56 protein-coding genes and 1 riboswitch are annotated in these 56,743 nt (G+C 70.2%); of the genes, 19 read left to right on the plus strand and 37 right to left on the minus strand.

Annotated elements, in window-relative coordinates; all coding sequences use genetic code 11:
• Positions 1 to 172 precede the first annotated feature (172 nt).
• The 5 genes from ACX80J_RS12010 (at position 173) to fabF (ending at position 5,276) form a co-directional block, all read left to right on the plus strand.
• On the plus strand, positions 173 to 1,501 hold the full coding sequence (locus tag ACX80J_RS12010) for a PucR family transcriptional regulator (protein WP_459347926.1): 1,329 nt from the start codon (positions 173 to 175) through the stop codon (positions 1,499 to 1,501).
• Positions 1,502 to 1,579: 78 nt separating this feature from the next.
• Positions 1,580 to 2,545 (plus strand): ACP S-malonyltransferase, encoded by a 966-nt coding sequence (locus ACX80J_RS12015; RefSeq protein WP_459347927.1) that lies wholly within the window; start codon positions 1,580 to 1,582, stop codon positions 2,543 to 2,545.
• On the plus strand, positions 2,542 to 3,603 hold the full coding sequence (locus ACX80J_RS12020) for a beta-ketoacyl-ACP synthase III (protein ID WP_459343359.1): 1,062 nt from the start codon (positions 2,542 to 2,544) through the stop codon (positions 3,601 to 3,603). The genes ACX80J_RS12015 and ACX80J_RS12020 overlap by 4 nt, the downstream gene beginning before the upstream one ends.
• Positions 3,604 to 3,679: 76 nt before the next feature.
• A complete protein-coding gene (locus ACX80J_RS12025; RefSeq protein ID WP_087075967.1) occupies positions 3,680 to 3,925 on the plus strand; it encodes an acyl carrier protein in 246 nt (81 codons plus the stop codon).
• A gap of 115 nt (positions 3,926 to 4,040) precedes the next feature.
• On the plus strand, positions 4,041 to 5,276 hold the full coding sequence (fabF, locus tag ACX80J_RS12030) for a beta-ketoacyl-ACP synthase II (protein ID WP_459343360.1): 1,236 nt from the start codon (positions 4,041 to 4,043) through the stop codon (positions 5,274 to 5,276).
• Between the two features lie 135 nt (positions 5,277 to 5,411).
• Here the strand turns inward: fabF and ACX80J_RS12035 are convergent, their stop codons facing one another.
• The 6 genes from ACX80J_RS12035 to ACX80J_RS12060 form a co-directional block, all read right to left on the minus strand.
• The gene (locus tag ACX80J_RS12035) at positions 5,412 to 5,915 is read right to left on the minus strand and encodes a DUF3145 domain-containing protein (RefSeq protein WP_087075971.1); all 504 of its coding nucleotides are present in this window, start codon (positions 5,913 to 5,915) and stop codon (positions 5,412 to 5,414) included.
• A 219-nt stretch (positions 5,916 to 6,134) separates the two neighbouring features.
• A complete protein-coding gene (locus ACX80J_RS12040; protein ID WP_459347928.1) occupies positions 6,135 to 7,067 on the minus strand; it encodes a tyrosine recombinase XerC in 933 nt (310 codons plus the stop codon).
• Positions 7,068 to 7,104: 37 nt separating this feature from the next.
• Positions 7,105 to 7,695 (minus strand): methylated-DNA--[protein]-cysteine S-methyltransferase, encoded by a 591-nt coding sequence (locus ACX80J_RS12045; RefSeq protein ID WP_459347929.1) that lies wholly within the window; start codon positions 7,693 to 7,695, stop codon positions 7,105 to 7,107.
• A gap of 73 nt (positions 7,696 to 7,768) precedes the next feature.
• On the minus strand, positions 7,769 to 8,959 hold the full coding sequence (gene dprA, locus ACX80J_RS12050) for a DNA-processing protein DprA (protein ID WP_459347930.1): 1,191 nt from the start codon (positions 8,957 to 8,959) through the stop codon (positions 7,769 to 7,771).
• Positions 8,956 to 10,491 (minus strand): YifB family Mg chelatase-like AAA ATPase, encoded by a 1,536-nt coding sequence (locus ACX80J_RS12055; RefSeq protein ID WP_459347931.1) that lies wholly within the window; start codon positions 10,489 to 10,491, stop codon positions 8,956 to 8,958. Before ACX80J_RS12055 ends, dprA begins: the two co-directional genes overlap by 4 nt.
• Entirely contained in the window at positions 10,491 to 10,856 is a 366-nt protein-coding gene (locus ACX80J_RS12060) for a YraN family protein (protein ID WP_459347932.1), read from the minus strand. Before ACX80J_RS12060 ends, ACX80J_RS12055 begins: the two co-directional genes overlap by 1 nt.
• A 335-nt stretch (positions 10,857 to 11,191) precedes the next feature.
• Between ACX80J_RS12060 and ACX80J_RS12065 the strand changes: the two genes are divergently transcribed.
• The gene (locus ACX80J_RS12065; RefSeq protein WP_459347933.1) at positions 11,192 to 11,431 is read left to right on the plus strand and encodes a hypothetical protein; all 240 of its coding nucleotides are present in this window, start codon (positions 11,192 to 11,194) and stop codon (positions 11,429 to 11,431) included.
• Between the two features lie 67 nt (positions 11,432 to 11,498).
• On the opposite strand, the gene ACX80J_RS12070 is transcribed toward ACX80J_RS12065, so the two are convergent.
• From ACX80J_RS12070 to ffh, 13 genes are all read right to left on the minus strand, one after another.
• Positions 11,499 to 11,822: a DUF2469 domain-containing protein gene (locus tag ACX80J_RS12070; RefSeq protein WP_087075985.1), complete on the minus strand. Its 324-nt coding sequence runs from the start codon at positions 11,820 to 11,822 to the stop codon at positions 11,499 to 11,501.
• Between the two features lie 7 nt (positions 11,823 to 11,829).
• Positions 11,830 to 12,567, minus strand: coding sequence for a ribonuclease HII (locus tag ACX80J_RS12075; protein ID WP_459347934.1), 738 nt, complete (start codon positions 12,565 to 12,567; stop codon positions 11,830 to 11,832).
• A complete protein-coding gene (lepB, locus tag ACX80J_RS12080; protein ID WP_459347935.1) occupies positions 12,564 to 13,400 on the minus strand; it encodes a signal peptidase I in 837 nt (278 codons plus the stop codon). The genes ACX80J_RS12075 and lepB (ACX80J_RS12080) overlap by 4 nt, the downstream gene beginning before the upstream one ends.
• Positions 13,401 to 13,491: 91 nt before the next feature.
• On the minus strand, positions 13,492 to 14,181 hold the full coding sequence (gene lepB, locus ACX80J_RS12085; protein ID WP_459348110.1) for a signal peptidase I: 690 nt from the start codon (positions 14,179 to 14,181) through the stop codon (positions 13,492 to 13,494).
• 4 nt (positions 14,182 to 14,185) lie between these two features.
• Positions 14,186 to 14,545 carry a 50S ribosomal protein L19 gene (gene rplS / locus ACX80J_RS12090; RefSeq protein ID WP_055773319.1) on the minus strand — a complete coding sequence of 120 codons (360 nt, stop codon included), beginning with the start codon at positions 14,543 to 14,545 and terminating at the stop codon, positions 14,186 to 14,188.
• 211 nt (positions 14,546 to 14,756) lie between these two features.
• Positions 14,757 to 15,548, minus strand: coding sequence for a tRNA (guanosine(37)-N1)-methyltransferase TrmD (trmD, locus tag ACX80J_RS12095; RefSeq protein ID WP_459347936.1), 792 nt, complete (start codon positions 15,546 to 15,548; stop codon positions 14,757 to 14,759).
• A complete protein-coding gene (gene rimM / locus ACX80J_RS12100; protein WP_459347937.1) occupies positions 15,548 to 16,120 on the minus strand; it encodes a ribosome maturation factor RimM in 573 nt (190 codons plus the stop codon). The genes trmD and rimM overlap by 1 nt, the downstream gene beginning before the upstream one ends.
• Before the next feature lie 134 nt (positions 16,121 to 16,254).
• Positions 16,255 to 16,500: an RNA-binding protein gene (locus ACX80J_RS12105; RefSeq protein WP_104118497.1), complete on the minus strand. Its 246-nt coding sequence runs from the start codon at positions 16,498 to 16,500 to the stop codon at positions 16,255 to 16,257.
• A gap of 1 nt (position 16,501) precedes the next feature.
• Entirely contained in the window at positions 16,502 to 16,906 is a 405-nt protein-coding gene (gene rpsP, locus ACX80J_RS12110; RefSeq protein ID WP_301227184.1) for a 30S ribosomal protein S16, read from the minus strand.
• 154 nt (positions 16,907 to 17,060) lie between these two features.
• Positions 17,061 to 17,957 carry a VOC family protein gene (locus ACX80J_RS12115; protein WP_459347938.1) on the minus strand — a complete coding sequence of 299 codons (897 nt, stop codon included), beginning with the start codon at positions 17,955 to 17,957 and terminating at the stop codon, positions 17,061 to 17,063.
• A gap of 57 nt (positions 17,958 to 18,014) precedes the next feature.
• Positions 18,015 to 19,145, minus strand: coding sequence for an amidohydrolase family protein (locus ACX80J_RS12120; RefSeq protein WP_459347939.1), 1,131 nt, complete (start codon positions 19,143 to 19,145; stop codon positions 18,015 to 18,017).
• 109 nt (positions 19,146 to 19,254) lie between these two features.
• Entirely contained in the window at positions 19,255 to 19,962 is a 708-nt protein-coding gene (locus tag ACX80J_RS12125) for an alpha/beta fold hydrolase (protein WP_459348111.1), read from the minus strand.
• 46 nt (positions 19,963 to 20,008) lie between these two features.
• Entirely contained in the window at positions 20,009 to 21,589 is a 1,581-nt protein-coding gene (gene ffh / locus ACX80J_RS12130; RefSeq protein ID WP_459347940.1) for a signal recognition particle protein, read from the minus strand.
• A 178-nt stretch (positions 21,590 to 21,767) separates the two neighbouring features.
• On the opposite strand from ffh, the gene ACX80J_RS12135 reads away from it, so the two are divergent.
• Positions 21,768 to 23,207, plus strand: coding sequence for a glucose-6-phosphate dehydrogenase (locus tag ACX80J_RS12135; protein ID WP_459347941.1), 1,440 nt, complete (start codon positions 21,768 to 21,770; stop codon positions 23,205 to 23,207).
• A 104-nt stretch (positions 23,208 to 23,311) separates the two neighbouring features.
• Here the strand turns inward: ACX80J_RS12135 and ACX80J_RS12140 are convergent, their stop codons facing one another.
• The 3 genes from ACX80J_RS12140 to ftsY form a co-directional block, all read right to left on the minus strand.
• On the minus strand, positions 23,312 to 23,650 hold the full coding sequence (locus ACX80J_RS12140; RefSeq protein ID WP_055773303.1) for a P-II family nitrogen regulator: 339 nt from the start codon (positions 23,648 to 23,650) through the stop codon (positions 23,312 to 23,314).
• Positions 23,647 to 24,975, minus strand: coding sequence for an ammonium transporter (locus tag ACX80J_RS12145; protein ID WP_459343375.1), 1,329 nt, complete (start codon positions 24,973 to 24,975; stop codon positions 23,647 to 23,649). Before ACX80J_RS12145 ends, ACX80J_RS12140 begins: the two co-directional genes overlap by 4 nt.
• Positions 24,976 to 25,215: 240 nt before the next feature.
• The gene (gene ftsY / locus ACX80J_RS12150; RefSeq protein ID WP_459347942.1) at positions 25,216 to 26,409 is read right to left on the minus strand and encodes a signal recognition particle-docking protein FtsY; all 1,194 of its coding nucleotides are present in this window, start codon (positions 26,407 to 26,409) and stop codon (positions 25,216 to 25,218) included.
• Positions 26,410 to 26,473: 64 nt separating this feature from the next.
• On the opposite strand from ftsY, the gene ACX80J_RS12155 reads away from it, so the two are divergent.
• Positions 26,474 to 27,766, plus strand: coding sequence for an MFS transporter (locus ACX80J_RS12155; RefSeq protein WP_459347943.1), 1,293 nt, complete (start codon positions 26,474 to 26,476; stop codon positions 27,764 to 27,766).
• Here the strand turns inward: ACX80J_RS12155 and smc are convergent.
• Positions 27,763 to 31,383, minus strand: coding sequence for a chromosome segregation protein SMC (smc, locus tag ACX80J_RS12160; protein WP_459347944.1), 3,621 nt, complete (start codon positions 31,381 to 31,383; stop codon positions 27,763 to 27,765). The genes ACX80J_RS12155 and smc overlap by 4 nt on opposite strands.
• A 256-nt stretch (positions 31,384 to 31,639) precedes the next feature.
• Between smc and ACX80J_RS12165 the strand changes: the two genes are divergently transcribed.
• From ACX80J_RS12165 to ACX80J_RS12175, 3 genes are read left to right on the plus strand one after another with little or no spacing between them, the layout of a single operon-like run.
• Positions 31,640 to 32,665 (plus strand): 3-oxoacyl-ACP synthase III, encoded by a 1,026-nt coding sequence (locus tag ACX80J_RS12165; RefSeq protein WP_459343379.1) that lies wholly within the window; start codon positions 31,640 to 31,642, stop codon positions 32,663 to 32,665.
• Complete coding sequence (locus tag ACX80J_RS12170; protein ID WP_459347945.1) at positions 32,659 to 35,295, plus strand: alpha/beta fold hydrolase; 2,637 nt, start codon at positions 32,659 to 32,661, stop codon at positions 35,293 to 35,295. The genes ACX80J_RS12165 and ACX80J_RS12170 overlap by 7 nt, the downstream gene beginning before the upstream one ends.
• Positions 35,292 to 36,260 (plus strand): NAD-dependent epimerase/dehydratase family protein, encoded by a 969-nt coding sequence (locus ACX80J_RS12175; RefSeq protein WP_459347946.1) that lies wholly within the window; start codon positions 35,292 to 35,294, stop codon positions 36,258 to 36,260. Before ACX80J_RS12170 ends, ACX80J_RS12175 begins: the two co-directional genes overlap by 4 nt.
• 101 nt (positions 36,261 to 36,361) lie before the next feature.
• Here ACX80J_RS12175 and ACX80J_RS12180 read toward each other — a convergent pair whose 3' ends face one another.
• The 5 genes from ACX80J_RS12180 to ACX80J_RS12200 form a co-directional block, all read right to left on the minus strand.
• The gene (locus ACX80J_RS12180; protein ID WP_459347947.1) at positions 36,362 to 37,234 is read right to left on the minus strand and encodes a C40 family peptidase; all 873 of its coding nucleotides are present in this window, start codon (positions 37,232 to 37,234) and stop codon (positions 36,362 to 36,364) included.
• A 2-nt stretch (positions 37,235 to 37,236) separates the two neighbouring features.
• Positions 37,237 to 37,417, minus strand: a riboswitch (cyclic di-AMP (ydaO/yuaA leader).
• A gap of 141 nt (positions 37,418 to 37,558) precedes the next feature.
• Positions 37,559 to 38,533, minus strand: coding sequence for a bifunctional DNA-formamidopyrimidine glycosylase/DNA-(apurinic or apyrimidinic site) lyase (mutM, locus tag ACX80J_RS12185; RefSeq protein WP_459347948.1), 975 nt, complete (start codon positions 38,531 to 38,533; stop codon positions 37,559 to 37,561).
• Positions 38,534 to 39,265: a ribonuclease III gene (rnc, locus tag ACX80J_RS12190; RefSeq protein ID WP_459347949.1), complete on the minus strand. Its 732-nt coding sequence runs from the start codon at positions 39,263 to 39,265 to the stop codon at positions 38,534 to 38,536.
• A gap of 71 nt (positions 39,266 to 39,336) precedes the next feature.
• Positions 39,337 to 39,540, minus strand: a complete 204-nt coding sequence (gene rpmF / locus ACX80J_RS12195) for a 50S ribosomal protein L32 (protein ID WP_087076034.1) — start codon at positions 39,538 to 39,540, stop codon at positions 39,337 to 39,339.
• Between the two features lie 2 nt (positions 39,541 to 39,542).
• Complete coding sequence (locus ACX80J_RS12200; protein ID WP_301227153.1) at positions 39,543 to 40,109, minus strand: YceD family protein; 567 nt, start codon at positions 40,107 to 40,109, stop codon at positions 39,543 to 39,545.
• Positions 40,110 to 40,224: 115 nt separating this feature from the next.
• Here ACX80J_RS12200 and ACX80J_RS12205 point away from each other — a divergent pair, with 115 nt between their 5' ends.
• Positions 40,225 to 40,821, plus strand: a complete 597-nt coding sequence (locus ACX80J_RS12205) for a YdcF family protein (protein ID WP_459347950.1) — start codon at positions 40,225 to 40,227, stop codon at positions 40,819 to 40,821.
• A gap of 22 nt (positions 40,822 to 40,843) precedes the next feature.
• On the opposite strand, the gene coaD is transcribed toward ACX80J_RS12205, so the two are convergent.
• A complete protein-coding gene (coaD, locus tag ACX80J_RS12210; RefSeq protein ID WP_459347951.1) occupies positions 40,844 to 41,317 on the minus strand; it encodes a pantetheine-phosphate adenylyltransferase in 474 nt (157 codons plus the stop codon).
• Between the two features lie 144 nt (positions 41,318 to 41,461).
• Here coaD and ACX80J_RS12215 point away from each other — a divergent pair, with 144 nt between their 5' ends.
• The 5 genes from ACX80J_RS12215 (at position 41,462) to ACX80J_RS12235 (ending at position 45,404) form a co-directional block, all read left to right on the plus strand.
• A complete protein-coding gene (locus ACX80J_RS12215; protein ID WP_459347952.1) occupies positions 41,462 to 42,697 on the plus strand; it encodes an aminotransferase class I/II-fold pyridoxal phosphate-dependent enzyme in 1,236 nt (411 codons plus the stop codon).
• Positions 42,694 to 43,548 (plus strand): spermidine synthase, encoded by an 855-nt coding sequence (locus ACX80J_RS12220; RefSeq protein WP_459347953.1) that lies wholly within the window; start codon positions 42,694 to 42,696, stop codon positions 43,546 to 43,548. Before ACX80J_RS12215 ends, ACX80J_RS12220 begins: the two co-directional genes overlap by 4 nt.
• Positions 43,549 to 43,567: 19 nt before the next feature.
• The gene (locus tag ACX80J_RS12225) at positions 43,568 to 43,726 is read left to right on the plus strand and encodes a hypothetical protein (RefSeq protein ID WP_459347954.1); all 159 of its coding nucleotides are present in this window, start codon (positions 43,568 to 43,570) and stop codon (positions 43,724 to 43,726) included.
• 243 nt (positions 43,727 to 43,969) lie between these two features.
• Positions 43,970 to 44,563, plus strand: coding sequence for a hypothetical protein (locus ACX80J_RS12230; protein ID WP_459347955.1), 594 nt, complete (start codon positions 43,970 to 43,972; stop codon positions 44,561 to 44,563).
• A 112-nt stretch (positions 44,564 to 44,675) separates the two neighbouring features.
• Positions 44,676 to 45,404, plus strand: a complete 729-nt coding sequence (locus ACX80J_RS12235) for a YcnI family copper-binding membrane protein (RefSeq protein WP_459347956.1) — start codon at positions 44,676 to 44,678, stop codon at positions 45,402 to 45,404.
• Positions 45,405 to 45,489: 85 nt separating this feature from the next.
• Here ACX80J_RS12235 and rsmD read toward each other — a convergent pair whose 3' ends face one another.
• From rsmD to thiL, 8 genes are read right to left on the minus strand one after another with little or no spacing between them, the layout of a single operon-like run.
• On the minus strand, positions 45,490 to 46,062 hold the full coding sequence (gene rsmD / locus ACX80J_RS12240) for a 16S rRNA (guanine(966)-N(2))-methyltransferase RsmD (RefSeq protein ID WP_459343391.1): 573 nt from the start codon (positions 46,060 to 46,062) through the stop codon (positions 45,490 to 45,492).
• Between the two features lie 10 nt (positions 46,063 to 46,072).
• On the minus strand, positions 46,073 to 47,152 hold the full coding sequence (locus ACX80J_RS12245) for a sulfate/molybdate ABC transporter ATP-binding protein (RefSeq protein ID WP_459347957.1): 1,080 nt from the start codon (positions 47,150 to 47,152) through the stop codon (positions 46,073 to 46,075).
• Positions 47,152 to 47,982, minus strand: coding sequence for an ABC transporter permease (locus ACX80J_RS12250; RefSeq protein ID WP_459347958.1), 831 nt, complete (start codon positions 47,980 to 47,982; stop codon positions 47,152 to 47,154). Before ACX80J_RS12250 ends, ACX80J_RS12245 begins: the two co-directional genes overlap by 1 nt.
• A gap of 54 nt (positions 47,983 to 48,036) precedes the next feature.
• Positions 48,037 to 48,834, minus strand: a complete 798-nt coding sequence (modA, locus tag ACX80J_RS12255; protein ID WP_459347959.1) for a molybdate ABC transporter substrate-binding protein — start codon at positions 48,832 to 48,834, stop codon at positions 48,037 to 48,039.
• A complete protein-coding gene (locus ACX80J_RS12260; protein WP_459347960.1) occupies positions 48,831 to 49,235 on the minus strand; it encodes a TOBE domain-containing protein in 405 nt (134 codons plus the stop codon). The genes modA and ACX80J_RS12260 overlap by 4 nt, the downstream gene beginning before the upstream one ends.
• Before the next feature lie 37 nt (positions 49,236 to 49,272).
• The gene (locus ACX80J_RS12265) at positions 49,273 to 51,504 is read right to left on the minus strand and encodes an ATP-dependent DNA helicase RecG (RefSeq protein WP_459347961.1); all 2,232 of its coding nucleotides are present in this window, start codon (positions 51,502 to 51,504) and stop codon (positions 49,273 to 49,275) included.
• Positions 51,494 to 52,438 carry a DAK2 domain-containing protein gene (locus ACX80J_RS12270; protein ID WP_459347962.1) on the minus strand — a complete coding sequence of 315 codons (945 nt, stop codon included), beginning with the start codon at positions 52,436 to 52,438 and terminating at the stop codon, positions 51,494 to 51,496. The genes ACX80J_RS12265 and ACX80J_RS12270 overlap by 11 nt, the downstream gene beginning before the upstream one ends.
• 22 nt (positions 52,439 to 52,460) lie before the next feature.
• Positions 52,461 to 53,447: a thiamine-phosphate kinase gene (thiL, locus tag ACX80J_RS12275; protein WP_459348112.1), complete on the minus strand. Its 987-nt coding sequence runs from the start codon at positions 53,445 to 53,447 to the stop codon at positions 52,461 to 52,463.
• A gap of 252 nt (positions 53,448 to 53,699) precedes the next feature.
• On the opposite strand from thiL, the gene wecB reads away from it, so the two are divergent.
• Both wecB and ACX80J_RS12285 read left to right on the plus strand, forming a co-directional pair.
• Positions 53,700 to 54,887, plus strand: a complete 1,188-nt coding sequence (gene wecB / locus ACX80J_RS12280) for a non-hydrolyzing UDP-N-acetylglucosamine 2-epimerase (protein ID WP_459347963.1) — start codon at positions 53,700 to 53,702, stop codon at positions 54,885 to 54,887.
• On the plus strand, positions 54,835 to 56,679 hold the full coding sequence (locus ACX80J_RS12285) for a metallophosphoesterase family protein (protein ID WP_459347964.1): 1,845 nt from the start codon (positions 54,835 to 54,837) through the stop codon (positions 56,677 to 56,679). Before wecB ends, ACX80J_RS12285 begins: the two co-directional genes overlap by 53 nt.
• Positions 56,680 to 56,743: the final 64 nt, after the last annotated feature.

The raw sequence follows: 56,743 nt of genomic DNA on the forward strand, positions 1-56,743 counted from the left end.
CACCGGCAACGCCGGCGGCGACTCCTAGGCCCCCCGGCACCCCCCCGCACCACCCCACCACACCGCACCACCGGCGACGGCGGACACAGCATCAACGCTGCGTCCGCCGTCGTTCTTTTTGTAGCCTTCTCACAAATGGAAGGCCGCGGCGCCGAGACCGTATGCTCGGAGGATGCCGCAGCCCGAAAATGATCCCGGTAGCGCCCCCAGGGCGGCCGGAGCGACCAACGCGGGGACAGCTCCCCCGGATCCCGCCACCGTGGAGAAGCTGCGCTCCACGATCGGCTCGCTGTCCACGGCGACCCTCAAGCAGCTCGACGCGGACCTGCCGTGGTACCGCGGGCTCCGGCCGGACGAGCGGTCCGCCCTCGGGATGGTGGCGCAGAAGGGTATCGCCTCCTTCGTCAACTGGTACCAGAAGCCCGTGTCCCCGGAGTGGGTCCTGAGTGATGTCTTCGGCACGGCGCCCACGGAGCTGACGCGATCCATCAGCCTGCAGAAGGCCCTCCAGCTCATCCGCGTGGTGGTGCAGGTGGTCGAGGACCACGTGCCGTTCCTCGCGCCCGCGGCCGACCAGGGGCCGCTGCGCGAGGCCGTACTCCGGTACTCCCGCGAGGTGGCCTTCGCCGCCGCGGACGTTTATGCCCGTGCGGCTGAGACCCGGGGGTCGTGGGACACGCGCCTCGAGGCGCTGGTGGTCGACGCCATCCTCCGCGGCGAGAGTTCCGACGCCCTGCGTTCCCGCATCGCCGCCGTCGGCTGGAAATCGCAGGCCCGCATCACGGTGATGGTCGGCAGCGCTCCCTCCGAACCGAACGTCGCTTTCCTCAACGAGCTCCGCCGCGTGACCGGGCGCCTCGCGGAGGACGTTCTCGTGGGCATCCAGGGCGAGCGGCTCATCCTCGTGCTCGGAGGCGTGCGGGACCCCGCCAAGGCCTACCCCAGGATCAGCGAGCTCTTCGGGGACGGCGCCGTCGTGTTCGGCCCGGAGGCGGAGTCGCTGGTCGCCGCCAGCAGTTCCGCCCAGGCCGCCTTCGCCGGACTCACCGCCGCCCGGGCGTGGCCCGGAGCCCCGCGTCCCGTCTCGTCGGAGGATCTGTGGCCGGAGCGCGTGATCTCGGGGGACGACACGGCGCGGCGCTCGCTCGTGCGCAGCATCTACCGCCCACTCCTGGCGGCGTCGAACGGCCTCGAGCAGACACTGTCCGCGTACCTCACCCTCGGGCACTCGCTCGAAGCAACCTCGCGGTCCCTCTTCGTGCATGCCAACACGGTCCGGTACCGCCTCCGCCGGGTGTGCGACGTGACCGGGTGGGACCCCCTGATCCCGCGGGAGGCGTACGTCCTGCAGACCGCACTGGTCGTCGGACGCCTCTCCGCACCGCCGGCCCCGCCGATCGCGGCGAACGGTGCCTCGGGGACGGGAAACGGGCGTCCGGCCCGCGCGGGAAGCGTCGACAAAGCCCCGCCGGTTGCTCTCGGGCGTTCGAGTGCCTTGTAGACTTCCTACAAAGAGGCACAGCCAGCTTGGTTCAGCCGAACACCCGATAATGCTCCACCTCTTTGGAAAGCTGGAACAGTGCTTGCAATCGCCTGCCCCGGACAGGGCTCACAGACCCCGGGCTTCCTCAGCCCCTGGCTCGACCTTCCGGGAGTAAGGGACCACCTCGAGCGTCTCAGCGACCGGGCCGGCACCGACCTCATCCGGCACGGCACCGTCTCCGACGAGGAGACCATCAAGGACACCGCCGTCGCCCAGCCGCTCATCGTGGCCGCCGGCCTCGTGACCGCCCGCCTCCTCCTCCAGGACGCTCCGCTGACCGCAGCGACCGTCGTGGCGGGACACTCCGTGGGCGAACTGACGGCGTCGGGCATCGCCGGGGCCCTCTCCGAGGACGACGCCGTCGCGTTCGTCCGGGTCCGCGCCACGGCGATGGCGGAAGCTGCCGCCGCGACACCGACCGGCATGAGCGCGGTCCTGGGTGGTGATCCCGAGGAGGTCGCGGCGCGGCTCGCGGAACTCGGCCTCACCGCCGCCAACGCCAACGGTGGTGGACAGGTGGTGGCAGCGGGAACCCTCGAGCAGCTCGCAGCGCTTGCCGAGAACCCGCCCGCGAAGGCCCGCGTGATTGCACTCAAGGTCGCCGGCGCCTTCCACACCGGCCACATGTCTCCCGCCGTCACGGCCCTCGAGGCACTGCGGCCGTCCCTGGCTCCCGCCGACCCGGTGGCCACGCTCATGTCCAACTATGACGGGCAGCCCGTGGCGACCGGCGAGGGCAACCTCGACAGCCTGATCGCGCAGGTTTCGCGTCCGGTCCGCTGGGACCTGTGCATGGAATCGATGCAGGGGATGGGTGTCACGGGGATGATCGAGCTCGCTCCGGCGGGAACGCTGACCGGCCTGGCCAAGCGCGGAATGCGCGGTACGGCGGCACTGGCCGTAAAATCGCCCGAGGACCTGGATGCCGCCCGCGGCTTCATGCAGGAGCACTCGCGGACCACGGACCTCGATCCGTCCCTTACCCCCGAAGGACCTCAGTGAGCATCACCGCCATCAAGCAAGCCCCCCTCCGCGAGCACACCCGCATCCTCGGCGTCGGCGCCTACCGGCCGGAGATCATCGTCACCAACGACGACGTGTGCCAGTGGATCGACTCCTCCGACGAGTGGATCCGGCAGCGGACCGGCATCGTCACCCGGCACCGCGCTCCGCGCGACGTGAGTGTCATCGACATGGCGGAGGCCGCATCCCGGGAGGCGCTGGCCGCGGCCGGCATCGACGCATCCCAGATCGGCGCCGTGCTGGTGTCCACCGTGACCCACCCCTATGCGACGCCGTCGGCCGCCGCACAGCTGACCGACCGCCTCGGAGCGACGCCGGCACCCGCGTACGACATCTCGGCCGCCTGTGCCGGCTACTGCTACGGGATCGCCCAGGGCGACGCCCTGGTCCACGCCGGCACGGCCGAGTACGTCCTGGTGGTCGGCGTCGAGAAGCTCTCGGACTTCATCGACAACTCCGACCGCACGATCTCCTTCCTCCTCGGCGACGGTGCCGGCGCCGTCGTCATCGGCCCTGGTGACGCGGCAGGCATCGGGCCCTCCGTCTGGGGGTCCGACGGCAGCAAGCACGAGGCGATCCGGATGACGCGCTCCCTGACCGATGTCCGGGACTACGCTATCGGCGCCGTCGCCACCGACACCGAGCGCGAGCAGGACGTCGACGCCGGTCGCGAGAGCCTGTGGCCCACCATGCGCCAGGACGGGCCGACGGTGTTCCGCTGGGCCGTGTGGGAGATGGCGAAGGTCGCACAGCGCGCGCTCGACGCCGCCGGCGTCACAGCGGACGACCTCGCGGTGTTCCTCCCCCACCAGGCCAACATCCGTATCATCGATGAGATGGTGAAGCAGCTCAAGCTCCCCGAGCACGTCTACGTGGCACGCGACATCGTGGACGCCGGCAACACCTCCGCCGCCTCCATCCCCCTCGCCATGCATCGCACGCTCCAGGAGCAGCCCTCCCTCAGCGGCAAGCTGGCACTGCAGATCGGTTTCGGCGCCGGCCTCGTCTTCGGGGCGCAGGTCGTCGTCCTCCCCTAGTTTTCAAGCCCAGACCGCGACCGTGCGGTTTGACCATCCCCGCCGGTGCACCGGCACGAACAGAAAAGGAGCCACCATGGCTAGCAACGAAGAAATCCTGACCGGTCTGGCCGAGATCGTCAACGAAGAGACGGGACTCGCACCCGAGTCCGTCGAGATGGACAAGTCCTTCACCGACGACCTCGACATCGACTCCATCTCGATGATGACCATCGTCGTCAACGCCGAGGAGAAGTTCGGCGTGCGCATCCCCGACGAAGAGGTCAAGAACCTGAAGACCGTCGGCGACGCCGTCACCTTCATCTCGGGCGCGCAGGCCTGATTCCTGCCGTTCCCAGCGCTGCGGCCGCTCCCGGTGTTCCCGCCGTGGGCGGCCGTACTCGTCATCCCCTCGCCCCGGTCCTGCCGGCGCACGCCACAGCTTCGAAAGAGTGACCATGCCACGCAAAGTCGTCATCACCGGACTCGGTGCAACCACCCCCATCGGCGGAGACGTCCCCACCATGTGGGCCAACGCCCTCAAGGGAGTGTCGGGCGCACGCACCATCGAAGCCGACTGGGTGCAGGAGTTCGAACTGCCGGTGACCTTCGCCGCGCAGATCGCCACCCCGGCGTCGGAGGTCCTCTCACGGGTCGAGGCCAAGCGCATGGACCCGTCGACGCAGTTCGCCGTCGTCGCCTCCCGTGAGGCCTGGCGCGACTCAGGCATCGAGGACGTCGACAAGGACCGCCTCGCGGTCGCGTTCGCCACGGGCATCGGCGGTGTGTGGACCCTGCTGGACGCCTGGGACACGCTGCGCGAGAAAGGCCCCCGCCGCGTCCTCCCCATGACCGTCCCCATGCTGATGCCCAACGGACCCGCTGCGGCCGTGAGCCTCGACCTCGGTGCGCGCGCCGGTGCGCACACCCCCGTATCCGCCTGCGCCTCGGGCACGGAGGCACTGCACCAGGGCCTCGAACTGATCCGGTCCGGCAAGGCCGACGTGGTGGTGTGCGGCGGCGCCGAAGCCGCCATCCACCCGATGCCCATCGCAGCCTTCGCCGCGATGCAGGCGCTGTCCCGGCGGAACGACGAGCCGGAGCTGGCCTCGCGTCCCTACGACACCGGCCGGGACGGCTTCGTCATGGGTGAAGGTGCCGGCGCCCTGGTCCTCGAGGCCGAGGAGCACGCCCTCGCGCGCGGTGCGCGGATCTACGCGGAGCTGGCGGGCACAGCCGTCACGGCCGACGCGTACCACATCACCGCCCCCGACCCCGAGGGCCTCGGGGCCACCCGGGCGCTGAAGGCCGCACTCTTCGATGCGCGCGCCCAGGCGGAGGACGTGGTCCACGTCAACGCGCACGCGACGTCCACCCCCGTCGGTGACAAGCCCGAGTACACCGCCCTCAGGGCCTCCCTGGGTGCCCACACGGACCAGGTCGCGGTCTCCGCGACGAAGTCCCAGACAGGTCACCTCCTCGGCGCGTCCGGCGCCGTCGAGGCCGTGATGACCGTGCTGGCCATCTACGACCGGAAGGCACCGGTCACCATCAACCTCGACAACCAGGATCCCGAGATCCCGCTCGACGTCGTGACCTCGCCGAGGGACCTTCCCCAGGGGGACATCGTCGCCCTGAGCAACTCCTTCGGCTTCGGCGGGCACAACGCCGTCATCGTGCTCCGCAACGTCTGAGCACAGCCGGACATGAAAGGCGCCGCCCTTCCGGGCGGCGCCTTTCGTATGACGACAGCTACCTCGCCGTCGCGACTTCCTGTCGGGTGCGGGCGATGAACTGCAGCCCCAGCAGGGCCGGGTACGGGGAGACTGTCAGCCGACCTGGTGGAGCCAGCGGACCGGAGCGCCCTCGGCCGCGTGGCGGAAAGGCTCCAGTTCCTCGTCCCAGGACTCCCCGAGTGCGAGGGAGAGTTCATGGTAGACGGCGGCAGGATCGCCCGCACCCGCCTCATAGGCGTACCGGATCCGGTCCTCGGTCACCATGATGTTGCCGTGGACGTCCGTCGTGGCGTGGAAGATCCCGAGCTCAGGAGTGTGCGACCAGCGCCCGCCATCGGCGCCGGGGCTCTGCTCCTCGGTGACCTCGTAGCGGAGGTGCGCCCAGCCGCGCAGGGCGGATGCGAGCTGCGATCCGGAGCCCTGCGGGCCGACCCATGAGAGCTCGGCGCGCAGCATTCCGGGCGCGGCAGGTTGCGCTGTCCACTCCATGTCGATGCGCTTGTCCAGGACAGAGCCGATAGCCCATTCGACATGAGGGCACAACGCAGTAGGGGCCGAGTGCACGTACAAGACACCGCGCGCCATCACAACAGACATTCCATCCTCCATAGCTGTAGGTACGTCTTCCCCAACGACCTTCATATGGCTGATGAAACTGCAACGGATGATGCCAGAGCTTTACGAGACCCACCCGCGCATATCATGCGGGTTCCGTTCCACTAGTGCTCATTCTGCCCGAGAAGCGTGAATTTCGCCACTGTCACTACCCGCCCGCAATGCCCTGCCCTCCCCCGCCGGATCGGGGCCCACGCGGGGTCAGGCCCTGGGGTGGGCCTGCTCGTAGCTTCGACGGAGGCGTTCGACCGATACGTGCGTGTAGAGCTGCGTCGTGGCAAGGCTCGAGTGGCCGAGGATCTCCTGCACGGCCCTGAGGTCGGCCCCTCCGTCGAGCAGGTGCGTGGCGGCGCTGTGGCGGAGCGCGTGCGGCCCCTGCGCGGCGGTGTCGCCGAGGGCATCGAGGGCTTCCTTGACCTGGGTGCGGACGGCGCGTTGGTCGATGCGTCCGCCCCTGCGGCCCAGGAACAGGGCCGGTCCGCTCTTCTCCGACACCCACTGCGGTCGACCGCGGCGCAGCCAGTCGTCGAGGGCATGGGCCGCGGGAACCCCGTAGGGCACGGTCCGCTCCTTCGACCCCTTGCCGAGGACCACCAGGGTGCGCCGCTCCGTGTCGACGTCGTCGATGTCGAGGCCGACGAGCTCACCGACCCGGACACCGGTGCCGTAGAGCAGCTCGATCATGGCGCGCCGCTGGAGGTTCGAGGGATCGCCCTGCACGGCCTGCTCGTCGAGGCCCTCGAAGAGGACGTCGGTCTGCGGCCGGCTGAGGACGGCGGGCAGGCTGCTGCTCCGCTTGGGCGCGCGGAGGCGCAGGGCGGGGTTGGCAGGAATCGTCTCCTCGCGGACGGCCCAGTCCATGAACGAACGCACCGACGCCGCACGCCTCGCGATCGTCGACCGGGACAGGCCCGCCCCGTCCAGTGCACCGAGCCAGGACCGGAAGTGGCGGAGCTCCAGCTGGTCCAGTGCCGACACCCCCGCCTGTGCAGCGTGGGCGAGGAAGAGCTCGATATCCGTCCGGTACGCCCGCACCGTGTGGGCCGAGCGGTTGCGTTCCCGCGTGAGGTAGTCCGCGAACCCGGAAAGGGCTGCGCTGAGCTCGCCTGCAAGCGGAGCGCCACTAGTTGTCATGTTCGCCTCCCCTCCCAGTATCCACGCCCCGGGCTCCCTACCCCTCCAGGTGCGGCCCGACTCGTTCCAGATCGAGGAGCGCCCTCTTCACCTCCGGGCCCGCGGCATACCCGATGACCGTACCCGCGCTGCTGACCACACGGTGGCCCGGGACGATGATCGAGACCGGGTTGGCCCTGACCGCCGCGCCGATCGCCCGGCCCATCCGCGGATTGCCCAGGTGCTCAGCGACGTCCCGATAGCTGCGGCGCTCCCCGTACGGGATTCGCCGAAGCGCGGCCCAGACGCTCAGCTGGAACGGAGTACCGGAGAGGTTGATGGGAGCCGCGAAGTCCCGCACTGAGCCGTCGAAGTAGTCCGTCAGCTCACGGCATGCCTGGAGGAGTACGGCCGCCGTCGGCTCCGGCACCGGCGGCACCTGTCCCTCCGGTCCGGGCACGGAGCCGGGGCTTCCGGGAGTGGGAGCCGCGTGGCCGAGCAGGGCCGGAGCCGGCGGCGGATGATGGTCCCCGTGGTACAGGCCGACGATGGCGGCCCCTCGGGCGACCACGCGCAGGAGCCCGAGGGGTGTATCGATCTCGGCGTGGAACCGCTCGTCCTCCGGGGCGAACCCCTTGCTGCGTGTCATGACGTCCTCCCGGTCGTGCCGTCCGTCGTCGTCCGGCTCTTCGTGTCGTGCCTGCCCGAGCGCCTGCCCGGGCTCATCCCTTCTGTCGTCGCCAGCCTTCGGCCGTCCTCTGGGCCAGGCCCGCTAGTTCGAGGCGCGCGAGGCCGCTGATGACGTCCTTCGTGGAGAGGCCCGCGACGCTCGACAGTTTGTCGACCGATGTCGAGGCGCGGACCGGCAGGCCGTCGAGCAGCAGCAGATCGGGAATCGTCAGACCGTCGTGGTCGCGCGCCGGAGACGCCTCCTCCCTGGCCCGGTCCCCCGGTTCGCTGCCCAGTGGACCCGCCAGCTCTGCCACGTCGGCTGCATCCGTGACACAGACCGCGGTGCCGTCCCGCAGCAGTCGGTGGCACCCCGCCGAATTGGCCGAGTGGACGGAGCCGGGCACGGCGCCCACCGGCCTGCCCAGCTCGCCCGCGTGGTGGGCGGTGTTGAGCGCGCCCGATCGCCAGCGCGCCTCGACCACCACCGTGACGGCGCTGAGGGCCGCGATCAGCCGGTTCCGTTGCAGAAACCTCCATCGGGTGGGAGAGCTGCCGGGTGGGACTTCGGAGATGAGGAGTCCCCGCTCCGCGATCGCACGGAGCAGCTCCTCGTTGCCTGCCGGATAGTACCGGTCCACGCCTGAGGCCAGAAGGGCGACGGTCGCCGGGGCGTCGCGTCCGTCCGTGGTGGCGAGAGCGGCCCGGTGGGCCTGGGCATCGATGCCGTACGCCCCGCCCGAGACCACCGTGAAGCCGCGGGTCGTGAGACCGGACGCCAGGTCGGTCGTCACGGAGGAGCCGTAGGTGGTGCTGTCGCGGGAACCCACGAGGGCAACCAGCCGCTCGATCCCGGGGACCTGGTGCCGGCCCCGCACCCAGAGGCACAGCGGAGCGGAGACCTGCAGGTCGTCGAGCGCTTCCGGCCACTCCTCGGATTCAGGCACGACCAGTCGCCCACCCAACCGCGCAAGCGTCGCCAGGTCACGCTCGGGAGCGAGGTCGCCGAGGCGGGGAGCCCAGCGGGCCAGTCCCTCCCCGAGGAGGTCCCGGGGTTCCCCGATGCCCAGTGCTTCGCACAGGTGCCGGGTGAGCTCCTGGCCCGCGCTGATCTCCCGGCGGGCGACGCGCAGGGCATCGACCGGACCGACGATCGAGACAAGCCCCATACCGACGGTGTCGGAGGGTTCGAATAGCCTCGACAGTGCTGCCCTGGCCAGACTGCTGCTCGCGAACCCACTCATGCCGCACGCTCCTGCAGCCGGAAGCCGAGGGCCGTCACCACATCGTCCGCATCCGGCCGGGCGCGGCCTGCCAGATCGGACACGGTCCAGGCGACACGCAGGACCCTGTCCCAGCCACGCGCGCTGACCAGGTTCCTGTCCAGTGCCCTGTCCAGCGATGCAGTCACCGCCCGCGGCAGTGCGAGCCCGCCCCGGAGGATCCGGCCCTGCACCTCCGCGTTCGTCGCGTAGTTCCACGGGCGCAATCTCTCCCGCTGGGCGCTCCGAGCCGCAGCGACCCGCTCTGCCACACGGGCGGATGTCTCGGCCGACCCACCCGCGGCGTAGTCGGCAAGGCTGACCCGCTGTACCGCGAGCTGCAGGTCGACGCGGTCCAGCAGCGGTCCCGAGAGACGGTTGAAGTACCGCCGGCGCTGCTGGGCCGTGCACATGCAGTCGATGCCCTTGCCGTTGGCAAGACCGCACGGACAGGGGTTGAGCGCGAGGACGAGTTGGAACCTGGCGGGATAGGACGCGGTTCCGGACGCGCGGTGCAGGACGAGGCGGCCGCTTTCCAGCGGTTCACGTAGGGCCTCCAGGACCCGGCGTTCGTACTCGGGCGCCTCATCGAGGAACAGGACGCCCCGATGCGCCCGTGATGCGGCACCGGGCCTCGGGATCCCGCTTCCTCCCCCGATGATGGCGGCAGGGGTCGCGGTGTGGTGGGGACTCTCGAAGGGTGGCGTGCGGACCAGTTCGCCGCAGTACCGCTCGCCGCTCAGGCTGTGGATGGCGGTCACTTCCATCGCGTGATCGTCCTCGAGCTCCGGCAGGATCCCGGACAGGCGTTCTGCCAGCATCGTCTTCCCCGCCCCCGGGGGTCCGACCATGAGGAGATGGTGCGCACCGGCGGCGGCGATCTCCAGCGCGTACCTCGCCTCGTGCTGGCCCGCGATATCGGACAGGTCCCGCAACGGCACCGCCGGGACTGCCGGCGCCGGCGGCTCCTGCCGCGGCACGGGGTCCGGCAGCGTGACCTGAGCGCCGTCCGCCCCGAACGCCAGCGCAACCTCAGCGAGCGTCCGGAAGGACCGCACGCCGGCGGCAGGGACCAGAGCGGCCTCGGCGGCGTTCTCCTCCGCGACGACGATGCTGGTATGTCCCGCCTGCACAGCCGCCATGACGGCGGGCAGGACGCCGTGGACGGGACGGAGTTGCCCGTCCAGGCCCAGTTCGGCGAGGAAGACCGTGGAGCCGCAGCCCCGGACGTCTCCTGCAGCAGCGAGCGCGGACATTACTATCGCGAGGTCGAAGGCCGAACCGCGCTTGGGCAGGGAGGCCGGTATCAGGTTGACGGTGATCTTGCGGCGGCTGAGCGGGACGCCGGCGTTCCGTGCCGCGGCCCGGATGCGGTCCTTCGCCTCGTTGAGCGAGGCGTCGGGCAGGCCGAGCAGCACGAAGGCGGGCAGGGTCTGCCCGATATCGGCCTCGACCTCGACGACGTGTCCGTTCATGCCCACCATCGACACCGCGTACGTCCGGCCGAGCACCATCAGATCACCGCCCGCACGTGCTCGATCCGCGGTGCTCCCGAACCGTCATCGAGCACGCCCACGGCGTCGATACGGAATCCGCTGAACCGCAGGTTGTGCGCCCGGGCCCACGTGGAGGCGAGCCGGTACAGCCGCTCCAGCTTGCTCGCCGTGATGGCCTCCAGCGGCTGCCCGAAGTCGTCCGAGCTCCGCGTCTTCACCTCGACGATCACCAGCGTGGATCCGTCGACCGCGACCAGGTCGATCTCCCCCGCCGGGCACCGCCAGTTCCGGTCGACGATCCTCAGGCCCGCCTGCTCGAGGAAGACTGCCGCCGTTGCCTCTCCTTGACGACCCAGCTGATCCTTTGCCACCATGGCTTCCACCTCCTCCCCCAGCCTCGGGGAAGCGGCCGACGCACGCCGCGGCGCGAGGGGCTATGTGGACAACACGGCTTCCGCCGGCCGGTCGGAACCTGCCCCGACGGGGTGACCGCCGGCCCCGGTACCCTCACGCGGTGGGCCGGGGAAGAAAGCCGTTGGCCGGGGAAGAAGACCGTGGGTCGGGGAAGAAAGCGGTGGCACAGGTTCCCCTCCCCTCGTACCGTGGACGGAGAAGCGACGTCGACCCGACGTCGGCCCGGAGGAGAACGGAGGACACCGTGTCAGAATCCAGTGACATCCTGCGAGGCGGATCCGAGGCGGACCTGCAGGAACAAGACGTGACAGCACGTTCCGGCGGGGGCGCGGACCGGGCCGATACGGGGACGGGCGGGTCGGAGGCGGACCTCCAGGAACAGGGAATGCCCGCCGGATCCGGCGACGACGGCTTGGGGGGCGGCATCGCCGGTGAAGGCACCGGTGGATCGGAGGCCGACCGGCTCGAACAGGCAGCAGACGTCCCGCTGGACGGCGAGGACGCCTTCCCCTACGGCGGGACGGACGACGACCCGCCCTTGTGAAGACCGCGTGAGGGCCGATCGGCCCAGCAGCCGATAACCCAGGAGCCGGTCGGCCGCGAGGGGCCGGTCAGCCCAGTGTGCCGTCCTTCGGCAGGGCGATGTCGTCCGACTTCGAGAGCTCCTCGACGTTGACGTCCTTGAACGTGATGACGCGGACGTTCTTCACGAACCGCGCTGAACGGTACACGTCCCAGACCCAGGCGTCCTGGAGCGTCAGGTCGAAGTAGACCTCACCATCCGCCGAGCGCGCCTGCAGGTCCACGTTGTTGGCCAGGTAGAACCGGCGCTCCGTCTCCACGACGTAGCTGAAGAGACCCACGACGTCCCGGTACTCGCGGTAGAGCTGGAGCTCCATGTCGGTCTCGTAGTTTTCAAGATCCTCAGCACTCATTCGACAATCATCCCCCAATTTCCGCGTGTGGCATGCCGGTCCTGTCCTGGCGTCCCAGCCGCCAGGTCTTTCGGTGATACTCGCTGGGCCCTAGAGCGTCGATGGCTGCACGGTGCGCTTCCGTGGCGTAGCCCTTGTTCCCGTCCCAGCCGAAGGCGGGGTGGTCGGCGGCCAGGGAGATCATCAGGGCGTCGCGCTCGACCTTGGCCAGGACGCTGGCCGCCGCCACGCTCAGGCACTTCAGGTCCGCCTTGATGCGGGTGTGGACGGGAGCCGTGCACCCGACGGCGGGTGCCGCGGGGCTCCCGCCGCCGTCGAACAGGATGCCCTGGGACCGGGCGGAGAGCCAGTCGTGGTTGCCGTCGAGGATGACGGCGTCGGGCGTCACGGTGTCGAGGACGGCCGCCCAGGCACGACTGCCGGCGGTCCGCAGTGCGGCCATCAGCCCCAGCGCGTCGATCTCCGCAGCGGACGCGTGCCCCACGGCGGAGGCCACGGACCAGCGCCGGATGCGCGGCACGAGTGCCTGGCGCTCGGCCGGCAGGAGCAGTTTGCTGTCGCGGACGCCCCGCAGGCCTGGAGCCGCATCGAGGTCGACGACGACGACGCCGACCGACACGGGGCCGGCCAGCGCTCCCCTGCCTACCTCGTCGCACCCGGCGATGTAGCGGTGGCCGTCGACGGCGAAGGACTTCTCGAAGCTCAGGGTGGGAGCGGAGGAGCGCTTCTTCCGGAGGGCCGTCATGGTCCGCTGGGAGTGGGTTGCGCCGAGGATTCGGGCTCGGGAATGCCGTCGAACACGTCCGGGTGATTGCCGAGGAAGCCGATGCGGTCCAGCGGCCAGGCGATGACAGCGGCCCTGCCCTCGATGTCCTCGATGTCGACGAAGCCCTCACCCTCCTTGTCGCGGTTGGCCCGGGAGTCCGCTGACGCGTTGCGGTGGTCTCCCATGACCCACACCGTGCCCTCGGGCACGACGATGTCGAACGGGAGATCCGAAGGGTTGGCGCCGGGGAAGAGGTAGGGCTCCTCCAGGGGCTCCCCGTTGACGGTGATGAGGCCCTTGGCGTCACAGCAGATGACATGGTCGCCGGGGAGTCCGATGACACGCTTCACGAGGTGCTGCTGCGACTCGTCGGGAGCGAGCCCGACGAAGATGAGCGCTTCCTTGAACCAGCTCACGCTGGACTCCGCCTGCGGCGGGAGCCAGCCTTTGGTGTCCCGGAAGACCACGATGTCGCCGTGCTGCAGATCGAAGGGCTGCGGCACGAGCTGGTTCACGAAGATCCGGTCGTCGATCTCGAGGGTCTCCTCCATGGAGCCGGACGGGATGAAGAACGCGCGGAACAGGAAGGTCTTGATGAGGAAGGACAGCACCAGCGCGATCACGACGATCGTCCCGATCTCCTTCAGCCACGCCCCGAAGCCCCGGTCGGAATCCTTCGCGTCCCGCTTCGGGTCCCGCGTCCGGTCCCGCAACCCGTCTGCTGAGGGACCGTCCCCGGCGGCGGCGTCGGGATCGAACGAGTGTGCTGCGGGTTCCCCCGCGGCCGACTTCCTGCGGAAGCTCCGTGCCATGTGCTGGTGTCCTCTGTGGTCGTGGTACCCGGCGGCCACCCACCGAAGGGAGTCCTGCTGGTGCGGCATCCGCGCCGCTGGGCCGGTCGATTCAGCCGACCGGCCCGTTGATCGGAGCATACCTGTCAATTGGCCAGACTAGCTGAAAGGCCCGTCCGATGATGCGATCCTCCGCGACGAGGCCTCCACCCGCTGCGCCGAGCAGCGAACGGGAGTCCATGGAGACCGACCGGTGGTCCCCGAGGAGCCAGAGCCGCCCCTCGGGGACGACGACGTCGAAGTCGAGGTCGCTCGCCGCATCCCCCGGATGGACGTACGGCTCGTCCATGGGGTTCCCGTTGAGGGTCAGTCGCCCGTCGTCGGAGCAGCAGGCAATCCGGTCCCCGCCGACGCCGATCACGCGCTTCACGTAGACCGTGTCGCTCCCCGCCAGCCCGAGCCACTGCGCCGTGCCGGCGGCCAGGCGTTCCGGGACGCCGCGCGGATCGGTGATGGGGTCGAAGGACCCGCGGCCGTCGAAGACGACGACGTCCCCGCGCTGCACGGTGCCACGGGTGTCCTCGACCTTGCTGACGAGCACCCGGTCACCTTCCCTGAGCAGGGGCTCCATGGAGGCTGACGGGATGAAGTAGACGTCGACGAGGAAGCCGCGCACGAGCCCCGTGAGAAGGGCTGCGACGAGGACGGCGGAGAACACGAAACGCCAGCCCGCACAGCGGGACCGGCGTTTCGTGTGCTCTCCAGCAGGAAGCTGGGAAGCGGGGGTTTCGTGCACCTTCAGGAGGTTACTTGACCGTCTTGGGGTCGCGCTTCTCCTTGATCTTGGCTGCCTTGCCGCGCAGTTCGCGCATGTAGTACAGCTTGGCGCGGCGCACATCGCCCTTGGAGACGACCTCGATCTTGTCGAGGACCGGGCTGTGGACGGGGAACGTACGCTCCACGCCGACACCGAAGCTCACCTTGCGGACCGTGAAGGTCTCGCGGATGCCGTCGCCCTGGCGGCCGAGGACGAAGCCCTTGAAGATCTGAACACGGGTGTTCTTGCCTTCGATGATGTTGACGTGGACGTTGACGGTGTCGCCGGCGCGGAAGTCGGGGACGTTGTCGCGGAAGGATCCGGCGTCGACGGAATCGAGAATATGCATACTGATACTCCTGGCGAACGCCACAGGTCATTCACGTTGGTCACGGCGGTCAAGGACAGGGCGCGAGGCCCGGGCAATGCCGCCGAAGCAGGATTCCGGCCGATCCGGAGATCCGGTGGCCGGTGTGGGACTGTTGGCTGGACGCCCCCTGTGGCAGGGTCCGGCCCAGTGGACACAATCTACGATTATTCCACAGGAGCGGGACCAACTGCTAATGCGACGGGCGGGTCAGCCTGCCGTCGACGACGTCGAACCCGGCCTCCCGCAGGGCCGCGAGGTCCGCCTTCGTCAGCGACGCGGTGTCGACGCCGGCCAGCAGGTCGGGGCGCCGCTCCGCCGTCCGGTGGAACTGCTCGAGCCGTCGCCACTGGGCGATCCTCGCGTGGTTGCCGCTCAGCAGGACGTCGGGGATCTCCCTGCCGCGCCAGGACGACGGTTTGGTGTAGACCGGGTACTCCAGCAGACCGTCGGAGTGGGACTCCTCCACGAGCGATTCCGGGTTGCCGACCACGCCGGGGATCAGCCGGGCGACGGCCTCGACCATCGCGAGGACAGCCACCTCCCCGCCGTTGAGGACGTAGTCGCCGAGGGAGACGGGGCGGACGTCGAACGCCCCGCGCGCCCAGTCGATCGCCCGCTCGTCGATCCCCTCGTACCGCCCGCAGGCGAAGACGAGGTGGTCGAGCTCCGCGAACTCGTACGCCATGGCCTGGTTGAACACGGCTCCGGCCGGTGAGGGAACGATCAGGGTGGGGCGGTCCCCGTCCGCGGGCGACCCGGCGAGGACAGCTTCGAGTGCCAGGGCCCACGGCTCGGCCTTCATGACCATGCCGGCTCCGCCGCCGTACGGGGTGTCGTCGACCGTCCGGTGCCGGTCCGTCGTGAAGGAGCGGAGGTCATGGACCCGTACATCGAGGACGCCGTCCTGCCGGGCCTTGCCGATCAGCGACAGGTCGAGGGCGGCAAGGTACTCCGGGAAGATGGAGACGACGTCGATGCGCACTAGTCGCGCTCCTCCGCCGGAGCCCCGTCGTCGTCGCCGTCGTCGGGCGCCTGGTTAGAACCGGGGGTGTTGAGGTCGAAGAGCCCTGCCGGCGGCACGATCGTCACGAAGCCGCCCTCGGGATCCACCTCGGGGACGATCTCGCCGACGAAGGGCACGAGGGCCTCGTGGCCGTCGGCGAGTTCGACGACCAGCAGGTCCTGGACGGCCATCGTCCGCAGGCCGGTGACCTTGCCCACGGACTCTCCCTCGACGCGGGCATCGAGGCCGACGAGTTCGTGCTCGTACCAGGAGTCGTCGTCGCCGTCGTCCGTCCCGTCGGAGTCGATGAAGAGCCGGGCGCCGCGCAGCGTCTCGGCCTGGTTGCGGTCGGCGACCTGCTCGAAGCCCACGATCAGGATGTCCTTGTTCCACCGGGCCTTGGCGACGGTCAGCTCGGAGACGGCGGCGTCCTCGACCCGGAAGGTCTCGCCGGGCTCGAACCGGTCCTCGGGGGCGTCGGTGAAGAGCTGGACGGTCACCTCGCCCCGGATGCCGTGGGGCTTGCCGATCCTGGCTACGAGTACTTCCATCGTGCTGCTCCTGCTGGTTGTGCCACGGGGAATCCGGGGTTGTGCGGGGGTGGTACGGGGACTACGGGGAAAACCGATCGGCCCCGCCACCAGGTTCTGGTGGCGGGGCCGATTCGTGCCGTGCTCTGGAGGGGTCAGCCCCTGCGGCGGTCGGTGTCGACGACGTCGACGCGGACCGGCTCGCCGTCCGCGAGGGCGGCGACCACGGTGCGCAGCGCCCGGGCGGTGCGCCCCTGGCGGCCGATCACGCGGCCGAGGTCCTCCTGGTGGACGCGGACCTCGAGCGTCTCACCGCGGCGATTGTTCTTCGCGGAGACCCGGACGTCGTCCGGGTTGTCGACGATGCCGCGGACGAGGTGCTCCAGAGCTTCGGCCAGCAACTTACTCTGCCTCGGTCGCTTCCGCGGCGGCGTCGTCGTTCTTCTTCGCCTTCGGCGTGATGGCCTCGGGGACGATCACCGAACCCTTCTCGGGGGCGACGAACGATTCCTTGGCTGCCTTGGTCCTCAGGGTGCCTTCCTGGCCCTTGAGTCCCTTGAACTTCTGCCAGTCACCGGTGATCTTCAGCAGCACGGAGACCTGCTCGGTCGGCTGGGCGCCGACGCCGAGCCAGTACTGCGCACGGTCGGAGTCGATCTCGATGAACGAGGGCTCCTCGGTGGGGTTGTACTTGCCGATTTCTTCGAGGGCACGGCCATCACGCTTGGAGCGTGCATCCATGACGACGACACGGTAGAAAGGTGCGCGGATCTTGCCCATGCGCTTGAGGCGAATCTTTACGGCCACTTGTGTGGTCACTCCTTGTAAATGAAAAGGGGCGAACCCGTCGTCCTGCTCCCGTGGGGCGGGCCATTTCGAGGGGTTCAAAGGACACAATTCACGCACAGAGAGAGGGGCTGCACGGATCGAGTACGAATCCATTGTGCCAGACGGGCGAAGTTTAGGCGATTCCGCCCGGGGAGCCCGCGACGGCGACCCTCAGCCGGTTGCGCCAGGGGTCCTCGAAGCGCAGTTCTGCCCCGGTGGAGTGGCTCGCGATCCCGGCGGAGGCGAGCCGGTCGGCGAGCGCCCCCACCTCGTCGGCGGCGGGCACCTGGATGAGCACCTCGCCGAGACCGAGCGTGTCCTTGCGGGGGCCGGCGCCCCTGCTGTTCCAGACGTTCATGGCCATGTGGTGGTGATAGCCTCCGGCCGACACGAAGAGGGCCTGGCCGTGCCAGCCGGCCGTCCGTTCGAATCCCAGCACGTCGACGTAGAACCGCTGCGCCGTGTCCACGTCGCCCACCTGCAGGTGGACGTGCCCGACCTCCGCGCTCTTCGACGCGGCATGCGCCACGGCGTCCTCCGTCAGGTGTTCCTCCAGGTAGGCCCGAGGCGACAGCGGGAGGCTGTCCATCACGACGGAGCGGTTGCCGCGCTCGTCCCGGGACCAGTCCCAGGTCTCCCTCGGGCGGTCGAAGTACAGTTCGATGCCGTTGCCCTCGGGATCGCTGAAGTAGAAGGCCTCGCTCACGAGGTGGTCGGCACTGCCCACGTAGGAGCTGAGCGGATGGCGGGCCGCGGACGCGACGGCTGCGGCCAGGTCCGCGCGGTCCGAGAACAGGAGGGCGGTGTGGAACAGGCCGGCCTCGCCGCGCGGGGGCAGGCGCAGGTGGCCGGCGGCTTCCAGGCGGATGACCGCCTTCCCCCGGCGTCCGAGCACGACGGCGTCCGCACGGTCCTCGAGCACCTCCAGACCCAGCGCGGTGGCGTAGTAGGTGGTCATGGCCGCGAGATCTCCGACCCGAAGGGTCAGCGTGCCCATGGCGGTGGTGGTGGGTAGCAGGTCCTGGTGCATAGCGGCTCCTCCGGCGGTGATCGTACTGTCCTCCGCATAACTACTTGAAGCTTCAAGTTATTCCGGGGAGGCGGACGGCTGGCTCCTCGGCACCGGGCGCACGACCGCTCCGCGCAGCACGATCGCCCGGAGGTCGGCCAGGGTGCCGACGTCCCGGCGTGGATCGGAGGAGCAGACGACGGCGTCTGCGCCGGCCCCCTCCTCGATACCGGGGAAGCCCAGCCAGCGGCGGGCGGACCAGCAGGCGGCATCGAGGGCCGCCGCTGCACCCAGTCCGGCGGCTGCTAACGCGGCCACCTCGTCCGGGAGGCGGCCGTGCGCGATCACGCTCCCGGCGTCCGTTCCCGCGTAGACGGCGATCCCGGCATCGTGCGCCCTGCGCACCATGTCCTGCCGTCCGCCCCACAGGCGCCGCATGTGCGCCGCATAGTCCGGGTACTTCTCCGCGGCACCGTCGGCGATGGCGGGGAAGGTGTCGATGTTGATCAGCGTCGGGACGATGGCCACGCCCTGCTCCACGAAGCGCGGGACGTGCCGGGGAAGCATCCCCGTGGCGTGCTCGATGCAGTCGATACCGGCGTCGAGCATTCCGTCGAGCGTGTCGGCGGCGAAGCAGTGGGCGGTGACGCGGGCGCCCTCGGCGTGGGCGGCGTCGACCGCGTCCCGAAGGGCCGCGGTCGGGAAGGCAGGAGTCAGGTCCCCGAGCGACCGGTCGATCCAGTCCCCCACGATCTTCACCCAGCCGTCGCCGCGCCGTGCCTGCTCCGCCACGGCGTCGGCGAGCTGCGAGGGCTCCACCTCCACGGCGTAGTCGCGGAAGTAGCGGCGGGTGCGGGCGACATGGCGCCCTGCCCGTACCAGCCGCGGCAGGTCCGGCCGCTGCTGCACCCACCGCGTGTCGTTGACGACGCCCGCGTCCCGGATGAGCAGTGTGCCCGCGTCCCTGTCGGCCAGGGCCTGCTGTTCGGCCAGGGCGTCCGGTACGCGGCCCCTCCGGTCGAGGCCAACATGGCAGTGCGCGTCGACGAGGCCGGGCAGGACCCACCCCTCCAGTGTGCGCGACGGTGCCCCGGGCGGCCGTGTGAAGGTGAACCGCCCGTCCTGCACGTAGACGTCGGGGACGGAGCGCGACGGCGACAGCAGCACCGTGCCCGTGAGGTGCAGGTAGCCGCCGGTCGGCGAGGTCATGGCGGCGGGGTCATGGCGGCGGGGTCATGGCGGCGGGGTCATGGCGGCGGGGTCATGCCGACAGGGGTCTTGCCGGCAGGGAACGGGGCGCGGGCCCGCTGGAGCGCGCTCACGCCGCGGCCTCCTCGCCTGCGGAGCGCAGAAAGGCGCGGATGAGAGCGGCACCCTCGGGGGTGTCGTGCGGGCGGTGTCCGCCCGGGACCACGCGGTGGACGGCGCCTGTTCCGGCCAGGTACTGGGCCACCTCCTCGTAGAGTGGCTCCCAGCCACCCGTGAGGACGAGGGTCGGCACGCCGGGGACGATCGACAGCGGAGCCTCCCAGGGCGGGCTCTGGAGCCGCAGCCGGGCGGCATCCCGCCCGGGACCGCCCACAGGTTCCTCCGCTTCCTCCGCGATGGATCCGCGCCGCAGGAACTCCCGGAGAAAATCCCCGTCCGACATCGCGTGGCGCTCGGCGACCAGGGGTGCCATCAGGTCGATGTGCGCCTTCGTCGCGGGGAGGCCGGCCGTCAGTGAGAGGCACGCGGGCTCGATGAGCGTCAGGGAACCCACGAGGTCCGGCCGCTCGACGGCGAGCAGCATGGCGGGAACGGCACCCTCCGCGTGGGCGACGACGTGCCCGCCGGCGCCCAGGGCCTCGGCGAGGATCTCCTGGTCGCGATCGTGGTCCGTCGCCAGGGGCTCCGCCTCCGCGTCGAAGCCGTGGCGCCGGAGGTACAGGCAGTCGAAGTCGAGCGAGAGGCCGTGCTGCCTCGGCCAGGCGGCGGCTCCGAAACGGCCACTGCCATGGACGAAGACGACGCGCTCGAGGCTCAGCACTGGAAGGAACCCGCCGGGTCCGGTGCGGGCTGCACTGGAATCGCTACTTCCCGAGGAACTTCTCGAAGCCCTTCGGGAGGTTCATGGCCGACGGGTCGAAGTCCTGCTGACCGCCGAACGCTGCACCCGGCGCCGCCGTACGGGCCGCGGTGCGTCGCGCCTCCGCCTGCTGCAGTTCCTGGGCGGCCTTCGCGGGGTTGCCCGAGCGCGGCTTCTTCTTGCCCTTGGCCGCGACGGCCTTCGCCTTGCGCGGACCGCCGAAGCCACCGGGGCCGGCCATCCCGGGCATGCCCGGGATCCCTCCGCCGGATGCCATCTTCTTCATCATCTTCTGCGCCTGGGTGAAGCGCTCGAGCAGTCCGTTCACCTCGGAGACGTGCACGCCGGACCCACGGGCGATCCTCGCGCGGCGGGATCCGTTGATGATCTTGGGGGCGAGCCGCTCGTGCGGGGTCATGGAGCGGACGATGGCCTCGACACGGTCGATCTCGCGCTCGTCGAAGTTCTCGAGCTGCTCCCGCATGTTGGCGGCACCGGGCATCATCATGAGCATCTTCTTCATGGAGCCCATGTTGCGGATCTGCTGCATCTGGGCGAGGAAGTCCTCGAGGGTGAACTCCTCCTGGTCGGCGAACTTCTTCGCCATCCGGGCCGCTTCGTCCTTGTCCCAGGACTGCTCCGCCTGCTCGATGAGCGTCAGGATGTCGCCCATGTCCAGGATGCGCGAGGCCATGCGGTCGGGGTGGAACAGCTCGAAGTCGTTCAGTCCCTCGCCCGTGGACGCGAACATGACCGGCTTGCCGGTGACCGAGGCGACGGAGAGGGCGGCACCACCGCGTGCGTCGCCGTCGAGCTTGGTCAGGACGACACCGGTGAAGTCGACACCCTCGTTGAACGCGAGGGCGGTGTTGACGGCATCCTGGCCGATCATCGCGTCGATGACGAACAGCACCTCGTCGGGGCTGATGGCGGCGCGGATGTCTGCGGCCTGCTGCATCAGTTCGGCATCCACGCCGAGACGGCCCGCGGTGTCGACGATGACGACGTCGTGCAGGCGCGCCCGTGCCTCCGCGACACCCTGGCGGGCGACGGCGACCGGGTCCCCGGTGGCGGACTCGAATTCGGAGCTGACGCCCGGGTGCGGCGCGTAGACGGGAACGCCTGCGCGCTCACCGTTCACCTGGAGCTGCCGGACGGCGTTCGGGCGCTGGAGGTCGCAGGCGACCAGCAGCGGGCTGTGTCCCTGGCCCTTGAGCCACTTGGACAGCTTTCCGGCGAGCGTGGTCTTTCCGGCACCCTGCAGGCCCGCCAGCATGATGACGGTCGGCGGGTTCTTCGCCAGGCGGATCCGGCGGGTCTCCCCGCCGAGGATCCCGACGAGTTCCTCGTTGACGATCTTGACGACCTGCTGGCCCGGGTTCAGGGCCTGGGAGACCTCGAGGCCGAGGGCGCGTTCCTTGACGGCGGCCGTGAAAGCGCGCACCACGGGCACGGCGACGTCGGCGTCGAGCAGGGCGCGCCGGATCTCGCGGACGGTGGCGTCGATGTCCGCCTCGGTGAGGCGGCCCTTGCCACGGAGGTTCTTGAAGGTCGCAGTCAGCCGGTCGGAGAGTGAATTGAACACGTGCCGTGAACTTCTTTCATCGGGAAGTAGAGAGACTCAACTCCCTAGGGTACCAACTGGGGGTGCCGGAAGGATGCCTGACGCGGGCCGGTCCGGCCGCACCGGACACTGCCGGCGCAACGGGCGACGCAGCGCGGGAGGGCAGGACACGCGCAGGGATAAGTGGCAAGGTGAAGAGGTGGACACTTCCTCCCTCGCAGAACACGACACCATTCCCGCCGATGCCGATACCCGGGTGAAGACACTCCTCATCCTCGGGGCCTCCGGCGACCTCACGGGACGCCTGCTGCTCCCGGGGCTCGCCCGGCTCATCCGCCTGGGCAGGGCCGACGGGCTGAAGCTCGTGGGCGCGGGATCCGACGACCTCACCGACGACCAGTGGCGCGAGCGCATCGACAAAGCCTTCGCGGGGTCCCTCGACAAGGCGGACGACGCCGGCCGGGCATCCCTCCAGCAGGTGCGCGACAACAGCACCTACCACCTGATCGACGTCACCCAGGACGGGCTCGGCGACCTGGTGCAGACACTCGAAGGCCCGGTGGCCCTGTACTTCGCCCTCCCTCCGGCCATCAGCCAGAAGGCCTGCAGCGCCCTCGGACCGGACTCCCTGCCCAAGAGCACGCGCCTCGTCATGGAGAAGCCGTTCGGGACGGACCAGGCCTCGGCCCATCGGCTCAACGAGAAGCTGGCGAAACTGGTCCCGGAGCAGAACATCCACCGCGTGGATCACTTCCTCGGCAAGGCGACCGTCTTCAACATCCTGGGCCTGCGCTTCGCCAACCGCATCCTCGAGCCGGTGTGGAACAACCTCCACATCGAGAAGGTCGAGGTCATCTTCGACGAGGACCTCGCACTGGAGAACCGCGCCCGCTACTACGACGGGGCGGGCGCCCTGCGCGACATGATCCAGAGTCACCTGCTGCACGTCATGGCGCTGCTGGCGCTGAACGCGCCGTCGACCCTGCACGAGCGGGACCTGCGGGACCACATCGGCTCGATCCTCCGGGCGAGCTCGGTGGATCTCGACAGCCCGGGCAGCAGCCGCCGCGCCCGCTACACGGCGGGCTCCATCGGCGACCGCCGGATCCCCGACTACGCGGCGGAGCCCGGCGTCGATCCCTCGAAGGGCACCGAGACCCTCGCCGAGGTCACCGTCTCGATCAACAACGAGCGCTGGTCGGGCGTCCCGTTCGTCCTCCGCTCCGGCAAGGCCCTCGGCATCAAGCGCAAGGAAGCGGTCATCACCTTCCGGCCCGTCAGCCACCTGCCCGTGGGCTTCACGGGACAGGACGCGCCCACGAAGCTGCGCATCGGGTTCGGACCGGACACCCTCCAGCTCGAACTCGACGTCAACGGACCGGGCGACATCTTCTCGCTGGACCGCGCGACCCTCAGTGCAGACCTCAACGAGACGGATCTGCTCCCCTACGGTGAGGTACTCGACGGGGTCCTCGCCGGGGACCCCACGCTGTCCGTCCGCGGTGACACCGCCGAGGACTGCTGGCGCATCGTGGAGCCGGTCCTCAAGGCCTGGTCGGAGAACCGGGTACCCCTCGAGGAGTACCCCGCCGGGTCGAACGGACCGGAGTCCTGGCCGTCGTCCCACGGCCGGCCCTGACGACCGCTCCCCGCGCCTCCCCCGCGCCTCGCCGAGAACGACGGAAGGGCCGCCACGATGTGGCGGCCCTTCCGTCGTTCTCCTGCTGCGTCTCCTACATTGCCTTACAGTGCGGCGTCCCCGCGCTCACCCGTGCGGACGCGGACGGCTTCCTCGACCGGGATCACCCAGACCTTGCCGTCGCCGGCGCGCCCGGTGTTGGCCGTCGAGACCAGGACATCGACGATGTCGGTGACCCAGGCATCCGCGACGAGGACCTCGACGCGCGCCTTCTGGAGGAGGTCCACGGTGTACTCGGCGCCGCGGTAGACCTCGGTATGGCCGCGCTGGCGGCCGTAGCCGCTCGCCTGGCTGACCGTGAGGCCCTGGACCCCGTAGTTCTCGAGTGCTCCCCGGACGCCGTCGAGCTTGTCGGGACGAACGATTGCTGTCACCAGTTTCATGAATGTACGCCCTCCGTGACGTTCTGCTGGGTGGTCTTCTGCGTGGTCTTGTGCGGCGTGAACATCTGCTCGGCGAAGGGGTGGAAGGATCCGCCCACTCCCAGTCCACCGAATTCGTAGGCGGTCTCCGCGTGCTCCGAGAGGTCGACGCCGCCGATCTCGTTGTCGGCGCTGACCCGGAACCCGATGGTCTTGTGGATCGCCAGGCCGATGATGGCGGTCATGACGGCGGAGAGGGCGATCGCGATGGAGGCAGCGACGATCTGGGCCACGAGCTGGCCGGCGCCGCCGCCGTAGAAGAGTCCGCCACCGGCGCCCTCGACCGGCAGTGCGATGAACCCGAGGGACAGCGTGCCCACGATGCCCGCGACGAGGTGGACGGCGACGACGTCGAGCGAATCGTCGAAGCCGAGGCGGTACTTGATGCCGACGGCCAGGGCGCAGACCGCGCCCGAGAGGAGGCCCAGGCCCACGGCGCCGATGGGGCTGACGTTGGCGCAGGCGGGCGTGATGGCGACGAGGCCGGCGACGATGCCCGAGGCGGCGCCGAGGGACGTCGGGCGTCCGTCGCGGATCCGCTCGGTCATGAGCCAGCCGACCATGGCGGCGGCGGGGGCTGCCATGGTGTTGATCCAGATCAGGCCGGCCTCCTCGGCGCTTCCTGCCGCGCCTCCGTTGAAGCCGAACCAGCCGAACCACAGGAGTGCGGCGCCGAGCATCACGAACGGGATGTTGTGGGGGCGCTGGGCCGGGTCCTGGCCGAAGCCCTGCCGCTTGCCGAGGATCAGGGCGAGGACGAGTGCTGCCACGCCTGCGCTGATGTGCACCACCGTGCCTCCGGCGAAGTCGATGGCTTCGCCGACGGCGCTGCCGACAGCACCGTCAGCGCTGAGGAGTCCGCCGCCCCACACCATGAACGCGAGCGGGCAGTAGACCGCCGTGACCCAGATGGGCACGAAGATGGTCCAGGCGCCGAACTTGGCGCGGTCGGCGATGGCTCCGCTGATGAGCGCCACCGTGATGATGGCGAAGGTGGCGCCGTAGCCCGCGCCGATGAGGTCCTCCGTGCCGATCAGACTCGCAAGCCCGAACGAGGTGAACGGATTGCCGAAGAGCTGGGCGATGCCGTCCCCGCCGGTCATCGAGTAGCCCCACAGGACCCAGACGACCCCCACGAGCCCGACGGCGATGAAGCTCATCATCATCATGTTCAGTGCGGCCTTGGCACGGGTCATCCCGCCGTAGAAGAAGGCGAGGCCCGGGGTCATGAGGAGTACGAGGGCAGCTGAGATCATCACCCAGACGTGGCCTGCTGTGAGGTCCATCAAACACGATCCTTCCAAAGGGGCGGGGACTTCCCGCACCTCCAGAATGCGATGGGCGTGTTTCCGTCCTTGGGGCGGAACATTGCGCGCAGGTTACATCAGTCTCACCGACGTAAAAGGCGCATGACGCGAGTGTTTCCGGCAGGTTTCCCAGGGTCTGGTCCCTTGCCGGGTTCCCGGCTGGACCCTAGGGGGCGGTCCGATCGGCAGCGCGTCCTGACAGCCGTCTCGATAGCACGGCTAGCTCAGCAGCGCGTCGACGAAGCCCTCTGCGTCGAAGGCCGCGAGGTCGTCCGCGCCCTCGCCGAGGCCGATCAGCTTCACGGGCACGCCCAGGCTGCGCTGGATCGCCACCACGATGCCGCCCTTCGCGGTCCCGTCGAGTTTGGTGAGCACGATCCCGCTGATGTTCACGACCTCGGCGAAGACCCGCGCCTGGTTGAGTCCGTTCTGCCCGGTGGTGGCATCCAGTACCAGGAGGACCTCGTCGACCGTGCCCTGCTTCTCGACGACGCGCTTGACCTTGCCGAGCTCGTCCATCAGGCCGACCTTGTTCTGCAGGCGCCCGGCGGTGTCGATCAGGACCACGTCCACTTCCTGCTCGATGCCCGCCTTGACGGCCTCGAAGGCCACGGACGCCGGATCGGCGCCGTCGATGTCGGACTTCACCGTGGGCACGCCGACGCGCGCCCCCCAGGTGGCCAGCTGCTCCGCCGCGGCTGCGCGGAAGGTGTCCGCCGCCCCCAGGAGCACGTCCTTGTCGTCGGCGACCAGCGCGCGCGCGAGCTTGCCGACGGTGGTGGTCTTGCCCACCCCGTTCACGCCGACCACCATCACGATCGCGGGCCGGTCCGCATGCCGCTGCGTGGCGAGTGAGCGGTCCATCGAGGGATCGACGAGCTTCACCAGTTCCTCGCGGAGCATGTCCTTGACCTCGGCGGGGTTGCGGCTGCCGGCCACCTTCACGCGCTCGCGCAGCGCGTCGACCAGTTCCATGGTGGGCTCGGTGCCGAGGTCCGCCATCAGGAGGGTCTCCTCCACCTCGTCCCAGACGTCCTCGTCGATGCTGTCGCGCGACAGCAGGGCGAGCAGTCCCTTGCCGAGCGCGTTGTTCGAGCGGACGAGTCGTGCCCGCAGCCGGGCGAGGCGGCCCTGCATGGGTTCGACGGTGTCGAAGCGCGGGGCGGGGGGCGCCTCGTCGAGGGTGCTGAGGTCGTCCGGCACCAGGACGTCCGTCGTGGTCCCGTCCGGGCTGTCGAGGACGTCGAGGGAGGTGGCGCCGTGGGCGGCGACGCCGGCCAGGTCGTCGGGATCCCTGGGCGAGGAATAGAGCCCGGGAGGTGTGCGCCGACCCCGGACGAGGAGGACGGCGAGCGACCCGATCACGGCGATCGCGAGGATGACGAAGATGACAGGCAGAAGGATGTCGTTCACTGATCCACCTTCTCATACGGGCCGATTGAGCATCCGACGGATGCGGTGACAGAATGCGAGGACCATGGCCGGTTCCCCTCGCGCTCGCAAGCAGTCCCTCCTTCCGATCCTTCCGCGGAGGACACGGGGAGAGGGCGACGCTCCCGCGCCGGAGCGCCTCGCCATTCCGCGCGAGATCCGGGTCCTCATCGCAGCGGCGTTCGTGATCGCCATCGGCTTCGGGCTCGTGGCCCCGATCCTGCCGCAGTTCGCGCAGAGCTTCGACGTCGGCGTGACGGCGGCGTCCGTGATCGTCAGTGCCTTCGCCTTCACGAGGCTCCTGTTCGCACCGGCGGGCGGGTGGCTCGTGGAGAAGCTCGGTGAACGTCCGGTCTACATCATCGGCCTGCTCATCGTGGCCCTGTCCACCGCCGCGTGCGCCTTCGCCGCGGACTACTGGCAGCTGCTGGTCTTCCGGGCGCTGGGCGGCATCGGGTCGACCCTGTTCACCGTCTCGGCCATGGGACTGATCGTCCGGCTCGCGCCGCCGTCCATCCGTGGCCGGGTCTCCGGTGCCTACGCCACGGCATTCCTGCTCGGCAGTATCGGCGGGCCCCTCGTCGGGGGCCTGCTCGCCGGCCTCGGACTCCGCGTGCCGTTCCTCGCGTACGCCGTCGCGCTGCTCGTCGCATCCGCCGTCGTGTTCTTCCAGCTCCGGGACACCTCCCTCGCCGACCGGCAGGCGGCACGCCAGCAGGCACCGCTGTCGGTCCGGGAGGCCGTCCGTGACTCCGCCTACCGTGCGTCGCTCCTCTCGGGCTTCGCCAACGGGTGGTCCTCGTTCGGCATCCGGATGGCCCTGGTCCCGCTCTTCGCGACCGCCGTGCTCGACGCCGGGCCGCAGGTCGCAGGGATCTCGCTCGCCTTCTTCGCGGGCGGGACCGCGCTGTCGCTGACGGTGTCCGGGCGCCTCGCCGACACGGCCGGCAGGAAGCCGCTGGTCATCACCGGGCTCCTGGTCAACGGTGCCGCGATGGCCGCGCTCGGCTTCTCGGGCAGCGTCCCCGTGTTCCTGGCGGTCTGCGTGGTCGGCGGGATCGGGACGGGGCTGCTGAGTCCGGCGCAGCAGGCGGCCGTGGCGGACATCATCGGCACCGGGCGCAGTGGCGGCAAGGTCCTGGCGACGTTCCAGATGAGCGCGGACCTCGGCGCCATCTTCGGCCCGATCGTCGCCGGCCTCATCATCGACCGGCTCGTCGTGGGCTCCTACGCCCTGGCCTTCGTCGCCACGGGTGTCCTGGCCGTGCTCGCCGCCGTCACCTGGCTGGCGTCCCGCGAGACACTCCCCCGGCAGTCCGGGGTCGGGGTGCCCGGCTAGCCGAGGAGCTGCTCCTCGGCGTCCAGGCGCTGGCTGATGACGGTCGACACCCCGTCACCGCGCATCGTGACGCCGTAGAGCGCGTCGGCCACCTCCATGGTCCGTTTCTGGTGCGTGATGATGATGAGCTGGCTCGACGCGCGGAGTTCCCGGAAGATGCTGATGAGCCGGCCGAGGTTCGTGTCGTCGAGGGCGGCCTCGACCTCGTCCATGACGTAGAAGGGCGATGGCCGTGCCTTGAAGATGGCGACCAGGAGCGCCACGGCGGTCAGCGAGCGTTCCCCACCCGAGAGCAGGGACAGCCGCTTGATCTTCTTGCCGGCGGGCCGAGCCTCCACCTCGATGCCCGTGGCGAGCATGTCGGAGGGATCGGTGAGCACGAGCCTGCCCTCACCGCCGGGGAACAGCGTGGCGAACACGCGTTCGAACTGCTCGGCCGTGTCCCGGTAGGCGTCCGTGAAGACCCGCTCGACGCGCTCGTCGACCTCCCGGATGATGTCGAGGAGGTCCTTCCGGGTGGCCTTCAGGTCCGCCAGCTGCGTACTGAGGAACTGGTGCCGCTCCTCGAGTGCCGCGAATTCCTCCAGAGCGAGGGGATTGACCTTGCCGAGCGCCGCGAGATCCCGTTCCGCGCGCTTCAGCCTCTTCTCCTGCTGCTCCCGGACGAACGGTATTCCCTGCGGCACCGGGATGCCGTCGTCGTCGACCGGTGCCCGCAGGGCCGCCCACTTGTCCTCCGGGGAGTCCGCGGAGTCCTGGGGCACGGGCAGGTGCGGGCCGAACTCGTCCACGAGGTGGTCGGGCGTCAGCCCGAGCTCCTCGATGGACCGGTTCTCCAGGGCCTCGATCCGAAGCCTCTGCTGGGTGCGGGCGAGCTCGTCACGATGCACGGAGTCCGTCAGGCGGGCGAGCTCGGCGCCGAGTTCCGCGTTGGCCTTCCGGACCGCCTGCAGCTCCGTGTCCTGCTGTTCGCGCAGCCGCTCGGCGGCATCGCGCTGCTCGGCCGCGACCGCGACGGACTCCGCGGCCCGCCGCTCGGCAGCACGGGCAGCGCGGGCGACCGCCACGGCCTTGACGGCCTGCGCCCGCCGGACCCGTGCCTTCTCCGCCGCCTGTTCACGCGCCCGGCGCTCCGACTGGGCGGCGCGCTCGAGCGACGCCGCCCTGTTCCCGAGCGCCGACAGCTGCTCCTCGCCGCTGCGCAGGGCCAGCCGCGCCTCGAGCTCGGCCTGCCGCGCGTCGGCGGCCGCACGGTGCAGGACGGTCCGCTGCTCGGTGGACGGCTCGGCCTCGACGGGCTGTTCCTGCAGGTCCTTCAACCGCTGCGCCACCTCGGAGAGCCGGGTCTCCTCCTGTGCGAGGTTCGCCTCGGCGGTCCGCATCAGTGCGGCCAGGCGTTCGGCTTCACCGGAGGCCGAGCGCAGGGTCGCGTTGAGGTGTCCGAGCTTCTCGGCGACGGCGGCCATGCGCGCGTCGGACTCGTGCAGGCGCTCGAGCGCCGCGTCCACGCGCTGCTGCGCGGCCTGCTGCCGGGTCCTCGCGCCCGAGAGGCGGAACCGCAGACGCTCGGTCGAGGCGAGGGCCGAGGCCAGCCGCTCCTCCGTCTCCTCGGCAGCCGCGCGGAGCTCCAGGTAGCCTGCCGCACCGGGCGTGCCGCCGCGGGCGGCGTGGCGGGACAGGACGTCGCCGTCGCGCGTCACGGCGAGCGGTGCCGCACCGTCCTCGATCACGCTGCGGGCGCGGTCCAGGTCCTCGACGACGACGGCGCCGCGCAGCAGGTCCTCGAGCGCGGGACGGAGTGCGGAGGGTACCTCCACGACCGAGAGCACGGGGACGACGGCGCTCCGGTCGACAGGACCGGTTGCGCGCGGGGACGCCTTCGCCGGACGCCCACCCGACCCGGCCCCGGGAGCGACGACGAGGGACACCTGTCCGGCGTCGTCGTGCTTCAGGAGCTCCAAGGCCGCGACGGCGGCGGCGACGCTCTCCACGGTGACCGCATCGGCGGAGCCCGCGAGCGCCGCGGCGACCGCCTTCTCGAAGCCCGGTGCGACCTGGAGGAGCTGCGGAAGCGGCAGCGCCACGCCGTCGAGCCCGGCGGCCAGGAGGGCTCCGGAGCCGTCGCGCTGCTGCAGCCCCTCGCGCTGCGCCTCGAGGCGGGCCGCGAGGGCGCTCCGTTCCCGCTCGGCGGCGCGTTCCTCCCCGGCGAGCGCCTGCAGTTCGTCCGTGATGGTCCCGAGGAGGGCCGAGGCCTCCTCGTACTCGGCGTCGAGGCCCTCCTCACCCTCCTCGTGGCCGGCCACCTGGCCCTCGAGCGCGGTGAAGTCCCGCTCGGCGGCACCGCACCGTTCCTCGGCGGCGGCGATGGACGCCCGGAGGCGTCCGAGTTCCGCGACGGCCGACTCGACGCGGGAGCGGGCCGCTCCCACGGTTCCCGCCAGTTTGGCCTCGCCCTCGCGCCTGTCGGCGGCTGCGCGCAGCAGGCGCGCGAGCCTCGCGTCCTCGGCGGCCGATGCGTCCTCGGCGGCGCGACGCGCGGTCAGCGTCGCCTCGAGTGCGTGTCCGAGCGAGGCCACCTCATCCTGCAGTGCGGCGACCTCGGTCCGCACACGCGCGGCCTGCCGGTCGAGGTGGTCGGGATCGCGTCCGGAGTCCGGTTCGGGGCCACCCTGTCCCAGCAGGTGCCCGCGATCCTCGGCACGGGCGGCGAGGGCGGCGAGCTTCTCGCGGGCACTCGACAGCGCGTACCAGGTCTCCCGCGCCCGGTTGAGGGCCGGGACGGCCCCCGCGGCGGCCTGCTCGAGGTCGGCCTGGCGTTCCTGGCCGGCGCCGAGTGCCTGCTCGACCTCCTCCCGGCGTGCCTGGAGCGCGGCCTCGGCGGCGACGTCCCGCTCGAACCCGGAGCGCAGCGTCACCAGCTCGTCCGCGAGCAGGCGGGACCGCGCGTCCCGCACGGCGAACTGCACCTGCTGGGCACGGCGTGCCACCTCGGCCTGCTTCCCGAGCGGGGTCAGCTGCCGCCGGAGCTCGGCGGTGAGGTCTGACAGGCGCGCGAGGTTCGCCTGCATCGCGTCGAGCTTCCGCACCGTCTTCTCGCGCCGGCGGCGATGCTTCAGGATCCCGGCGGCTTCCTCGATGAAGCCGCGCCGCTCCTCCGGTGTGGCATGCAGCACCTTGTCGAGCTGTCCCTGCCCGACGATGACGTGCATCTCGCGTCCGAGCCCGGAATCGGAGAGGAGTTCCTGGATGTCGAGGAGCCTGCAGTTCTTGCCGTTGATCGCGTACTCCGAGCCGCCCGCGCGGAAGAGCGTGCGCGAGATCGTGACCTCGGTGTACTCGATGGGCAGGGCGCCGTCGCTGTTGTCGATGGTGAGGGAGACCTGGGCCCGCCCGAGCGGAGCCCGTCCGGACGTCCCGGCGAAGATGACGTCCTCCATCTTGCCGCCGCGCAGCGTCTTGGCACCCTGCTCCCCCATGACCCAGGCGAGTGCGTCGACGACGTTGGACTTGCCGGAACCGTTGGGGCCGACGACGGCGGTCACGCCGGGTTCGAAGTCGAAGGTCGTCGCCGACGCGAAAGACTTGAACCCCCGCATGGTTAGACTCTTCAGATGCACAGTGTCAGGATCTCCAGGGGGAATGGGACCTCCCTAATCTACTGGAACGCACCGACTGTACGGGTGCGGGGCTGTATCGGGTGGGCAAGGCCGTGACCTCCTCGAATCGGGAGTGACCGGCTGGTGCATTAAGAAGTAGGCTTACAAAAGTTTCAGCAGTATCCGTTCCAGCAGTATCCAGAGGCGTCCAGGCCGATCCATCCGTGGATCCTCTACGGCCACCTACCGGCGCTGACCAGTTGACGAGGCAGGAAATTTGACCGGTAACGCGACGTTTCGACATGACAACACGGCCTTGCTCGCCGTCACGAGTGTGGAGGCGCCGGTAGTCGTCAGTTCCGCAGAGTTCGACGAGCGGCTGGCGCCCAGCCTGAAGAGGCTCCGGCTCTCGAAGCGGCTCCTCGAGCGCGTGGCCGGCGTGACGGAGCGCCGCTGGTGGTCGCCCGGGTCCGATTTCGATGACGCCGCCATCGAGGCGGGAGCCAAGGCCATGGCGGAAGCCGGCATCGAACCCGGTGACGTCGGCCTGCTGATCAACACCTCGGTGACCCGCCGCAACCTCGAACCGTCCGTCGCGGTGAAGATCCACCACTCGCTGGGCCTCCCCTCGTCCGCCATGAACTTCGACCTGGCCAACGCCTGCCTCGGCTTCGTGAACGGTATGACCCTTGCCGCCAACATGATCGACTCCGGGCAGATCAAGTACGCCCTGATCGTCGCCGGCGAGGACGCCCAGCGGACCCAGGAAGCGACGTTCAGGCGGCTGAACCGCGAGGACTCCACCCGCGAGGACTTCCTCAGCGAGTTCGCGACCCTCACCCTCGGTTCCGGGGCTGCCGCCGCCGTCCTCGGTCCCGCCGACTCCCACCCCGGGTCCCACCGCATCCTCGGCGGGGTCTCGCGTGCCGGCACCCAGCACCACGAACTGTGCGTGGGCGGCATCGACGGGATGTACACCGACACGAAGGGCCTGCTCGACGGCGGGCTCGAACTCGTGGTCACCGCGTGGCACGAGGCGCAGGCCGACGGCTGGTCGTGGGGCGCGATGGACCGCTACGTGACCCACCAGGTCTCCAACTCCTACACCAACGCCATCATCAAGGCCGTGGATCTCGAGCGCGAGCGCGTCCCCATCACCTTCCCCCACTGGGGCAACGTGGGGCCCGCATCGCTGCCGATGACCCTCGCGCAGGAGTCCCAGTCGCTCTCGCCGGGAGACCGCGTGCTGTGCCTGGGCGTCGGATCGGGCCTGAACACCTCCATGATGGAGATTGCGTGGTAGCACTCCCCGGCGTTGACCCCTCGTGGTCGACGCACATCGACGTGCCCTCCTCCAGTGCCGCGGACGCCCCGGGCACCAGCCATCGCTGGCACTACCTCGACAACGGGCTCGGCCGGGACGGCGCCGGCAGCGCGCGGGGGACGCTCCTGTGCGTCCACGGCAACCCGACGTGGTCCTACCTGTGGCGGACCTATCTCGCCGCAGGACTGGAGTCCGGGTGGCGCGTGATCGCCGTCGACCAGCTCGACATGGGCTACTCGGAGCGGACGGGCGTCTTCCGCCGCCTCGAGCACCGCATCACCGACCTCGAGGACTTCGTCGCCGCGGTGGGCCTGTCGGGGCCCGTGGTCACGGTGGGCCATGACTGGGGCGGCGTCGTCAGCCTCGGCTTCGCGAACCGCAACCGGGACGACCTCGCCGCCGTCATCCTGACCAACACGGCCATCCACCAGGATCCCGACCGCCCGATCCCGGCTCCGCTGCGGCTCGCGCTCGCTCCGGGCGTGCACGGGCTGGGCACCAGGACCAGTACGGCCTTCCTGGACGTGACCCTGTCCCTCGCCCGGCCCGCCCTGGACCGGGACGTGCGCCGCGCGTTCCGGGACCCCTACCGCACGGCCGCCGCACGCCAGGGCATCGCGAACTTCGTCTCCGACATCCCCGCCGACGCGTCCCACCCGAGCTACGGCGCCCTCACCGCGACGGCGGAGGGGATCCGCAGCCTCGACGTGCCCGTCCTGATGATGTGGGGCCCGCACGATCCGATCTTCTCGGACCCCTACCTCGAGGACCTCGCCCGCCGGATGCCGCACGCAGACATCCACCGTTTCGAGCGGGCCGGCCACCTCGTGCAGGAGGACGCCCCGACGGCGTCGACGGCCCTGGAGTGGCTCGGGAACCGCTCCGTCGGGGAATCCCGTGCCGGGACGGAACGGGACCCTGTCCGGCAGGATCCTCCACGGTCCTCCTCCCGGGACGCCGCCTACCTGCCGCTGGGCGCCCGCATCCCGGAACTGGCAGCCGGTCCTGCAGGAACCACCACCGCCGTCGCCGAGCTGACGGCCGCCGGGACGCGCACGCTGTCCTGGCGCGAGCTGGACGACGATATCCGTGCCGTCGCCGGCGGCCTCACCGCACTCGGCGTCGGCGCGGGCAGCAGGGTGAGTCTGCTCGTCCCGCCCGGTGTGGACCTGACCGTCCTGATCTACGCATGCCTCCGGATCGGCGCGGTGATCGTCGTCGCCGACGCCGGACTCGGGGCGCGCGGACTCAGCCGGGCGGTGAAGGGTTCCGCGCCCGACGTCGTCATCGGCATCGAGCGGGCACTCCTCGCGGCGCGCGCCTTCGGCTGGCCGGGGCGCCGGATCAGCGTCACTCCGCTGTCGCCGGCGAGGCGGGCAGCACTACGCGTCGACGCCTCACTCAACGACCTCCGCGCCGCCCGTCCCGCGGACCCGGCGGAGGTCGCGCCCGACGCCGACGCCGCCATCCTCTTCACGTCCGGTTCCACCGGGCCGGCCAAGGGCGTGGTGTACACGCACCGGCAGCTCTCCGCCATGCGCGACGCCGTCGGGACCACGCTCGGACTGGGACCCGGAGGCGCGCTCGTCGCGGGCTTCGCGCCCTTCGCCCTGCTGGGGCCTGCCCTCGGCGCGACATCGGTGACGCCCGACATGGATGTCACCGCTCCCGGGACCCTGACCGCCCAGTCGCTGGCCGACGCAGCCGCGGCCATCGACGCGACCGTCGTCTTCGCGTCTCCCGCAGCCCTGCGGAACGTGCTGGCGACCTCAGCGGACGTCACCGGAGCCGGGCGGGTGGCCCTGGCCAGGATCACGCTTCTGCTCTCCGCCGGCGCGCCGGTCCCCGTCCCGCTCCTGGACGCCGTGCAGGACCTCGTACCGTCCGCCGTGCTCCACACGCCCTACGGCATGACCGAGTCTCTGCTCGTCGCGGACATCGATCTGGCGGGAATCCAGGCCGCGGGCGCGGCGGCCGGTCTCGAGGGCGCCGGCAACGGCGTCTGCGTCGGCCGCCCGGTCTCCGGTGCCCGTGTGGCGGTCAGCCCCCTCGACGGCACAGGCGCGGCGACGGGAGCACCGACGGCCACCCCCGGGGTGACCGGAGAGATCCTCGTCGACGCGCCGCACGTCAAGGATCGCTACTTCCGCCTGTGGAGGACGCAGCAGGAGTCGTCGCGCACGCCTCCGTACCACCGCACGGGCGACGTCGGCCACTTCGACGCCGAAGGACGACTGTGGGTCGAAGGCCGGCTGGGCCATGTCGTGACAGCGGCGGCAGGCGTCCTGACCCCGGTCGGGCTCGAGCAGGCGCTGGAGCAACTCGACGGAGTCCGCCTCGCCGCCGTCGTCGGCGTCGGACCCGCGGGCACGCAGGCTGTCGCGGCGGTCCTGCAGGAGGAGACGGCAGGGCGGCGGCCGCGCCTGGCCGACCTCCGGCTCGCGGCAGCTGCCCGCGCGGCCGCGCGGGGCCTCGGCGTGGACCTCGCGGCCGTTCTCACCGTGCCCGCACTCCCGGTCGACATCCGCCACAATGCCAAGATCGACCGGTCCCGCGTCGCGGCCTGGAGCGCCCGCTTCCTGTCGGGCGGTCGGGCAGGATCCCTGTGACCGTCCTCGTGACGGGGGCCAGCGGCATGCTGGGCCGGGCCGTCGCGGAACACCTCTTGGCCGGCGGTTCCGAGGTGCGGTGCTTCCAGCGCCGTCCGTCCGGCATCGACGGCGTCGAGGAGCTCCTGGGCTCCGTCGGGGACGCCGGGGCGGTCACGGCAGCGGTGCAGGACTGCCATGCCGTCATCCATCTCGCCGCGAAGGTCTCCTTCACCGGGACCCCGGCCGAGTTCGACCGCACAAACGTGGAGGGAACCCGGCTCCTGCTCGACGCCGCGCAGAAGGCCGGGGCCACCGACGTCGTGTACGTCTCCTCCCCGTCCGTCGCCCACGACGGGACGTCGCTGGTGGGCGCTCCGGCCGGCCCGGCGGACCCGGAGCACGCGCGCGGACACTATGCGCGGACCAAGGCGGCGGCGGAGCTGCTCGCCCTCGCACGCTCGACCCCGGAGTTCCGCGTGGCGGCAGTGCGGCCGCACATCGTGTGGGGACCGGGCGACACGCAGCTCGTCGAGCGCGTCCTCGACCGGGCCCGGCACGGTCGCCTGCCGCTGCTCGACGGCGGTACCGCCCTCATCGACACCACCTACGTGGACAACGCGGCATCCGCCATCGTCGCCTGCCTCGACCGGATGCAGGCCGCGCAGGGGCAGGCGTTCGTGGTGACGAACGGCGAGCCGCGCCCCATTGCCGAACTGCTGGACGGTATCTGCCGCTCCGGCGGCGTCCGGCCCCCCGCGTGGTCTGTACCGGGGGCACTGGCCCGGGGCGCCGGCGCGGTGATCGAACGGGCATGGCTGGCACTCGGACGCGCGGAGGAGCCTCCCATGACCCGCTTCCTGGCCGAACAGCTCTCCACGGCGCACTGGTTCGACCAGCGGCACACGCGGGCGGTGCTGGACTGGCAGCCGTCCGTCAGCATCGAGGAGGGCCTCGAGCGGCTCGCTGCGCACTACCGCGGCTGAGCCCGGCACCAGGACCCGGCAGAACCGAAGGAAGGGCGGGATGCTGTGCATCCCGCCCTTCCTTCGTATCGTCCTGCTACCGGCGCAGGGCCGGTGGAGGGTTATCGCGTGTAGTAGCCGTCGACCGACATGGCGTTGACCGAGTGCACGAGCGTTCCCTGCGAGGGGTTCAGTGCGCTGATCATCTGGCCGTTGCCGAGGTAGATACCGACGTGGCTGCCACCGTTCTGGCTCACCAGGTCGCCCGGCTGGGGGTTGCTGGTGGGCGTCAGGGCGGCGAACTGCGACCAGGTGGTGCGCGGCAGGCTGATGCCGTTCTGGGCGTAGACCCACTGCACGAAGCCGGAGCAGTCCCAGGCGCCGAAGGAGGTGCCGCCGTAGACGTATGCCGAGCCGAGGCCCTGCATCGCGGTCGCGGTGATACCGCTGGTCGCCACCGGCGTGAACGCTGCGGCCTGCGTGCTGAGGCCCGTCGAGTTGCCTGCCGGAGCAGCTGCGGGAGCCGCTACGGGTGCAGCGACCGGAGCCGCTACGGGTGCAGCGACCGGTGCGGCGACGATGGCTGCAGACTGGGTGGAGTACTGCTGGGGTGCAGCGGAACCGCCGAGGGAGATCGACTGGCCGGGGTAGATGATCGAGCTGTACCCGAGGCCGTTGGCCGTGAAGACGGCCTGGAGGCTCACGCCGTGGGCTGCTGCGATGCTCCCGAGGGTGTCACCGGCCTGGACGGTGTAGGTACCTGCCGCAGCGGTGGTCGCCGCTGCCGGCTGGGTGCTGATGGACTCGACGCTGATCTCGCCGGCGGCGCTTGCCGGAAGCGCTGCACCGAGCATGATGCCGGAAGCGGCAACGACGACGGCGGCGGGCTTGCCGGCCACCGAAGCAGTGGCGCTGACTGCGCGGGATGCGGTGACGAGGGGGTTGATGCGCGTGGGGACTGCCCGGTGGCGCGCAAAAGTGCTCTTCTTGGACATGCTGTTGCCTTTCCCAATGCCTACGAAGTTAGCTGTCGGGTTCGGATGGGACATCCGGACGCGTTTCTCGCAGACCACCGCCCCCGGTGCTGGTCTACGCGCGTCTTAACCCCAAGGACTCACACAGGTGAGTCCGCTATTGGTTCCCCCGCCCCTGTCGAACGTGTTGAGCGAACGGTCCATCCTCATCGACAGGGTTAGGCAGTGCGAGGATGGGCGCCCGTCCGTGGTGGACCGGGTGCGGGCTTAACCGTACGCGGTCGAGCGCGTCTTGTCACGTTTGGGTCACGAACCCCGTATCGCGACGGGCTCCTGGAGCCTCGGCTAGGATCGCGCGTTGCGCGGTCTGGGCTGGCAGAAGGGGCAGAGGAAGGACGACCGGTTCATGAATGCCTCCCGTCGCAGGAGGGTCGTCCGGCCCTCCGACAGGCACCGGCGGCAGGGCTGCCCGGCACGCCCGTAGGCTTCCAGGTCGCGTGCGAAGTAGCCAGACGCACCGTTGACGTTGACGTACAGCGAGTCGAAACTGGTGCCGCCGGCCTCCAGGGCACGCCGCATCACGGTGGTGACCGCCTCGACGATGCGGAGGGTGTCCGGCCGGCGGAGGGTGTCGGTGGGACGGGCATAGTGCATCCTCGCCGCCCACAGGGCCTCGTCGGCGTAGATGTTCCCGATGCCCGAGATGAGGCCCTGGTCGAGGAGTGCACGCTTGAGGCCGGTTCTCCGCTCCCGGAGCCGGCGGTGCAGGGACTCCGCGGAGAATGCCGGGTCGAGGGGATCGCGGGCGATGTGCGCCGCCTGGCGGGGAATGAGCGGGAGGTTCCCGCCCCCGAGTCCGCCCGGCCGGCCATCGGCCGTCGGCTCGAGGTCCGTCACGAACATGCCGCCGAAGATCCGCTGGTCCACGAAACGCAGATCCCCCGGGAGCGGAGTGCCGTCGGCATCGGCTGCGGCGGACAGTCTCAGCCGCACCTTCAGATGCTTCTCCAGCGGGGCGTCGGGGTCCTCGATGAGCAGTTGCCCGCTCATCCCGAGATGGGCCATGAGGGCGGTGGAAGGAGCGGCGGAGGGAGCGCTGCGGGGGCCGTCCGGATCCTCGAGGATCATCCAGAGGAACTTCCCGCGGCGCACGACGTCGCTCACGCGGGCGCCCGTGACGTTGCCGCGGAAGTCCTCGACGCCGTGGACGTGCCGTCGAAGCGATCGCGCGTCGAGCACGTCGACGTCCTCGACCGTACGCCCGGTCACCCAGCGCGCCAGGCCTCGGCGGACCACCTCGACCTCGGGGAGTTCAGGCACTCAGGCCCCCGCGGACGAACCGCCGACCGCTCCGGGCCCGGCATCCGCACCGGGTGCGTCGGCGAGGAGCCTCCACGACTCGGCCGCCGCCGCCTGCTCCGCTTCCTTCTTGGAGTGCCCGCAGCCGGAGCCGTAGTCGACGCCGCCGATCACCAGGCGGGCCGTGAACGTGCGGGCGTGGTCAGGGCCGGTCCCGTCGACCTGGTAGTCGATCAGCCCCAGGCGACGGGCAGCGGCGGTCTCCTGGATACGGGTCTTCCAGTCGGTGCCCTCCCCGAGGACCGCTGAATCCCGCAGGAGCGGTCCGATGAGCCGCATGACCATCGCGCGTGCGGTCTCGATCCCGTGGCTCAGGTACGCCGCCCCGATGACGGCTTCCATCGTGTCGGCGAGGATGGAGGCCTTGTCGCGGCCGTTGGTGAGCTTCTCCCCCTGGCCGAGCAGCACGTAGTCGCCGAGATCGAGGGAACGGGCCACCCCCGCCAGCGCCTTGGTGCTGACGACGGCGGAGCGCCGCTTCGCGAGTTCACCCTCGGACAGGCCGGGATTGTCCCGGTACAACGCATCCGTCACGGACAGGCCGAGCACGGAGTCACCGAGGAATTCCAGGCGCTCGTTCGTCGGGATCCCGCCCTGTTCGTAGGCGTAGGACCGGTGCGTCAGGGCAAGACGAAGCGTCTCGGTGTCGATATCGACACCGAGACGCTTCGTGAGTTCTGCTGTATTCTTCACAACCGCATCAGCTGATCCAGCATCGGACGGATGCCTGCCGCACCAGGCGTGCGGCAGGCTGCGGTCCGTTGTCAGACGTCGGCTACCTTGCGGCCCTTGTACTCAAGGAACAGCGGGGTACCGGCTGAGTCGGTGACAACCTTGGCCTGGTGGGCGAGGCTGTAGGTGACGCGGCCGTTCTCGATGGTCTTGACCAGCTTGGGGGCGGTTGCCTTCCACTGGGACCGGCGTGCACGGGTATTCGCGCGGGACATCTTCCGCTTCGGGACAGCCACGGCTAACTCTCTTCTCTCTCGTCTGACTCTGACTTGGTTGCCGCGTCATTCTCAGCGGCGGTGCCCGCCAGCCCGGCAAGGGCTGACCAGCGAGGATCCAAAACTTCATGGTGGTGGTCCGGATCATCGTTGAGCCGGGCTCCGCATTCGGAGCACAGACCCTTGCAATCCTCCCGGCACACCGGCTGGAATGGCAGCGACGTAACCACCGCATCCCTCAGCACGGGTTCCAGATCGACCGAATCGTTCTCCACCCTGTACTGTTCTTCGTCCTCTTCCACCGACAGCGACTGGGAGTCGCTGTAGAAGAAGAGTTCCTGGATGTCCACATCGCGATCGAATCGCAGTGGCTCCAGGCAACGGCCGCACTCGCCGGTTACCTCGACGTTTGCCGTTCCCGACACCAGGATTCCCTCGTGCACCGATTCGAACCGCAGATCCAGTTCCATCTCGGAACCTTCCTGCACACCGATCAGTGCGACGCCGAAGTCCTTCGGTGCCGGTACATGTTCTTCAACTGTCCGCATGCTTCCCGGACTGCGTCCGAGATCCTTGACACTGAACGTCAAAGGCGAACTGAGATCGCTTTTAATGGTGACTCCTGTAGAACATATGACCGACGTACCATCTTAGCCTGATGAGGCGGGCAGCCCCAAAACGCGCCGTGCCGTCTAGGCTCGCATGGTGACCTCCGATCCCACCCCTTCATCGGCGACCGGGGCGCGCCGTCCACTGGTTCGGGTCCTACGTACCGCACTCCGCGTGGCGGGGGCGTGCCTCGTCGTCTGGCTCCTGGCTGCCTACCAGTTGTTCTGCAATCCGGCGCTCCCTCCCGTACGCGAGGCCGATGCCGTCATCGTCCTGGCGGGCGCTGCGTCGGAACGGCTGGCGGTGGGGCAGGCGCTGCTCGAGAGGGGCGCAGCCGGGGAACTCGTCCTGTCGTCGACCGGGCTTCCCGGCAATGCGGAGACGGACGACCTGTGCGCGAGGGGAGCTACCCGGACGATGTGCTTCCACTCCGACCCCATGACCACCCGGGGTGAAGCCCGAGCAATCGCCGACCTCGCACGGGAACGGGGCTGGGACGACATCATCGTGGTGACCTCCACCTATCACGTGGCACGCGCCTCCATGAACGTCTCCCAGTGTTCAAAGGCGACTGTCATCATGGCCGAGTCCCGCCCTGACCTCAGCGTCGCCGGGTGGCTCGCACGGTTCGTCGAGGAGAGCACGGCGCTGGCTGCGTCCGTGGTCCGACCAGCGTGCTCCCGATCCGTCTGAGGCGCCGGGCAGCAGCCACGGGCTAGTCCGGAGGACGGAGCCGCTCGAAGACCGCGTCGGGAACGAACGGCTGCACATCGCCGCCTAGCAAGGCAACCTCCTTCAGGAGCGTCGAGGAGACGTGCGCGAACTCGCTTCCCGTCGGCAGGAAGACGGTCTCGACGTCGGCGAGGTGGCGGTTCATCGTGGCCATGGGGAGTTCGTAGTCGAAGTCGAGCCCGGACCTCAGTCCCTTCACCAGCGCCGTCGCACCGTGTTCCCTGCAGAAGTCGGCCAGGAGGCCGGACCCCATCGGGAGCACCGTGACCCCGTCGAGGTGCGAGAGACTCCCCGTGCAGAACGCGATGCGCTCGTCCAGGGGGAACCGGTACTTCTTCGCATAGTTCGTCGACACCGCGACGATCACCTCGTCGAACAGGCGGGCTGCCCGGCTGATGATCTCGACGTGTCCGTTGTGGAGGGGGTCGAAGGATCCGGGGCAGACGGCGCGGCTCATACCCCCACGCTACCCAGTCGGGCGAGCACCGTGGGAACAGGACATGCGGACGGAGCGCCGGGAGGCAGTACGGGACGAGGAGCACCCTGTCCCCTCCGGCGGCACGGGAGGCCTCCAGCCGGCAGGAGCGGCGATACTGGTGTCATGACGACGGAAGCGCGCACCATCATCACCCCGGCCCGTGGGACGGCACCGTGGGCAAGAACGGCGCTCGGCGCGAACCTGCTCGGCGGCGACGGCAGACTCGGCATCACGATCTTCGAGGAGGTGACGGCCCTCGCGCAGCAGCATGCGGCGATCAACCTCGGGCAGGGCTTCCCGGACGAGGACGGGCCGCAGGAGATCCTCGAGGCTGCCCGCACCGCGATCGCCGAGGGCGCCAACCAGTACGCCCCCGGGCAGGGGCTCGCCGTCCTGCGCCATGCGATCGCCGCGCACCAGGAGCGCTTCTACGGCCTGCACGTCGATCCGCAGAACGAGGTCATCGTCAGCACGGGGGCCACCGAGTCGATCGCGGCCGCGATCCTCGCTTTCGCCGGTCCGGGCGACGAGGTGCTCACCTTCGAGCCCTTCTACGACTCCTACGGTGCCGTGATCGGGCTCTCGGGTGCTACGCACACCACCGCACCCCTGAGGGCTCCGGATTTCCAGCCCGACGCCGCCTCGCTGAAGGCCGTCTTCAGCGAGCGCACCCGGGTCGTCGTCGTCAACAACCCGCACAACCCGACGGGCAGCGTCTTCACCCGACCGGCCCTCGAGCTCATCGTGCAGCTGGCCGAGCGGTACGGGGCCATCATCGTGACGGACGAGGTGTACGAGCACCTGACGTTCGGGAGCGGGCACCTGCCGATCGCATCCCTGCCGGGGGCCGCCGAGCGCACCCTGACCATCTCCTCCGCGGGCAAGACGTTCTCGGTGACCGGCTGGAAGGTCGGCTGGCTCAGCGGACCCGCCGAGCTGGTGGCGCAGGTCCGCACCGTCAAGACCTTCCTGACGTACACCTCGGGAACGCCGTTCCAGGGTGCCGTCGCCCTGGGCCTGGGGCTGCCCGACGAGTACTTCTCCTCCGCCGCGGCGACGCTGCGGAAGAAACGGGACCTCCTGGGCGAGGGGCTCCGGGCAGCCGGCTTCGACGTCTTCGAGCCGCAGGGCACGTTCTTCACCGTGGTCGATGCCGCTCCCCTGGGCATCGACGACGCGACCGACCTCGCGCGGCGCCTGCCGTCCCTGATCGGGGTCGCGGCCATCCCGGTGGCGATGTTCTGCCACGAGGAGGGCGCCGAGCACACGCGCTCCATGCTGCGGTTCGCCTTCTGCAAGAAGTTCGACGTGATCGAGGAGGGCGCCCGCCGCCTCGCCACGCTGCGGGAACGCGTGTGAGTCCGTCCCATGAGCCGGAGTCCGAGGGCGACTTCGACGTCCCCACGCGCTGGCTGCCCGGCGCAGCCGCCTATGCGGAGATCGACGAGGACGCCTACATCGACGGAGCGCTGATCCTCAGCATCGGTGGCGCGCAGCAGTCCCACGTCGACCTGCACCACCCCGACCGGGTGTTCTACGAATACCTCCAGCGCATCGCGCGGGTCATCGACCTGGTGCGGCCCCCCGCCACTCCCCTGCGGGTCCTGCACCTCGGCGCCGGGGCCCTGACCCTCGTCCGGTACGTCCAGGCGACCCGTCCCGGGTCCGCGCAGGTGGCGGTGGACCTGGAGGCCGACCTGATCGACTTCGTCCTCGACGCCATGCCGCTCCCGGACGGCACGGTGTGCGAGGTCGTCGTCGCCGACGCCGCGGACGCCGTCCTCGAGCAGCCGGATGCGGCGTTCGACGCCGTCGTGCTCGACATCTTCGCCGGAGCCGACGCACCCGCCCACCTGACCGGCGCGGACTTCGCGGCCCACCTGCTGAGGGTCTGCGCGGAGGACGGCGTCGTCCTGGTGAACGTCGGGGACGACCCGCCGCTCGCCTTCGCCCGCGCGCAGAGCCGGCAGCTCTCCGCGCTCACGGCAGGGACCGCCGTCCTGACCGAGGCCGGCATGGTCGGCGGCGAGCATCCCGGCAACGTCATCATCGCCGCCCGCCCCGCGGGCTGGCCGAACGCGTGGACGCAGGCACTCCTTGCGGCAGGGCCGCACCCGGCGGCAGTCCTCGTGGGTGAGGACCGCGAGGCCTTCGAGCGAGACGTCCCCCAGGCCTCCGGGCCGGGACGCGAGCAGGCACGCGAGGAGTAGCCCGGAGGGCACGCACGGCGTGGACGCCGCGCACCCCCTCCTCGGGACCGCGGCAGCGATCCCGCACCCCCTCCTCGGTGAGGATCTGGGCACCTGCTTCCTGATCGTGCCGGAGGTCCTGCCCTGCTGCCCCTCCCGCTTTCTCCGGCCGCACGGCAGCCACCGCTTCGCGGCCTGAACACCTGCACCGCCCCGGAGGGGCACGCCGAACCTGCGAGCCGGGTGGGACTCCTCGCAGCGGGCACGCAGATCCGCATTCGTCGTCCTGCGCGTCCGCAACGTCCCGGGTGCGTTCCCATCCGAGGGGCCGCCGGACGCGAACCACCTGCACGCAGGCTCCGGCCGCGCGGCGGTACCCTGAGGAAGAAGCCCGACGACGCCGGGCTCGCAGGACCGCAGACGGAACGGGGAGGAGACAGCAGTGGCAGGCCTTCCCTATCTCCGGTCCCTGGTCCTCGTCTCGCTGGTCGTGTCGGTCTCGTCCGCGTCGCACGTCCTCGCGGAGGGCCATCTGCCCGCCCCCGGGGTCCTGCTCCTGTTCGGTGTGCTCCTCCTCGTACCGATGACGCTGCTCGGCCGACGCACACTCTCCCTCCGCTCGTCGCTGCTGGCGATGGGTGCCGGCCAGTTCCTGCTGCACACCCTCTTCGGGATGACCGCCGCCCCCGCGGTGTGCGAGAGCTCCTCGGCCCTGCCCGGCCACCATGCCGCGTTCGAACTCGCCTGCTCCCCCGCGCGGGATGCCATGGGCCCGGCGGCGATCGACGCCCCCCTCATGGTCCTCCTGCACGGGCTGGCTACCGTCTTCCTGGCCCTTGCCGCCTCGCGGAGTGACGAGGCCGCCGCCCTGCTCCGCGCCTGGCTCCTTCCCCTCCTCACCCTTCCCGCTGTCGCTTCCCCGGTGCCGACGCGCCGCCCGATGCTCGAAGTGCCACCGCCCGTTCCGCCGCTGTCCGTCCACGCTTCGGTCCCGACGCTGCGGGGTCCGCCACGCCGCGGACCGCAGCCCGCCTGACCCTGCCTTTCCGGACGGCGGGTCGGCCGGCGGTCCTTGCCCCGTCCCGGTTCCCCGTTCCCTGCTGCCGTCCGCCCTCGCGGGCCGCAGCGCTTTTCCGAAAGGCAGTTCCATGATGTCGTCCTACCCCCAGCGCGCCTTCACCGGTGTGGTCCTCACCACCGCCGGACTGATGGCCCTCGGCCTCGGTGCCGCAAGCGCCCACGTCTCGGTCGCACCTACGTCCACGACCGAGAACGGTTATTCCCAGCTCACCTTCAGCGTGCCCAGCGAGTCCGAGACAGCAGCGACGAACAAGCTCGAGGTGCAGCTTCCCACCGACCAGCCCTTCACCTCGGTCCGCGTCAAGCCCGTCGAGGGCTGGACGGCGGAGGTCGTCTCCGGCGCCCTGCCCGAACCGGTCACGACGACCGACGGAGCGACGCTCACCGAAGCTCCCCTGTCCGTCGTATGGACCGCGGAACCGGGCGCGGAGATCTCGCAGCAGGAATACCAGACCTTCTCGATCTCCGTGGGACGCCTGCCCGAGGCAGGCTCCACGGTGCTGCTCCCGACCACTCAGTCCTACACGGATGGTGAGGTCGTCGAGTGGAACCAGCCGAGCGAGGGCGAGGAGGAGCCCGAGAAGCCCGCGCCGTCCTTCGTCACCACCGCAGCGGTCGAGGGCGACGCGTCCCACGGAGGCCCGGAGGCCACCGAGGCCCCGGAGGCCATCGACGCCGAGCAGGCCTCGGCGACGGCGGGATCCCCCTCGGCCCTCGCGTGGGCAGGCCTCATCGCGGGCCTGCTCGGACTGGCCGCCGGCGGAACCGCACTGGTCCGGACGCGGCGCAGGGCATAACCCTCCGGGAAGTACGGCGGACTCGCAGCGCGGTGCCGGCAGGCGAACCGGCACCGCGCCCTCCCCGACAGGGGGCCGGAGCGGGTCAGTCGACGGCGGGCTCCAGGAACCACAGGCGCGTCTCGCCGTACTTCTTGTCCGAGAAGCGCTCGAGCCACGCGGGCCATTCCGGTTCCGGCGACCTCGCGGATCGCTCCACCACGACGACGGCGCCCTCCGACAGCCTCGACCGCAGGGCCGCGAGGACGGTGAGCACCCCGTCCTCGCGGACGCTGTAGGGCGGGTCCATCAGGACGAGGTCCCAGGTCAACTCCGGTGCCACCCGCTCGAGGTACGTCTCGACCTTCGTCCGGTGCACGCGGACGGCCGTCCAGCCGAGCACACGGTTCACCAGGTCCGCGTTGCGCTGGGCGACGGCGGCCGCCCGGTCGGCGGATTCGACGAGGTCCACGGAGGCCGCACCGCGGCTCGCACTCTCCACCCCGAGCGAGCCTGACCCGGCGTAGAGATCCAGGACGTGCGCTCCGTGGATCACCCCGTAGGATTCCAGGCTCGAGAACAGGGCCTCCTTCACGCGGTCGGACGTGGGCCGCGTCCCGTTTCCCTCGACGCTGGTGAGGGTCGAGCCGCCCGCGGCTCCGGCGATGATTCGGGTCATGCTGTCGACTCTATCGTCCGCCCGCGGGACTTCGCAGACCGGTCTCGTCCACGGGATAGACGGTTGCATCCGCAGGACGGACGCCGAGGAAGATCCGCACACCGGGGGCGATTCCGAGCCCGACGGCGGCCGCCGGCGCCACGTCGGCGGCAAGGCCGGCGGCATGCACCCGGACGAGGTCGCCGCGGTGTTCGATGTCGTCGACCTCCGCTCCGATCCAGCTCCACCCCGGACCGGCCTCCGCTGTCCGGGACACTCCGACACTGACCGGGCGCACGGCGAGGGCGAGGCGCGCTCCGACCGGCGCTTCGTGCTCCAGCGGTACGTCCAGTCCGTTGTCCGCCCGGAATCCCGCCGTCGTCCGCCGCCCCGGTACGAGGTTCAGGCCGGCGAGACGCGCGCCGAAACCCGTGACGGGGCGTGTCAGGACGTTGCCCGTGGGGCCCGACTCGACGATCCGGCCGCCCTCGAGGATGAGTACCCGGTCCGCGAGCAGGAAGGCGTCGAGTGGGTCGTGCGTCACGAGGATGGTCGGGCGGTCGGCCAGGACGTCCCGCAGGAGGGTGCGGAGGGCCGGGGCGACGCCGACGTCCAGGGCCGCGAGCGGCTCGTCGAGCAGCAGCAGCGACGGGTCGGCGGCCAGCGCACGGGCGACGGCGACGCGCTGCGCCTGCCCGCCCGACAGCTGGGCGGGCCTGCGGGCGGCGAGATCGTCGACGCCGACGCGTTCGAGCCAGTGCCGCGCCGTCGACCGGGCTGCGGACCTGTGCTGCCCGCGGCTCCGTGGACCGAACGCGACGTTCTCCAGCACCGTGAGGTGGGGGAACAGCAGCGCTTCCTGCGCCAGGAGCGCGACACCGCGGTGGCGGGGCTCGGTCAGGACGCGCCGGCCGGGCGCGACGTCGAAGAGGAGCGTCCCGTCCAGGTCCGCCCGGCCCGTCGCCGGAGCCAGGAGACCCGCCACCAGGTCCAGCAGGGTCGATTTCCCTGCCCCGTTCGGGCCGAGGACGGCGAGCGTCTCCCCCGCGGCCAGCTCGAACGACACGTCGAATCCCCGCTCCGGGAGGGTCGCGGTGAAGGTGAAGCCCATCAGCGGACCGGGCCGCGGTCGTTCGCCGGCCGGAACGACGGCATCGCGCTGCCCCCGAACGGCCGGACCCGGTGTGCGACACCGACGACGGCGATGGCCACTCCGACGAGGATGAGCGAGAGGGCGACGGCGGCGTCCGGGTCCGTCTCCCGCTGCAGGTAGACCTCCAGCGGAAGTGTCCTCGTGGTGCCTTCGAGGCTGCCCGCGAAGGTCAGTGTGGCCCCGAACTCGCCCAGCGCCCGCGCGAAGGAGAGCACCGTCCCCGACACGAGCGACGGCAGCACGAGGGGCAGGGTGATCCGCCGGAGGACCGTCCAGCGCCCCGCTCCGAGGGTCGCCCCGACGGCCTCGTAGCGTGTGCCGGCCGAGCGGAGTGCCCCTTCGAGGCTGAGGACGAGGAAGGGCAGCGCCACGAAGGACTGCGACATCACGACCGCCGTCGTGGAGAAGGCGATGTCGATGCCCAGTGCGTGGAGGCTGCCGCCGAGCAGTCCGCGCCGCCCGAAGGTGTAGAGCAGGGCGATACCGCCGACCACCGGCGGGAGCACCAGCGGCAGGAGGACGAGCGACCGGACGAGCCGCTGTCCCCGGAACGACGTCCGGGCCAGGACGAGGGCCATGGGTACGCCGACCACGACACAAAGGAATGCCGCCGTGAGGGAGGTCCTCAGGCTGAGCAGGAGCGCCGCCTGTGCACTCTCCGACGTGACGAGGGGGACGAAGCGGGGCCAGTCGACCCGCAGGGCCAGGGCCACCAGCGGCAGGACGACGAACAGGCCGCCCACGACGGCGATCGCCACCACCCAGCGGGGCAGGCTCGCGCCGCTCACCGCACGTCCCCGGTGCCGGCTACCGGCGGGTGGGGAGTTCGATGGCGGGCCGCTTCAGGGCGCACCGAAACCAGCCGCCTCCAGCACTGCCCGCCCGTCCGCACCGAGCACGTAGTCGACGAAGGCCTGCGCCGTCGCTGTGTCCTTCCTCCCGGCGAGCGCCGCGATGGGGTACGTGGTCGTTGCACCGGCCGCCTCGGGGAGGGGGATGCCGAGCACGGCCTCCCCGGCCGCCCGGACGTCGGTGACGTAGACGAGGCCTGCGTCCGCCTCTCCGGAGACCACCTTCCCCAGGACATCGGTGACGGACGACTCCTCACTGACCGGCGTCAGGTCGACGTCCGCGGCCTCCTCGACCTGTGCCGTCACCGCCCCGCAGGGGACCTGCTGCGCGCAGACGACCGTCTTGACGCCGGGCCGGGCGGCGTCCGCGAGGGACGAGATCCCGGCGGGATTGCCGGCGGGCACGGCGAGTTCGAGGGTGTTGGTGGCGAACGGGACCGGGTCTCCGGCGAGCATCTCCGCACCCGCCACCCGCTCCAGGTTCCTCGTGTCGGCGGAGGCGAAGACGTCGGCGGGCGCGCCCTCGGTGATCTGGGTGGCGAGGTCGGACGACCCCGCGAACGTGAGCGTGACGTCCGCGCCGGGGTGTGCCTCCTCGAACCGTGCAGCCAGGTCGGTGAAGGGCGCCGTGAGGGACGCCGCGGCGAAGACGGTGATGGCGCCGCCGGCCGCCTCGCCGGTCCGCTCCGTGCTTCCGTCCGCAGGGGTGCTCCCGCAGCCGGTGGCCAGCACGACGACGGCGGGCGCGGCGAGTGCCAGGAGCCGGAAGCGGGACGGCCGGGTCCTCACGCCTTCCCGCCCGGGGTCTCGATGATGACGGTGGTGGCCTTGACGACCGCGATCGCGACGGACCCCTCGGCGAGCCCGAGGTCACGGACGGCCTCGCTGCTCATCAGGGACACCACCCGGTGCGGCCCGCACTGGAGCTCGACCTGCGCCATCACGGTGTCGGTGACGATGTCGGTGACGATGCCGACGAACCGGTTCCGCGCGGACCGGCCGATGTCCGACGGATCGCCCGGCAGGACGGCGTTCCGCCGGGCGAGCCGCGCGAGTTCCAGCGCATCAACCACGACCCTGCCGGAGGAGTCCTTCGTGCTGCCGAGGATGCCGCCGTCGATCCAGCGGCGGACGGTGTCGTCGCTGACGCCGAGGAACCGCGCCGCGTCTCCCACCCGTATCTGCGTCATGGACAGGATGCTACCCCCGCAGGTGCGGAAATGCTTGCTATCCCTTCTCGAGGAACGCCTCCTTCTCGGGATTCAGGTAGAGGTCGATCGCGAGCGAGAGCCCCGGGTTGTCGTGCAGATCAGGATCACCGGCGACGATCTCCTGCGCGTCGGCGCGCGCCTTCTCGATGACCTTGCCATGCTGGGTGATCCTCAGGAAGCGCAGCGCCGAGCGGCCACCGGACTGCGTGGCGCCGAGGATGTTCCCCTCCCGCCGCAGCTCGAGGTCCTTCTGTGAGAGCTCGAATCCGTCGGTCGTGGACGCCACGGCGGACAGCCGCTCGCGGCTCGGGTGCCCGGGTTCCAGTTTCGTGACGAGCAGGCACGTGCCCGCGTGGCCGCCACGTCCGATGCGGCCGCGCAGCTGGTGGAGCTGGGAGATGCCGAAGCGGTCCGCGTCCATGATGACCATGAGCGTCGCGTTCGGCACGTCGACGCCCACTTCGATCACGGTCGTCGCGATCAGCAACCGCACGCTGCCGTCGGCGAAGCGCGCCATCACGTCCGCCTTGTCCTGCGGGTCCATCCGCCCGTGCAGCATGCCGCTCGTGACGCCCTGGAGCTGCGGGATCCCGCCCAGGGACTCGACGAGTCCCACGACACTGGTGAGCTCCTGCTGCCCGCCGGGCTTCCGCTCCGCCGCGGGCTCGGCGTAGAGCGCCTCCGGCGCGTCCTCCTCCGTCTTCCCGTCGTCGCCGATCTTGGGGCACACCACGTACACCTGCCGACCGGCGTCGATCTCCTCACGCGCCCGTGACCAGATCCGGTCCATCCAGGCGGGATGTTCGGCGAGGCCCACCTCGTGGGTGGCGATGGGAGAACGGCCGGCGGGCAGTTCGGACAGCGTCGAGGTCTCGAGGTCGCCGAACACCGTCATGGCGACGGTCCGCGGGATGGGTGTCGCCGTCATGACCAGGACGTGCGGGGACGTGCGGGCCTTGGTGCGCAGGGAGTCCCGCTGCTCCACCCCGAAGCGGTGCTGCTCGTCCACGACGATCAGGCCGAGGTCGAAGAACTCCACGTTGTCGGACAGGAGCGCATGGGTGCCGATGACGATGCCCGCCTCGCCCGACGCGGCGTCGAGCAGCGACTTCTTGCGCTGCGCCGCGGACATCGAGCCCGTCAGCAGGACCACGCGCGTCCCGTCCGTGGCACCGCCCAGCATCCCGCCCTCGGCGAGGGGGCCAAGTGTCCTGGTGATGGACTGGAGGTGCTGGGCGGCCAGGACCTCGGTGGGCGCGAGGAGCGCCGCCTGCCCGCCGGCATCGATGACCTGCAGCATGGCCCGCAGCGCCACGAGGGTCTTGCCCGAGCCGACCTCCCCCTGCAGCAGCCGGTTCATCGGGTGGTCGCGTGCAAGGTCCTCGGCGAGCGTCCGGCCGACGTCGAGCTGGCCCTGCGTGAGGGTGAAGGGCAACCGCGCATCGAACTGGTCGAGCAGGCCTCCGCCGTGCGGCGGCCGTGCCGTCGCTTCCTCCCGGGCCGTGAGCGCGCGGCGCCGCGCGAGGGCAGCCTGCAGGACGAACGCCTCCTGGTACCGGAAGCGGTGCTGGGCGCGGTAGGCGTCCTCGACCTGCAGCGGCCGGTGCACGAGTTCGTACGCCGAGGCGGGGCTCAGGAGCTTGTCGCGCCGGGCGATCGACGCCGGGACGGGATCGTCGAGGTCCGAGAGCCGCAGCGTGTTGAGGATGATCCCGACCGCCGTCGCGATCTGGTCGCTCCCGAGCTTCTCCACCGCCGGGTAGACCGGGATGGGCCGGTGGACGTCCTCGGGGTCGTCGCCCTCGTCGAGGAGGGCGTACCGAGGATTGGTGAGGGACAGTCTCCCGCGGTACACCGTCACCTTGCCCGAGAACATGGCACGGACGCCGGGCTTGAGGTCGCGTGCCGCAGCGAATCCGTTGAAGAACGTCAGGTTCATCCCGCCGAGCCGGCCGTCGGCGTCGTCGGTGATCACGACCTCGAGCAGCATCCCCTTGCGCGTGTGCATCCTGCGCGACGCGGCGGACTGCACGCGCGCGATCAGCGTGACCTCCTCGTCCACCGGGACGTCCGCGATGGGCGTCAGCTCTCCCCGCTTCAGGTAGGTGCGGGGGAAGTGGTTGAGCAGCTGGCCCACGGTGGTGATGCCGAAGTACTTCGCGAGCTGCTTGGCGACCGGCCCGAGGTGCCGGTCGAGCGGTGCGTCGAGCTCCGATGCGGTCACCGACCGCGCCGCGTCAGGAGTCACCGGCCTCGGCTCCTACGCCGGGGGCGGCGAGCTGCGTCACCGAGATGTTGACGGGCGTGCCTGCGGCATGGATGAGGGCGAGGGCCGGACCGGGGTCGGGGACATGCACGTGGACGCGCCAGCGGTAGCCCTCCTCCACGGCCGTGACGGCACTCATGATGACCGAATCGCCCAGCTCGTCGAGGTGGAGGCGGAGCGTCGCGGCGTCCAGCGGGCTGAGGTTGATCGTGCACATGACCTCCACACCCTCTGCGTCGCCGCCGTCGTGGATGTGCGGTGCCTGGATGTCGTAGCCGTGGAGTCCGTCGAGCAGCTCGTCCTGGAGCTCCTCGCCGAGCGCGGCGGCGCGGAGCGCGTCGAGGACCAGCAGGAAACCGACACCACCGGCATCGACCACCTCCGCACGGGTGAGCGGACCGAGCTGGCTCTCGGTGCGCACGACCGCCAGCAGCGCGTGCTGCACGCAGCCCCTGAGGGCCAGCGCGAGCGCGTGGTTGCTGTCGTCGCCCGAGTGTCCTGACGCAGCCTCCGCTGCACCCCGCGCGCTCGATTCGAGGACCGAGAGCATGGTGCCGGGCACGGGGTCGCTGAGCGCCGACCAGCTGCGGATCTGCGCGCGATGCAGAGCGGACGCCAGGAGCGTGCACGTCAGGCGGGTGGCCCCATGCAGCGGCTCGGCGAACGCCGCGAGGAAGACGGCGAAGAGCGTCCCCGAATTGCCCAGGGCCTCTTCCATCGCTGCCCTACCCGCGATAGCGAGCAGCTCCCCGAGGTCCGAGGTCTCGGCGTCGTGGGCTGCCTGCGCTGCGGAACGGACCGTCAGGTACAGATTGGTACCCGTATCCCCATCTGCCACGGGGAAGATGTTGATGGCATTGAGGCGGTCACTGTGGTTGCCGAGGGACTCTTCGGCCTTGCTCAGCCATCGCTTCATTGCAACAGCGTTAGCGGTGACCTTAGTCTGCAAAATGATCCCATCCCCTGAGAGCTGTCGCCCGCGACGCCAGTGTCACCAGCGGAGTGCCCGACACTACCGAGCCTACCGCAGTGAACCCGGGGGGCAGCAGGGCCTCCTGCGGGAAGGTGGCGAGGAGCCCGTGGTCCTCACCACCGCCGAGCACCCAGTCCATCGGGTCCTCCCCCAGCAGCTCCGCCACGGGCGCCAGCGGATCGGCGTACTTCTGAAGGACGTCGGGATCCAGGTCGAGCCGCACACCGCTCGCCGTCGCGATACGCCCGGCGTCGCGCACCAGCCCGTCGGAGATGTCCAGCATCGCGCCCGCCCCGGCGGCGGCCGCTGCGGGGCCGGATGCAAGTGGCGGGCACGGGCGCAGTTGCGCTGCCACGAGCTCCTCCCCCAGTGCGCCGAAGTCCTCGACAGGTCGGCCATCCTCGAGAATCGCCAGACCCGCTGCGGCACGCCCCAGAGTCCCCGCGAGCGCGAGGGTGTGCCCCACTCTGGCACCGGACCGCAGGACGGGATCGCGTCCCGCGAGGGTTCCGGTCACGGCGGCGGTGATCACAAGCTGCCCTCCGCCTCCAAGGTCCCCGCCGACGACGGAACACTCCATGGCACCGAGGCCGCGGCTCGCTGCGGTCAGGCCGCGCGCGCAGTCCTCGACCCACGAGACTGGCGTGCGGGCGGGCAATGTCAGGCTCACTACCAGGGAAGTCGCGGTGCCCCCCATGGCGTTGATGTCGCTGAGGTTCTGGGCGGCGGACTTCCAGCCGACGTCATAGCCGGTCGTTCGGAAGCCGCTCGGCCGTAGCAGCCGGAAGTCGTAGTCCTCCACCAGGGTGTCCATGCTGATCACCGTCCTGCCGTCAGGCGAGGCCACGATGGCGGCATCGTCCCCGGGACCCAGCAGGGCTCCGGCTCCCTGCCCCAGCAGTGGCAGGATCCTCGAGAGGAGGAGACTTTCAGTCACCCCGCCGACAAGCATTTCCGAGGCCACTCCATCGGCCGACGGGGGGGATGAAGCAGGGACACCGCCTGACACAGCGTAAGGATCGATCGTCGAGTCGAAGTTCGCCATGCTTCCACGGTACGTGTCGGCGGTGACGAGTATGACGTCGACTCCCGGTAACGCCGAGCGGTCCAAGGCGGGCACCTGGGCGGACGTGCCGTCTGCGCCGACCGCCTATACTCGGGACTTGCCCTATTCGCCGCGTCGGGGGATGCCTTGAAAACTGTCATGCTCGTCTTCGGTACCCGTCCGGAAGCCATCAAGCTCGCACCGGTCATCACCGCGCTCCGGAAATCGACAACACTGGACGTCCGCGTAACGGTCACCGGCCAGCACCGCGCCATGCTGGATCAGGTCAACGAACTCTTCGGTATCACGCCCGATCAGGACCTCGACATCCTGGAGCACGGACAGGAACTCCACTCCATCATGACGAGGACGATCAACGGGTTGAGTCCTGTCCTCGTGGATGATCCACCCGCGGCAGTACTCGTCCAGGGCGACACCACCACGTCCACTGCCGCGGCGATCGCCGCGTTCTACCGGCAAATCCCTGTCGTGCATCTCGAGGCGGGACTCCGATCGGGAAACCTTCAGTCCCCCTTCCCGGAAGAGGCGAACCGCAAGATCACGTCGCAAATCGCCTCGCTCCACCTCGCCCCCACCAGCATCAGCCGGAAGAACCTCCTGGATGAGGACGTTCCTCCCGGGGACATCGTCGTCACGGGGAACACCGTCATCGACGCGCTGCTGCAGGTGGTCAGGCAGGACCATCCGTTCTCGGATCCGCGGCTCGAGGCGCTCGCCCGTACCGGCCGTCGGATCCTCCTTGTCACGACGCACCGGAGAGAGAACCAGGGAGCAGCGATGCGCGGGATGGCACGTGCTATTGCCCGGATAGCCAGGAACGAGCCGGAGCTCACCGTGGTGCTGCCCCTGCACATGAACCCGGTGGTACGGGAGGCGATCGTACCTCCGCTCAGGAATCTGTCGAATGTGGTCCTCACGGAGCCACTCGCCTACGGCGAGTTCGCCCGCCTCCTCTCCCTGGCCGCCGTCGTCCTGACCGATTCGGGTGGAGTGCAGGAAGAAGCTCCCAGCCTCGGGAAACCAGTCCTCGTGATGCGTGAGAACACAGAGCGGCCGGAAGCAATCACCGCGGGTACCGTCGCGCTCGTCGGTGCGGATGAGGACGTCATCGTGGACAGGGTGACCGCGCTCCTCCACGATGACGACCACTACGCTTCGATGGCTACGGCAGTGAATCCATACGGCGATGGCAGGGCTGCCGAGCGCGTCGTAGCTGCGCTCGAGCAACTACTCGGGGTCGGTTCACGGCTTCCGGATTTCACGCCACAAGCGGGTGACGCCACCAGAGGATCCCGGCAGGTCCCCTCAGCATCGACGCTCCGTTAGGACAGATCCCCTGATTCCCCCGCACACCTCGCCCCGTCCCGTTTCTCGCCGCAGGCTCCTCCAGCTCTCGCTCGCTGCGGCCACCGTCGCGGCGGTCCATCCCCTCACGGGCTGCTCCGCCCTGCAGTACCCGAACCCGCAACCGACCCGCGCGGTCCCCGCGACCACGCGCGAGCGATCGGTCCGGCTGGGTACCCAGCTGTCCGAGGGCCTGCCCTACCGGGTGCTCGAGAACGCGGACGGGCTGGAGACGCTGCTGCGCGAGGATCTCGCATCCCGGCCTGACGGGGCCGGGTCGGAGCCGGTGGCCCGAGCGGCCTTCGGGCACATCACCGATCCGCACATCCTCGACGCGACGAATCCGGGCCGGCTTTCCTTCCTGTGGCAGTACCTCGATTTTGACGACGGCTACCCGACCTCGGGGAGGTTCCGGCCGCAGGATGTCCTCACCCTTCACGTACTCAACGCAACCGTCAGAGCCTTCAATGCCCTCGGGCGGGGACCCGAGAGCGGACGACCGCTCGACGGCCTGGTGATCACCGGTGATGTCACCAACTCCTTCTGCGCCAGCGAGTTGGATGCCGCGGTGGCGACCCTCGACGGCGGTAACGCGTCATCCAATCCCGTGGGTTCCTATCAGGGCATCCAGGACCACGGCCGTTCTCCACGCGCCCTTGCCGCCGATGTCTGGCACCCCGACCCCGAACCCGACGACGCCGAACCCGACAACTGGAAGAAGCAGTACGGCTACCCCACCGTCCCCGGGCTCCTGGCCGCTGCGAGCAGCCCCATCGACGCCCCTGGCGCGGCCTTTCCCCGATACCTGGGCTTCGGCAACCATGATGAAACCGGCCGCTTCGGCGGCTCGCCCATGTCCGCGGGTGACCGGCTCGTGGATCTGGTGCGGACAGGATCCCGTCTCCCGGTGGGACTACCGGATGGAATGAACGAGTCCGAGTTCTGGAAACAGGCCGATGGCAGTAAGAAGGATCAGGAGCGCCTCATCGCCGAGATGCCGTCGCGGACCGTCGCCGCGTCCAGCGCGCGCGAGGTCTTCGACAAGCCGAGGTTCCGAGCCGCGCTCGTGCACCCCGATGCTCCTGTCGACCAGCCGACAGTTACGGACGCCCTTCACTACGCTTTCGACCTGTCTGCCGACGTGCGCGGGATCATGCTCAACACGGCCAGCCCCGACGGCGGGGGCCGCGCCGTACTGGACCGGCAGCAGGCCTCCTGGCTGATCGAGCAACTGCACACGGTGTCCAGCGCCTACCTCGATGATGAAGGGGAGGTAGTGAGGGCCGACGTAGAGGACAAACTCGTGGTGCTCTTCAGCCACCATCCCCTCCGCTCTTTCGACGACGACGCGTCCTCGAAAGAGGACGGTGGCGAATCCATCGCACGCGACGACGTCCTCGGGATCTTCAAACGGTTTCCGAACCTCGTGCTCTGGATGAACGGCCACGAGCACCGCCATAGGATCGAAGCCCATCGTGGTCATCAAGGCTCGGGCGGATTCTGGGAGATCACCACGGCCTCGCTGATCGACTTTCCGCAGCAATCCCGGGTAATAGAGCTGCTGGACAACCTGGACGGCACGCTGTCGATCCATGCCACGCTCGTTGATCATTCCTCCGCGGACGATGTCCGGCGCGACGCCGACCAGACGCCTCGATCACTCGCGGCATTGAGTATGGAGCTGGCGGCCAACCGTCCAGGGCTGAAGGCAGGGACGGTGATGGGCGGGGCCGAGGACCAGAACGTCGAGCTGCTGGTCCCGGCACCGTTCTGACTCTCAAAGACACGAGCACCGCGTCCGACACTTCCCGAGCGCTCCCGCTCCTGTATTATCGCTG

The organism is Arthrobacter rhamnosi (assembly GCF_054510975.1).

What these genes read in the sequence shown, in the direction of transcription:
- ACX80J_RS12180 (WP_459347947.1), bottom strand. Translation starts at nt 37,234, where the DNA reads ATGTCCAAGAAGAGCACTTTTGCGCGCCACCGGGCAGTCCCCACGCGC.
- ACX80J_RS12040 (WP_459347928.1), bottom strand. Translation starts at nt 7,067, where the DNA reads ATGACAACTAGTGGCGCTCCGCTTGCAGGCGAGCTCAGCGCAGCCCTT.
- rsmD (WP_459343391.1), bottom strand. Translation starts at nt 46,062, where the DNA reads ATGACCCGAATCATCGCCGGAGCCGCGGGCGGCTCGACCCTCACCAGC.
- rplS (WP_055773319.1), bottom strand. Translation starts at nt 14,545, where the DNA reads ATGCATATTCTCGATTCCGTCGACGCCGGATCCTTCCGCGACAACGTC.
- ACX80J_RS12055 (WP_459347931.1), bottom strand. Translation starts at nt 10,491, where the DNA reads ATGGTGCTCGGCCGGACGTACGCGGTGTCGATGGTGGGCATGAACGGA.
- ACX80J_RS12070 (WP_087075985.1), bottom strand. Translation starts at nt 11,822, where the DNA reads ATGAGTGCTGAGGATCTTGAAAACTACGAGACCGACATGGAGCTCCAG.
- ACX80J_RS12140 (WP_055773303.1), bottom strand. Translation starts at nt 23,650, where the DNA reads ATGAAACTGGTGACAGCAATCGTTCGTCCCGACAAGCTCGACGGCGTC.
- ACX80J_RS12145 (WP_459343375.1), bottom strand. Translation starts at nt 24,975, where the DNA reads ATGGACCTCACAGCAGGCCACGTCTGGGTGATGATCTCAGCTGCCCTC.
- thiL (WP_459348112.1), bottom strand. Translation starts at nt 53,447, where the DNA reads ATGCTTGTCGGCGGGGTGACTGAAAGTCTCCTCCTCTCGAGGATCCTG.
- ACX80J_RS12075 (WP_459347934.1), bottom strand. Translation starts at nt 12,567, where the DNA reads ATGACGGCCCTCCGGAAGAAGCGCTCCTCCGCTCCCACCCTGAGCTTC.
- lepB (WP_459347935.1), bottom strand. Translation starts at nt 13,400, where the DNA reads ATGGCACGGAGCTTCCGCAGGAAGTCGGCCGCGGGGGAACCCGCAGCA.
- ACX80J_RS12035 (WP_087075971.1), bottom strand. Translation starts at nt 5,915, where the DNA reads ATGTCTGTTGTGATGGCGCGCGGTGTCTTGTACGTGCACTCGGCCCCT.
- ACX80J_RS12235 (WP_459347956.1), top strand. Translation starts at nt 44,676, where the DNA reads ATGATGTCGTCCTACCCCCAGCGCGCCTTCACCGGTGTGGTCCTCACC.
- coaD (WP_459347951.1), bottom strand. Translation starts at nt 41,317, where the DNA reads ATGAGCCGCGCCGTCTGCCCCGGATCCTTCGACCCCCTCCACAACGGA.
- wecB (WP_459347963.1), top strand. Translation starts at nt 53,700, where the DNA reads ATGCTCGTCTTCGGTACCCGTCCGGAAGCCATCAAGCTCGCACCGGTC.
- rimM (WP_459347937.1), bottom strand. Translation starts at nt 16,120, where the DNA reads ATGGAAGTACTCGTAGCCAGGATCGGCAAGCCCCACGGCATCCGGGGC.
- fabF (WP_459343360.1), top strand. Translation starts at nt 4,041, where the DNA reads ATGCCACGCAAAGTCGTCATCACCGGACTCGGTGCAACCACCCCCATC.
- ACX80J_RS12115 (WP_459347938.1), bottom strand. Translation starts at nt 17,957, where the DNA reads ATGCACCAGGACCTGCTACCCACCACCACCGCCATGGGCACGCTGACC.
- ACX80J_RS12270 (WP_459347962.1), bottom strand. Translation starts at nt 52,438, where the DNA reads ATGAAGCGATGGCTGAGCAAGGCCGAAGAGTCCCTCGGCAACCACAGT.
- ACX80J_RS12245 (WP_459347957.1), bottom strand. Translation starts at nt 47,152, where the DNA reads ATGGGCTTCACCTTCACCGCGACCCTCCCGGAGCGGGGATTCGACGTG.
- ACX80J_RS12010 (WP_459347926.1), top strand. Translation starts at nt 173, where the DNA reads ATGCCGCAGCCCGAAAATGATCCCGGTAGCGCCCCCAGGGCGGCCGGA.
- ACX80J_RS12260 (WP_459347960.1), bottom strand. Translation starts at nt 49,235, where the DNA reads ATGACGCAGATACGGGTGGGAGACGCGGCGCGGTTCCTCGGCGTCAGC.
- ACX80J_RS12120 (WP_459347939.1), bottom strand. Translation starts at nt 19,145, where the DNA reads ATGACCTCGCCGACCGGCGGCTACCTGCACCTCACGGGCACGGTGCTG.
- ACX80J_RS12155 (WP_459347943.1), top strand. Translation starts at nt 26,474, where the DNA reads ATGGCCGGTTCCCCTCGCGCTCGCAAGCAGTCCCTCCTTCCGATCCTT.
- ACX80J_RS12215 (WP_459347952.1), top strand. Translation starts at nt 41,462, where the DNA reads ATGACGACGGAAGCGCGCACCATCATCACCCCGGCCCGTGGGACGGCA.
- dprA (WP_459347930.1), bottom strand. Translation starts at nt 8,959, where the DNA reads ATGAGTGGGTTCGCGAGCAGCAGTCTGGCCAGGGCAGCACTGTCGAGG.
- ACX80J_RS12045 (WP_459347929.1), bottom strand. Translation starts at nt 7,695, where the DNA reads ATGACACGCAGCAAGGGGTTCGCCCCGGAGGACGAGCGGTTCCACGCC.
- ACX80J_RS12025 (WP_087075967.1), top strand. Translation starts at nt 3,680, where the DNA reads ATGGCTAGCAACGAAGAAATCCTGACCGGTCTGGCCGAGATCGTCAAC.